The sequence below is a fragment of the Sphingobacterium deserti genome (assembly GCF_000757725.1).
Classification (GTDB): domain Bacteria; phylum Bacteroidota; class Bacteroidia; order Sphingobacteriales; family Sphingobacteriaceae; genus Sphingobacterium; species Sphingobacterium deserti.
On record NZ_JJMU01000009.1, the window covers coordinates 1 to 54,388 of the forward strand.

General features: G+C 43.2%; 47 protein-coding genes. 14 read left to right on the plus strand and 33 right to left on the minus strand.

The window, feature by feature from the left end; translation table 11 throughout:
- Nucleotides 1–111 precede the first annotated feature (111 nt).
- The 9 genes from DI53_RS02720 to DI53_RS02760 all read right to left on the minus strand — a co-directional run bounded on the left by DI53_RS02720 (nt 112) and on the right by DI53_RS02760 (nt 8,988).
- Nucleotides 112–828 (minus strand): 16S rRNA (uracil(1498)-N(3))-methyltransferase, encoded by a 717-nt coding sequence (locus DI53_RS02720; RefSeq protein WP_037495113.1) that lies wholly within the window; start codon nt 826–828, stop codon nt 112–114.
- Nucleotides 829–831: 3 nt separating this feature from the next.
- Nucleotides 832–2,148: a hemolysin family protein gene (locus DI53_RS02725; protein WP_037495114.1), complete on the minus strand. Its 1,317-nt coding sequence runs from the start codon at nt 2,146–2,148 to the stop codon at nt 832–834.
- A gap of 8 nt (nt 2,149–2,156) precedes the next feature.
- The gene (locus DI53_RS02730) at nt 2,157–2,699 is read right to left on the minus strand and encodes an inorganic diphosphatase (RefSeq protein WP_037495115.1); all 543 of its coding nucleotides are present in this window, start codon (nt 2,697–2,699) and stop codon (nt 2,157–2,159) included.
- Entirely contained in the window at nt 2,699–3,349 is a 651-nt protein-coding gene (locus DI53_RS02735) for a DedA family protein (protein WP_037495116.1), read from the minus strand. Before DI53_RS02735 ends, DI53_RS02730 begins: the two co-directional genes overlap by 1 nt.
- Nucleotides 3,350–3,401: 52 nt before the next feature.
- The gene (locus DI53_RS02740; RefSeq protein ID WP_037495119.1) at nt 3,402–3,821 is read right to left on the minus strand and encodes an HIT family protein; all 420 of its coding nucleotides are present in this window, start codon (nt 3,819–3,821) and stop codon (nt 3,402–3,404) included.
- A 277-nt stretch (nt 3,822–4,098) separates the two neighbouring features.
- Complete coding sequence (gene greA, locus DI53_RS02745; RefSeq protein ID WP_037495122.1) at nt 4,099–4,572, minus strand: transcription elongation factor GreA; 474 nt, start codon at nt 4,570–4,572, stop codon at nt 4,099–4,101.
- Between the two features lie 138 nt (nt 4,573–4,710).
- Nucleotides 4,711–5,409: a response regulator transcription factor gene (locus DI53_RS02750; RefSeq protein ID WP_037495125.1), complete on the minus strand. Its 699-nt coding sequence runs from the start codon at nt 5,407–5,409 to the stop codon at nt 4,711–4,713.
- A gap of 9 nt (nt 5,410–5,418) precedes the next feature.
- Entirely contained in the window at nt 5,419–7,092 is a 1,674-nt protein-coding gene (locus DI53_RS02755; protein ID WP_037495128.1) for a sensor histidine kinase, read from the minus strand.
- A gap of 6 nt (nt 7,093–7,098) precedes the next feature.
- On the minus strand, nt 7,099–8,988 hold the full coding sequence (locus tag DI53_RS02760; protein ID WP_037495130.1) for a S9 family peptidase: 1,890 nt from the start codon (nt 8,986–8,988) through the stop codon (nt 7,099–7,101).
- Between the two features lie 105 nt (nt 8,989–9,093).
- Between DI53_RS02760 and DI53_RS02765 the strand changes: the two genes are divergently transcribed.
- Nucleotides 9,094–9,384, plus strand: a complete 291-nt coding sequence (locus tag DI53_RS02765) for a DUF4286 family protein (protein WP_037495132.1) — start codon at nt 9,094–9,096, stop codon at nt 9,382–9,384.
- 81 nt (nt 9,385–9,465) lie between these two features.
- On the opposite strand, the gene DI53_RS02770 is transcribed toward DI53_RS02765, so the two are convergent.
- From DI53_RS02770 to DI53_RS02795, 6 genes are read right to left on the minus strand one after another with little or no spacing between them, the layout of a single operon-like run.
- Nucleotides 9,466–9,858, minus strand: coding sequence for a DUF983 domain-containing protein (locus DI53_RS02770; protein WP_037495134.1), 393 nt, complete (start codon nt 9,856–9,858; stop codon nt 9,466–9,468).
- 11 nt (nt 9,859–9,869) lie between these two features.
- On the minus strand, nt 9,870–10,136 hold the full coding sequence (locus DI53_RS02775; RefSeq protein ID WP_037495136.1) for a hypothetical protein: 267 nt from the start codon (nt 10,134–10,136) through the stop codon (nt 9,870–9,872).
- A gap of 53 nt (nt 10,137–10,189) precedes the next feature.
- A complete protein-coding gene (locus DI53_RS02780) occupies nt 10,190–10,879 on the minus strand; it encodes an RluA family pseudouridine synthase (protein ID WP_037495138.1) in 690 nt (229 codons plus the stop codon).
- A gap of 40 nt (nt 10,880–10,919) precedes the next feature.
- The gene (locus DI53_RS02785; RefSeq protein ID WP_037495140.1) at nt 10,920–11,915 is read right to left on the minus strand and encodes an MlaD family protein; all 996 of its coding nucleotides are present in this window, start codon (nt 11,913–11,915) and stop codon (nt 10,920–10,922) included.
- A 6-nt stretch (nt 11,916–11,921) separates the two neighbouring features.
- Nucleotides 11,922–12,695 carry an ABC transporter ATP-binding protein gene (locus DI53_RS02790; protein ID WP_037495142.1) on the minus strand — a complete coding sequence of 258 codons (774 nt, stop codon included), beginning with the start codon at nt 12,693–12,695 and terminating at the stop codon, nt 11,922–11,924.
- 8 nt (nt 12,696–12,703) lie between these two features.
- The gene (locus tag DI53_RS02795) at nt 12,704–13,462 is read right to left on the minus strand and encodes an MlaE family ABC transporter permease (protein ID WP_037495144.1); all 759 of its coding nucleotides are present in this window, start codon (nt 13,460–13,462) and stop codon (nt 12,704–12,706) included.
- A gap of 219 nt (nt 13,463–13,681) precedes the next feature.
- Between DI53_RS02795 and DI53_RS02800 the strand changes: the two genes are divergently transcribed.
- From DI53_RS02800 to DI53_RS02810, 3 genes are all read left to right on the plus strand, one after another.
- Complete coding sequence (locus DI53_RS02800; protein ID WP_052071989.1) at nt 13,682–15,040, plus strand: DUF6600 domain-containing protein; 1,359 nt, start codon at nt 13,682–13,684, stop codon at nt 15,038–15,040.
- A gap of 211 nt (nt 15,041–15,251) precedes the next feature.
- Nucleotides 15,252–16,424, plus strand: coding sequence for a nicotinate phosphoribosyltransferase (pncB, locus tag DI53_RS02805; protein ID WP_037495146.1), 1,173 nt, complete (start codon nt 15,252–15,254; stop codon nt 16,422–16,424).
- On the plus strand, nt 16,424–17,137 hold the full coding sequence (locus DI53_RS02810; RefSeq protein ID WP_037495148.1) for a class I SAM-dependent methyltransferase: 714 nt from the start codon (nt 16,424–16,426) through the stop codon (nt 17,135–17,137). Before pncB ends, DI53_RS02810 begins: the two co-directional genes overlap by 1 nt.
- 170 nt (nt 17,138–17,307) lie before the next feature.
- Here DI53_RS02810 and serS read toward each other — a convergent pair whose 3' ends face one another.
- A complete protein-coding gene (gene serS, locus DI53_RS02815; RefSeq protein WP_037495150.1) occupies nt 17,308–18,579 on the minus strand; it encodes a serine--tRNA ligase in 1,272 nt (423 codons plus the stop codon).
- A gap of 732 nt (nt 18,580–19,311) precedes the next feature.
- Here serS and rsmI point away from each other — a divergent pair.
- From rsmI to DI53_RS02835, 4 genes are all read left to right on the plus strand, one after another.
- Nucleotides 19,312–19,980 carry a 16S rRNA (cytidine(1402)-2'-O)-methyltransferase gene (gene rsmI / locus DI53_RS02820; RefSeq protein WP_052071991.1) on the plus strand — a complete coding sequence of 223 codons (669 nt, stop codon included), beginning with the start codon at nt 19,312–19,314 and terminating at the stop codon, nt 19,978–19,980.
- A 50-nt stretch (nt 19,981–20,030) separates the two neighbouring features.
- Nucleotides 20,031–20,759, plus strand: coding sequence for a PH domain-containing protein (locus DI53_RS02825; protein WP_037495154.1), 729 nt, complete (start codon nt 20,031–20,033; stop codon nt 20,757–20,759).
- A 3-nt stretch (nt 20,760–20,762) separates the two neighbouring features.
- Nucleotides 20,763–22,379, plus strand: a complete 1,617-nt coding sequence (gene lnt, locus DI53_RS02830) for an apolipoprotein N-acyltransferase (protein WP_037495156.1) — start codon at nt 20,763–20,765, stop codon at nt 22,377–22,379.
- A 111-nt stretch (nt 22,380–22,490) separates the two neighbouring features.
- A complete protein-coding gene (locus DI53_RS02835) occupies nt 22,491–23,627 on the plus strand; it encodes a cysteine desulfurase family protein (RefSeq protein ID WP_037495158.1) in 1,137 nt (378 codons plus the stop codon).
- Between the two features lie 315 nt (nt 23,628–23,942).
- Here DI53_RS02835 and DI53_RS02840 read toward each other — a convergent pair whose 3' ends face one another.
- Both DI53_RS02840 and DI53_RS02845 read right to left on the minus strand, forming a co-directional pair.
- A complete protein-coding gene (locus tag DI53_RS02840; RefSeq protein WP_037495159.1) occupies nt 23,943–24,359 on the minus strand; it encodes a copper resistance protein NlpE in 417 nt (138 codons plus the stop codon).
- Between the two features lie 72 nt (nt 24,360–24,431).
- Entirely contained in the window at nt 24,432–24,770 is a 339-nt protein-coding gene (locus tag DI53_RS02845; protein WP_037495190.1) for a tetratricopeptide repeat protein, read from the minus strand.
- Nucleotides 24,771–25,185: 415 nt separating this feature from the next.
- Here DI53_RS02845 and DI53_RS02850 point away from each other — a divergent pair, with 415 nt between their 5' ends.
- The 5 genes from DI53_RS02850 (at nt 25,186) to DI53_RS02870 (ending at nt 30,397) form a co-directional block, all read left to right on the plus strand.
- On the plus strand, nt 25,186–25,923 hold the full coding sequence (locus tag DI53_RS02850) for an electron transfer flavoprotein subunit beta/FixA family protein (protein ID WP_037495161.1): 738 nt from the start codon (nt 25,186–25,188) through the stop codon (nt 25,921–25,923).
- A gap of 25 nt (nt 25,924–25,948) precedes the next feature.
- Nucleotides 25,949–26,923: an electron transfer flavoprotein subunit alpha/FixB family protein gene (locus DI53_RS02855; RefSeq protein WP_037495163.1), complete on the plus strand. Its 975-nt coding sequence runs from the start codon at nt 25,949–25,951 to the stop codon at nt 26,921–26,923.
- 108 nt (nt 26,924–27,031) lie between these two features.
- Complete coding sequence (locus DI53_RS02860) at nt 27,032–27,658, plus strand: bifunctional nuclease family protein (protein WP_037495164.1); 627 nt, start codon at nt 27,032–27,034, stop codon at nt 27,656–27,658.
- Nucleotides 27,659–27,675: 17 nt separating this feature from the next.
- Nucleotides 27,676–29,037 (plus strand): nucleoside permease, encoded by a 1,362-nt coding sequence (locus DI53_RS02865; protein ID WP_037495166.1) that lies wholly within the window; start codon nt 27,676–27,678, stop codon nt 29,035–29,037.
- 58 nt (nt 29,038–29,095) lie between these two features.
- The gene (locus tag DI53_RS02870; protein ID WP_037495168.1) at nt 29,096–30,397 is read left to right on the plus strand and encodes a mechanosensitive ion channel family protein; all 1,302 of its coding nucleotides are present in this window, start codon (nt 29,096–29,098) and stop codon (nt 30,395–30,397) included.
- A gap of 191 nt (nt 30,398–30,588) precedes the next feature.
- On the opposite strand, the gene DI53_RS02875 is transcribed toward DI53_RS02870, so the two are convergent.
- The 3 genes from DI53_RS02875 to DI53_RS02885 form a co-directional block, all read right to left on the minus strand.
- Nucleotides 30,589–32,151: a calcineurin-like phosphoesterase C-terminal domain-containing protein gene (locus tag DI53_RS02875; protein ID WP_037495170.1), complete on the minus strand. Its 1,563-nt coding sequence runs from the start codon at nt 32,149–32,151 to the stop codon at nt 30,589–30,591.
- A gap of 521 nt (nt 32,152–32,672) precedes the next feature.
- A complete protein-coding gene (locus DI53_RS02880) occupies nt 32,673–33,173 on the minus strand; it encodes a hypothetical protein (protein WP_241462359.1) in 501 nt (166 codons plus the stop codon).
- 92 nt (nt 33,174–33,265) lie between these two features.
- Entirely contained in the window at nt 33,266–33,874 is a 609-nt protein-coding gene (locus DI53_RS02885; protein WP_037495171.1) for a C40 family peptidase, read from the minus strand.
- Nucleotides 33,875–33,947: 73 nt separating this feature from the next.
- On the opposite strand from DI53_RS02885, the gene DI53_RS02890 reads away from it, so the two are divergent.
- Nucleotides 33,948–34,841 carry an EamA family transporter gene (locus DI53_RS02890; RefSeq protein ID WP_037495173.1) on the plus strand — a complete coding sequence of 298 codons (894 nt, stop codon included), beginning with the start codon at nt 33,948–33,950 and terminating at the stop codon, nt 34,839–34,841.
- Between the two features lie 68 nt (nt 34,842–34,909).
- Here DI53_RS02890 and DI53_RS02895 read toward each other — a convergent pair whose 3' ends face one another.
- The 12 genes from DI53_RS02895 to DI53_RS02950 all read right to left on the minus strand — a co-directional run.
- Nucleotides 34,910–36,655, minus strand: a complete 1,746-nt coding sequence (locus tag DI53_RS02895; RefSeq protein WP_037495175.1) for an alkaline phosphatase family protein — start codon at nt 36,653–36,655, stop codon at nt 34,910–34,912.
- Between the two features lie 102 nt (nt 36,656–36,757).
- Nucleotides 36,758–38,725, minus strand: coding sequence for a M60 family metallopeptidase (locus DI53_RS02900; RefSeq protein WP_052071996.1), 1,968 nt, complete (start codon nt 38,723–38,725; stop codon nt 36,758–36,760).
- Nucleotides 38,726–38,740: 15 nt separating this feature from the next.
- The gene (locus tag DI53_RS02905; protein ID WP_052071997.1) at nt 38,741–40,510 is read right to left on the minus strand and encodes a LamG-like jellyroll fold domain-containing protein; all 1,770 of its coding nucleotides are present in this window, start codon (nt 40,508–40,510) and stop codon (nt 38,741–38,743) included.
- 12 nt (nt 40,511–40,522) lie between these two features.
- Nucleotides 40,523–42,136: a DUF5008 domain-containing protein gene (locus tag DI53_RS02910; RefSeq protein WP_037495177.1), complete on the minus strand. Its 1,614-nt coding sequence runs from the start codon at nt 42,134–42,136 to the stop codon at nt 40,523–40,525.
- 2 nt (nt 42,137–42,138) lie between these two features.
- Nucleotides 42,139–42,876, minus strand: a complete 738-nt coding sequence (locus DI53_RS02915; RefSeq protein ID WP_037495179.1) for a fasciclin domain-containing protein — start codon at nt 42,874–42,876, stop codon at nt 42,139–42,141.
- Between the two features lie 12 nt (nt 42,877–42,888).
- Nucleotides 42,889–44,490: a RagB/SusD family nutrient uptake outer membrane protein gene (locus tag DI53_RS02920; RefSeq protein WP_037495181.1), complete on the minus strand. Its 1,602-nt coding sequence runs from the start codon at nt 44,488–44,490 to the stop codon at nt 42,889–42,891.
- A 17-nt stretch (nt 44,491–44,507) separates the two neighbouring features.
- Complete coding sequence (locus DI53_RS02925; RefSeq protein WP_052071998.1) at nt 44,508–47,669, minus strand: SusC/RagA family TonB-linked outer membrane protein; 3,162 nt, start codon at nt 47,667–47,669, stop codon at nt 44,508–44,510.
- Nucleotides 47,670–47,682: 13 nt separating this feature from the next.
- On the minus strand, nt 47,683–48,660 hold the full coding sequence (locus DI53_RS02930) for a DUF5007 domain-containing protein (RefSeq protein WP_241462360.1): 978 nt from the start codon (nt 48,658–48,660) through the stop codon (nt 47,683–47,685).
- 4 nt (nt 48,661–48,664) lie between these two features.
- Nucleotides 48,665–49,333, minus strand: coding sequence for a hypothetical protein (locus DI53_RS02935; RefSeq protein ID WP_037495183.1), 669 nt, complete (start codon nt 49,331–49,333; stop codon nt 48,665–48,667).
- 11 nt (nt 49,334–49,344) lie between these two features.
- The gene (locus DI53_RS02940; RefSeq protein ID WP_037495185.1) at nt 49,345–50,892 is read right to left on the minus strand and encodes a RagB/SusD family nutrient uptake outer membrane protein; all 1,548 of its coding nucleotides are present in this window, start codon (nt 50,890–50,892) and stop codon (nt 49,345–49,347) included.
- 11 nt (nt 50,893–50,903) lie between these two features.
- Complete coding sequence (locus DI53_RS02945; RefSeq protein WP_052071999.1) at nt 50,904–53,945, minus strand: SusC/RagA family TonB-linked outer membrane protein; 3,042 nt, start codon at nt 53,943–53,945, stop codon at nt 50,904–50,906.
- A gap of 201 nt (nt 53,946–54,146) precedes the next feature.
- On the minus strand, nt 54,147–54,388 hold a 242-nt coding region (locus tag DI53_RS02950; RefSeq protein WP_037495186.1), incomplete at its 5' end, for a M60 family metallopeptidase.

Here is a 54,388-nt window from a genome sequence, read left to right on the forward strand (position 1 = left end):
TTAATAATGGTAAGAAGCAGTAAAATATAGAATACCTAAACTTCTCGCAATACACAATACGCACTACGCAATTCTATATACTAAGTACTACAATCTACATACTCACGAGCACTACCTATTTAACAATGCTATTTCCAAACTGCTGGCTAGTGCAGCGGTTTCGGTGCGTAATCGGCTTGTACCAAGTGATACAGGGTGAAAGCCTAACGCCAACGCTTGTGCAATTTCTTTTTCAGAAAAATCCCCCTCCGGCCCTATCAGGATAAGGTAATTACCGGCTGGCTGACAAACATCTGCCAAATATTGTTTTTCGCTGTCAGCACAATGCGCTATGCAGCAAACCGCCTGTGTATCGTCAGGTTGCGCTTTGAGAAACTGGCTTAATGATATCGCAGGGTTTATGGTTGGGACATAAGCCTTTAACGATTGCTTCATCGCTGAGACAACAACTTTATGTAATCGATCTACCTTAACTTCCTTTCGCTCGGAATGTTCTGTGATAATCGGCGTGATCTCGTGCACACCAATTTCTGTTGCCTTCTCCAAAAACCACTCAATCCGATCTATATTTTTGGTGGGAGCTACAGCGATATGCAGGTGATAATGTAGCTTTCCATATTCTTGCTCTACCTGGTTTATCAACAAGGTGGTACGTTTTGGATGAGGATCCAAAATTTCAGCCGTGTACCAACCACCGCGGCCATCTACAAGATATACTGTGTCTCCCGCGACCAGGCGAAGGACACGCACCGCATGCTTACTCTCTTCTTCACTTAGTACAAAGTTTTCGTGTTGTGGCTCGAGTGTTGGTGTGTAGAATAGGTGCATGAATTAATCCTCGTCAATATCGTCGTTTGGCGTTTCGATAAGGTCTAACTTCACGAACTCAATATTCTGCTGTGTCTTTTTGATAATCGTAATAGCATAGCCCTCCACTTCTCGAACCTCACCTACATCCGGTATTTTCTCGAAAAAGTGACTTACCAAACCAGCTATGGTATCGTAGTCGGAGCTTTCCGGTAATTCCAAAGGCAGGTATCCATTGGCATCATGCACATTAGCCCCCGCATCAACCATATACTCCGTTTCCGAAATACGCTCTACAAGCGGCGTTTCCTCATCGTACTCATCCTGGATCTCACCCACGAGCTCTTCTACAATATCCTCCAAGGTAACCATACCCGCCGTTCCGCCAAATTCATCCAGTACAATAGCGATCTGAATACGCTTCAGCTGAAACTCGGTCATCAAATCATTGATCTTCTTTGTCTCCGGAATAAAGTAAGGTTTGCGCATGATATTTTTCAGGACAACTTGCTTACCTTTCACAATGATGGGAAGAATGTCTTTCGTATGCACTATACCAACAATTTGATCGATGTTATCATCGTAAATAGGGATTCGGGAATACCCTTCTTCGGTAACTGTGTTGATAAATTCATCCGCAGTGTCCAGCATATCTACGGCCACGATCTTGGTACGTGGAACCATAATATTTTTCACGATGCGTTCGTTAAAGTCAAACACATTCTTTATAAGTTCGTGTTCCGCATTGTTTAAAGCACCGCTTTCTTTTCCTTTTTCCAATAGGTACTGTAGTTCTTCCGAAGAATGGCTGGCTTCATGTCCTTTTACATCGACACCAATGAGTCGAAGCAGGAAGTTTGCAAAACCGTTTAACAGCCATATGATGGGGCGGAAAATATAATAGAAAAACTGCAACGGTGCTGCAATGCGCATCGTCGTTGCTACTGGACGCTGTATAGCGATAGACTTCGGTGCTAACTCTCCAAATACTATATGTAAAAAGGTGATGATACTAAAAGCAAATACATGTCCTAGATTCTTTGCTATTGGTCCAGAAAGCTCAATATTGAAAAGCCCAAATATCTTGTGGACAATTTCCGTCATAACGGCTTCCCCTACCCAGCCAAGGGCAAGTGAAGCCAATGTAATACCAAGCTGCGTAGCCGCAAGATAGCCATCGAGATGTTCTGTTATATTTTTAGCGATCTTGGCCACTTTGCTTCCTGATTTAGCTTGCAGCTCAATTTGTGAAGCACGCACTTTAACAATTGCGAACTCAGCAGCTACAAAAAAACCATTGGCTAAAACCAAAAATATTGTCCAAAAAATGTCGATGGCCATGTTAGGGTTTATTTATTTCCGAATTCCTTGTTATACAATTCGATACTCTCTAAAAGAATCTCTTGCGCGCGGGCTCTGCCGTGTAGGCCTTCCACCTGTACAGATTTCTTTTCTAGAGCCTTGTAGCTTTCAAAAAATTGAACGATTTCCTTCATCACATGTGGCGCAAGCTGTTCGATGTCCGTGATGTAGTTGTATATCGGATCGTTTTTAGCCACCGCTATGATTTTGTCATCCTGCTCTCCACCATCAACCATGTTCATCACACCAATAACTTTGGCTTCTACCAAAGTCATAGGCAAAATATCAACAGAGCAAATAACCAAAATATCTAGAGGGTCTTTATCATCACAATAAGTTTGTGGAATAAAGCCGTAGTTTGCCGGATAAACAACCGAAGAACTCAATACACGATCTAACAAAAGTAGTCCCGTATCCTTGTCTAATTCGTATTTTCCTTTGGAACCATTGGTGATTTCAATAATCGCATTGACGGAATTTGGCAAGTCGCTACCAGGAGCTATCTGATGCCAAGGATGTGTTTTACTCATTAATTATTATTACTGTTTGTTTGTTTGCTTTTTAACCATCTTTTCAGCAGTGCAATCGCTATAGGTAAGAAAGCGATCACAATAAGTGCAACTATGATGTACTCCACATAATTTATTATAGCGGGGAATTTTACACCCAGAAAATACCCCGTCAACGTGAGCAGGCTGGCCCATAAAAAGGCACCTAACACATTATAGATGACGAATTTTCTGAAGTTTAGTTTTACTACGCCTGCAAATATCGGTGCAAATGTACGAATAATAGGCACAAAGCGACCGATTACTAAGGCCGTTCCACCATATTTTTGGTAGAATTCCTCGGCCATAATGACGTATTTACGTTTGAAAAGAAAGGAATCTTTACGTTTGAAGAGTACCGGCCCCGTTCGATAACCAAACCAATAGCCAGCAAAGTTACCCAAGACGCCCGCGCCGAGGATACCCAAATACATGGTCGTGATGTCTACATCAATCTTCCCCAAAGCACAAAACAGTCCTGCTAAAAACAACAGGTAGTCGCCTGGCAAAAAGAAACCAAAGAAAAGCCCTGTCTCAGCGAAAACAATTAATACAACAATATAAAACCCACCATGGCTCAACAGGTATTCTGGATCCATCAACTGCTGAAACGACAGCCACAAGTCTTGCATATTATCTATTTATGGGACAACCGAGAGATTGCCCTTGAAATCCTTTTTATTATTATGAATTAGCTGAATGCGTTACTTCTGAAATTGCTTCGCGAATAGATTCCGCAATCGTTGTTAACTCGTCGTCCGTTAGTTCCAGCTTTGGACGTCCGAAATTCATATCATCCACATTGTTTAACGGAATCAAGTGAATATGCGTGTGCGCCACTTCGAGGCCTACGACAGCAATGCCCACTTTGCGGCATGGAAAGACTTTTTTTATTCCCTGCCCAACAATTTTTGCGAACACCCACATACCCATATATTCATCGTCATGGATATCAAAAATATAATCAGTTTCTTTTTTTGGGATTACTAATACATGGCCATGCGCTAATGGACGAACGTCCAAAAAAGCCAAATAATCGTTACTTTCCGCTACTTTATACGCTGGCGCCTCACCCGACACTATCTTTGAAAAAATCGTTGACATATTTACTCTTCATTAAGAATTACCAACAAACTTAGATAAATTTGCTATTAATTGCAATTATAATCGCGTTGAATATTTACCTGACCCTGCCGTTTAATCGCCCCTCTATTCCCAATCACTTCCTTTATATAATTCATTAGCTGCGCGATTTTGAGACCAGCAAAACCGGGCGTTATCTATGGGATAAAAAAACGGCTGCATCATATGCAGCCGCCTTTCTTATTTTGTATCTAGCTCTATGCGGTTATGGCAAAACCGCACATAACCGTTTAAAAGACTATCGTGATATCTCTAATATTTCAAATTCCAATACGCCGGCAGGAGCTTCAATTTGCGCTACCTCGCCTACAGACTTCCCTAGGAGTCCCTGCGCTATTGGTGACTTAACTGATATTTTGCCCGACTTAAGGTCCGCTTCGGTTTCCGAAACAAGTTGGTAAGTCATCACCGCGTTATTCTTCTTGTTCTTAATTTTAACATAAGACAGTGCTAATACCTTCGACGTATCAAGTACAGATTCATCGATTAGCCGTGCCGTAGCCAATACCTCTTCCAATTTGGCAATCTTGGTTTCGTGTAGCCCCTGCGCTTCCTTCGCTGCATCATATTCGGCGTTTTCTGATAAATCACCTTTATCACGTGCCTCGGCTATTGCTTTAGCAATATTAGCTCTGCCTTCCGTTTTTAGTTGCTGTAGTTCTTGTTTCAGCTTGTCTAAACCTTCCTGGGTGTAATAAGTTACTTCTGCCATATTTTTTACCTTATTTATTTAACAAAAATCAAAAAAAAGACAAGACCATACCATCCATTTTCAGGACAACATGGTCTTGTACTTGTACCTCGATTGCTAAGATAGCAAGCAAGATTCATAAAACCAAATTTCTTTTTTTTATTCCTGCTCTTCGCTATCGACAAATTTGTAACCCAAACCACGGACAGTTTGCAGATAATGTGGTTTATCCGGGTTGGTCTCAATTTTTTTGCGAAGGCGGACGACATGCATATCCAGCGTACGCGTATTCACATTGGAACTATAGCCCCACACCACCTCCATCAACTGCTCACGCGTGATTTCTTTTCCCACGTTTTGCAGAAAATAAAGTAAAATTCTATTTTCCAAGATGGTCAGCTCTATCTTACGTCCATCGCGAACCAGCGAATGAATGTTAGGATGATGCTCTGTATTGCCGAAACTGTACACATCATTATTCTTAGGCAAGAAAAAGCGTACCTTATTCTCAATCATCGCTACGAGCACATCCATATTGAAGGGCTTTGTAATGTAATCCGTAACGCCATAGCTGTAGGCATCGATCTTATCGACATCCTGCGATTTCGCCGTCATCATAATGATAATGTTTTCAAAACCAGCCTTCCTTACAGATTCACAAACGTCTATCCCCTCTTTTCCGGGAAGCATCCAATCTAACAATACAACGGCCGGCATCTGCTGTATAATCAGCTCTTCCGCCTCATTGCCGTTGCTCGTCTGGACAACTTTGTATCCTTCAGCTTGCAAACGATGGGCAACCAAAAAACGAAGATTCTCATCGTCCTCTACTACCGCTATGGTGATATCTTTACTCATAATGTTTCCTTAATTCTTTTTTGGACCTAGGGGCAGAACGAGTGTAAATGTGGTTCCTTGGTTAAGCACACTATCTACCTTAATTTCGCCGCCCATAAAATCTACTATTTCCTTACAGAATGCTAAACCCAATCCGATACTTCCTTGTTGATTGAATTGGTTCTTTACTCGGTAAAATTTCTTAAAAATACTGTTAAATTCCTTTTTACTAATCCCTATACCCTGATCTTTAAACCTTATAACAAAATTCTTTTTATTTTGTTGTACGTCGATATTTAAAAACTTCCGTTGCCGTTCCGAGTACTTATAAGCATTGTCGATTAAGTTCTGAAAAACGCTCAGTAACAACGTTGTATCAACGACCATGTTATTTTGGACATCGATCTGATAGGAAAAGTTTAAATCAGGATATTTCAATTTTACGGCATCAAAAATCGGTGCGCAAAATTCTTCAACGTTCACTTCTTCCTTGTTTGGTTTGATAGACTTATTTTCTATCTGTGCAAAGGACAGCAACTTATTCATCAAACTATTCAACTTATCCGCCTCTTGATCAAGTATCTTCCCATACATACGCTGTTCTTCAGTGGATAGTTTTTCCGAACTTTGAATATTATTTCCCGCGATCTTAATTACACTCACCGGCGTCTTAAATTCATGGGTCAGGTTATTGATAAAATCATATTGCAACTGGAATAGCTTGCTGTTGATCGTAATATTACGGTATATCAAATAGGCGATAAAAATCAGAATGAAATAGATCACTGAAATTCCGAAACTAACGGGCAAGAAGCGACGATTTATTTCCTTATTTAGGAAGCTTTCCGAGCTTGTGTATTGCAGTTTGTAGTCTGACAGGGCACCCGGCAGAGAGAGCTCTGTCTGAAAATAAAAACGTTGGTCGGTAACATTGCCTGAGACGATCGGCAAAATTTCGATCTTCTCATAAAGATTAGGCGCCACGTTTTTGATCTGTATCTTGCTGGGATTGATAAGGAACAAAAACATATCCTGATCATACCAAACGACAGGGTTATCCTGCGATGACATGAGCCTTTTGTACGCGAGCAGATCCGCAATTCTGGGGATGTTCATATAAGACACTTTCCCAGCGCTAAGCGTATAAAACACCTTATAGATTTCGCTATCTGACATCCGGGTCGAATCAGTAACACGATCCAGAAACCCGACAAACTTAAGCACCATGCTATTAAAGTCATCCGTATAAGCGCGTGTTTCCGTGCTTTCTTTACGCGTAGCCACCAAGCGGTTCTGTTCGTCCAGCTGAAAAGAAATAACGCTCTTTGGATACACCAGCAGATGGTTGTACTTGATACCTGCCTCAATAGAGTCGGAATTGGTAACTGTTATATCGTAGAACAATACACTTTCGACAAAGGCGTTTTTACGAATCACATCATTCACATAAGAGGCGGCTTTGACCGAATCCAAATAACCTTGATAGTACGATATTTCGGGGATCTTATCATTAAAAAACTCTTGGAAAGGCTTCACAGACTGATCAAACACCTCTACCTTACGGTTGTTGAATTCCGTTTCTATAAAATTTGCGATCATGGATCGTGCGGCAAGCATTGCTACCACGAAAAGAATGGTCACTAACACCACGAAAGCGATAAGTAACCCAAAGTTCTTGCGATATTTTAGCTGGTTGTATGCCATGGACTCCTATAAGTACTTACTTAAGAACGCCTCTACTTCCTGATAGTAATTAATAATGTTTTCCTCACTCCGAAATCGCCTACCTTCCTCTTCTTTATAGATGTATTTGACAGGAACGTTGTTATTCTTTAGCTTTTGAACAAACTGGTTGGCATCGGTGAGCGAGCTAAATCGGTCACTTCCGCCCTGAGCAAACATCACTGGTATTTTTACCCGATCTGCATGAAATACCGGTGAAATTGCTTTAAACATTTCGTATTCTTTACTAGGGTTTCCAATGATGTTATAAACCAAGCGTAGATATTGCTGCTGGTGAGGAGGGATCTCCCGAATATAGGTAAACAAATTTGTGTAGCCGGACATCGAGATGGCACAACGGTAAAACGATGAATTATAGGTTGCAGCATGTAAAGCGGAATATCCGCCAAAACCTGTCCCCATAATAGCCACACGTCGTTTATCCACAATTCCTTGGTGGATAAGCGTTGTCACGCCGTCAATAATATCGCTTTGAATTTTTCCTCCCCATTCTTTGAATCCCGCCGTCCAGAACTGTTTGCCATACCCTACGGAGCCCCGATAGTTCAATTGAAATACTAAATAGCCCCGGTTAGCCAAAAATTGGACTTCCGCATCGAAATCAACACTCTCCCTTCGGTTTGGCCCATCATGAACAAGAACGACAACGGGTAAATCCTTCCGTGCCTGAGTACGTGGGTAGGTTAAATAGCCGTTTATAGTTAACCCATCTCTACTCTGATAGCGAATGGGTTGTTTGGGAGAGAGCTCCGCCTTTGCCAATTTGGGATTCAGTTCCGCTAGCAGCTGCGTTTTTTTGCTTTGCACGTCATAGTAATATATTCCGCCAGCGTGTACATCGGTAGAGATTTTGACAATCCAGTGGTTTAGGCTACTATCCGTATCGAGTATATCAATAGATCGATTTTCAAATTGCGCAGCGAGGGATTCGAAATGACGCTGGAACGATTTATTGAAAAAGAGCTTCTCGGATTTTTCCGCAGTATACTGGGTAAATATCATTTCCTGCAGATTGTCTGAATACCCTTGCGATTCAAGATCTACTTCTGCATTACCATATAGCAAGCGTTCCTCCTCGCCACTTTCGACATTGTATTCTACTAAAGAAAGCTTATCCCGTCCGTCGTTGGATAGTGCATAAATTATATTTTTCTTATTTTTCACAAAGCCCAACGGCTGTATAAGCGTTTGGTAATCCGTTGTGGATACGGGTTTGAAGGCCAACTCTTCCCGCTGCCGATACAGTATACTCTCTTGTACACTATCACTAGTTACGGCCAAACGAACTTTCCCGTCAGGAGACGGAAACCAGTTCAGTATGTTACCCGGGTTACGCGTAACAAGCTGCGGGGCTCGCCCATCAAGAAAAACTTTATATAAATCAAAGGCGGTAGAGTCTCGGTCATTGAGCGATGCAAGCAAGTAAGATCCGTAAAGCTTCTGCGGCTGCAGCCATCGTAGTTTCGCTTTCTTTACGGGTATCAACGGAAGACTCTGTTCACTATTTACGGAGATCCCGAAAATGCGTAGGCTATCTGATGGTGAGTGGCTGTTAGAATATACGATATTGGAGTCTGATGCCCAGAAAAAGTACTGCACATTCATATCCGACTGATAGGTCAATTGTTTTGATTTTGTTTTGTCATCCAAATCCAGCACAAAAATATTACGGCAATGGTCGTCAATCCCCAAGTAAGCAATACGCTTGCCATCGGGGGAAATACGAAAATTAATCTTTTCCGGCTTTACAAAAAAATCTTCTACGGGTATAAGTTGATCGGTACTTTGCTTATCCCTGCAAGCGATAAAAAATGCCAGCAAACCAACAGCAAAACCCCAAAGCAAAAATCTATACATGTTTTATCCTATTCCGTTTCAAATATTGGGATTTTTTTATGAAAACACGCACGTGCAACCTTATTTTTACAGACGATATATCCGTAAATTTTGATAATTTTACGCATGATTTTATACAATATCTCCATCATTATCGAGGATAGTAGTCACGATGACTTGTTTCTGTGGATGAAGAGCCACCTCAAGACACTTTCTATTGAAACGAGTTTATTAAAAATGTTGGACTCCCCACATGAAGGCACAACTTATTGCATACAAATTCGCGCAAGCGACCATAGCACGCTCGAAGAGTATCAAGCAGCTATCCTCCCTGCCCTTAGTGAATACATCGCAAGTACGCACCACGAAAAAGCGTTTTTGTTTGACAGCAAAATGGAATACCTCTCGCTCGACTGACATCCCATGGACTTGGACCTATACATCCAAAACCTTGTGCAAAGCAGGAACTTGGTTATAAACCATTGAACCTAAGCACTTTTACTTCTCAAGATTTCTTTCGTACTGTGGATTATAGCTTACTTTGGGAGATAGGTAATGGAGCAACACCAATCGAGAAAAGCGCAAATTAAAAGGTGCAAATAGGAAAATCGCCGAAAAGAGCACGATAATGTATAGCCAAGGAGACTCGCTTTTCGTAAGGAAAGCCGTCGCCAAGCCAAGACTCACTACTTCTGCTACAGAAAACGCATAGCTTACGTACATTGCTGCGTAAAAATATCCGGGCTCGATTTCGAATTTGAGACCGCAATGGGGGCAGCGTTCATGCATCGTTTGTTTTTTAAACCCATAAATTGGGCCTTCAAACATCTTCCCCACCCTACAGCGCGGACATTTGGATTGCAATAGTGCAGAAAACTTCGATGTAGACATCAACTTGCTACTTATCTTTCAAAAGGAGAAACTTGCTTAGGCTGATTCTTACGATATTTTTTATACCATAAAATACCCACGCCTACTGCAATAAGATATGGAATAGCTAATAAAAACAAGATTCCGTCATTAAGACCCTTACCTTGCGTATTGCCATTTGTGGTGCTATTCTCCGCATTTAATGTACACATCGCGCACTGTGCGGAAAGCTCTGTGCTAAAGAAAACGCCTACCAGAAAGATAGTGAGTATAACCAACGCTACGTGTTTCGACTTCATGCTACAAAAGTACCTATTTTTATATAAATAGTTTATATCTCGTATGAAAAGCTTTATAGCAAAACATTGAACTTCTCCCAAAATCCGTCCACAGGCAGCTCGGCAGTTATTTTCATATTTTCCTCTTTTATTGGGTGTATAAAGCTTAAAGCCCGTGAATGCAGACAAATCGAACGCCGCAGACTTCCCCGGGGATAGCCGTATTTATTGTCGCCCACGATAGGACAACCCATGTAGGCTAACTGGCAACGGATTTGGTGCGTACGCCCAGTTAGCGGCGTAACCTGAAGCAGGTAATACCCTTCAAATTCCCCTAGGATTTCGTAATCCAGCTCAGCAAAACTTCCACCTTTCACTTCACGATCGTACGCTTTTGTCACCATCTTCTTACGATCCCTAAGCAACCAGTTTTTTAGCGTGTCAGCTTTTCTAGGCGGCTTATTACGTACCAATGCAAGGTATGTTTTAGAAACCTTCCGATCATGAAAGAGCCTATTCATACGGTCTAAGCCCTTACTCGTTTTGGCAAAAAGAATCATCCCGCTTACAGGACGATCCAAACGGTGAATGACGCCAAGAAAAGCGCCATTCGGTTTATCATATTTCGCGGCCAAATAATCTTTGACCATTTCTTCCATAGACTTATCACCCGTGGTGTCTACCTGCACAATATCGCCTGCGCGCTTATTAATTGCTATATAATGGTTGTCCTCGTAAATGACATCCCTATCCGTTATACTCATCAGCTCGTTTAAAAAAGAACGACAATAGCTTCCCTCTCGACTATCTATCTAAGGAGTCTTGTGTCATCTTTGCTTTTTCCTTATCCTGCTTCCTAAAGTAGCCCCTAAAAAGGAAGTTACTTTGAAGCGCCTTCATGTTGTCATCCAGCTTTTCCGTACTCAAGTTCAAGTTTCGCAAAATCTGCTTTATTTCCGCAGCCGCTTCCGGATCGTTTGTCAATACGCCAATTGCATTATCTTTGTCATTCAGACGAGCCGAGGTAGTATTCAAATTCTCCATCAATGCTGATGCGGTTTGCGTAACCCCTTGTAGCTGGGCAGCAGATTCTCGCAGACTAGAAAACACCGCAGTATCCGTCGTTAGATCATGAATAAGCCCTTGATTGCTATTCAACTTATTCATTAATACGGCCAAATTTGCAGAAGCTTTGTTAGCATCACTCATCACTTTATTTAAAGAGCCCACGGAGCTTTTCAAAGACATGGCAATAGTTGAATCTGTCAGCAATGCGCCCACTGTCCCTTTACCTTCCACCATTTGTTTAGACAAGACTGCGAAATTTTTGGTAATCTCGACGAGATTTTCATTGTTGGTTTGTAGCGTAGCAAACATTGCCTCGGTATCTGTGCCACTGACAGATTTTACCACATCGCCGTCTTTAATCGCAGCCGCTTGGTCTGATCCACCAATTAGGCTTACTATCGCATTACCAATGAGACCGTCAGATCCAAGCTTTGCAACGACGTCCTCGCGAATAAATTCGCTAGACTTCTGCTCGATATGCATCACGACTTTTACATCATCAATACTTTGAAACTTGATATCTTTGACAATCCCTACCTTCACACCAGAAAACCAGACGTTATTGCCCACCTTTAAACCTTTCACGTCATGAAAATAGGTGGTAACAACTAGGTTCTTGCTAAATTTGTTTTGTTGTGTGCCCAGCACCAGAACACCAGCCACTAAAATGACCAATCCGATCAAAACAAATAATCCAACCGTAAGCGTACGCTTTCTTTCGTTTGTACTCATATACTTTTAAACAATAAAATTATAATCATAAAATGGCTTGACACGTTCATCATCCGTATCAAAAATTTCTTTGAATGTACCCTGCCGCTCGAACTTACCGTCAAGTAACATGACCATCCTGTCACCCACCATCTTCGCACATGCCAAATCATGTGTAATGATGATAGAAGACGTATTGAAGCGCTCCTGAACTTCGTTAATGAGGGAGTTGATATCCAAACAGGTTATTGGGTCTAGGCCGGCTGTAGGTTCGTCATATAGCATAATATCTGGACGCAAAATCAAGGTTCTTGCTATACCAATACGTTTCCGCTGTCCGCCAGATAATTCGGATGGCATTTGATTGATGGTTTGTGATAAGCCCACACCATCCAGCACCTCTTCTACTTCTTTATTAATTTCCGCACGAGAGAGGTTGCGCTTATTACGCACAAGTGGAAACTCCAAATTTTCCCGCACCGTCATACTATCATACAATGCGCTGTTTTGAAACGAAAATCCTATACGTTGCCTTAGCTCACGCAATTCGCGGTCATCAAGCTGGTTTACAGTCTCCCCTAGCACACGCACATTTCCTTTATCCGGCGTTAATAAGCCTGAAATAAGCTTTATAAGAACCGATTTACCTGTTCCTGACCTGCCCAGCACCACGAGATTCTCCCCTTTAAATAGCTTCACATCCACATCCCGGAGCACGTGCAAACTTCCGAAGGATTTACTCACATTATCTACATGGATCACCACTTCGTTACGGTCGATATTGACGTTGTTCTTCTCCATTCTCTCCTTTAATTTAGCAAGGCTAATAACTGAACAATAAGTAATTCTTCCACAAAAACTAAAAACATGGATGATACAACGGCACTATTCGCTGCTTTCCCGACACCTTCCGTTCCCTTTGTAGAATAATATCCTACGTAAGAGCTCGCAAAACCGATCGTAAAACCAAATACCACTGCACGAATGACCATGGCAAAAATATCTTTTGCGGCAATGGATTCAAACACCTGCGTAAAAAACGCCAACATACTTAAATCATCCTTTCCTATGATACTTAAATACCCTCCAAAAAGGCCGATACCAGCTACGTAAAAACACAGGATAGGAATCATAAAAGTCGTTGCGACAATACGCGTGGATACTAAAAATTTAGTGGGGTTTGTTCCAGAAACCTCCATGGCATCAATTTGCTCCGTCACATTCATAGAGCTCAATTCGGCGCCGATTTGAGACCCTACCTTTCCAGATGCTATCAGCGCCGTCACTAGCGGAGCTAAAGCACGAACAATAGCAATGGAAATTAAGGCCGGCAACCATGACGTCGCACCAAATTCTTCCAACGATGGACGCGACTGCTTCGTAAACACGAAACCCACAATAAAGCCTGTCAAACTGATCAATGGGAACGACTTCCACCCAATTTCGTAACACTGGCGGATAATCTCTTTAAACTCGTAAGGTGGTGATACCGCTTCTCGCAGAAAACTCATCATAAAACGATGTATTCGTGCGAATTCGATAAGTAGTTTTTCTATTTTACTTCCCATTTAAGTATGAAGTTAACACTGCTTCCGCAAATAATAGCTTTTCAAAAATACCCGACAAATGTACAAACTTTTGTTTTTTCATCGACATAGTGTTTTCTAATTATTACATAACCAAAATTATTCGTATTTGTTTACAGTTTATTTCAAACATTAAACCTTCGCTTCATTATTATAGTCATAATAGTAAATTGTGTGGTTTCACTATTAAAAGATAAGACTATGAGACATTTCAAATCCCGCAGCCTATATATCGCCATCGTGACGATTTTGGTAAGCATGTTTTCATTAAGCAGGGCATCAGCGCAGCCTTACGGCGAAGTATCTTTTGATGTCTTCTATGATGAATTATCTCCTTATGGACAATGGGATAGAGATGCGCGTTATGGTGACATCTGGTTTCCGGATGTCGATAGGAACTTCCGTCCATACGGCACCAACGGTTATTGGACGATGACTGAATATGGTAACACCTGGGTATCCAATTACGATTGGGGCTGGGCGCCTTTCCACTATGGCCGCTGGGTACATACCAATTACAACGGCTGGGGTTGGATTCCTGATTATGAATGGGGGCCAGCTTGGGTAGATTGGAGAAGCGGCGGTGGTTATTATGGCTGGGCACCGATGGCTCCTCGTGGCATATCTGTCGGCGTGTCATTGCCTTTAAATCTCTGGGTCTTTTTGCCTGTGAGACGGATCTATGACCCTTATATTTCTCGTCACTGGAGTTACGGCCAACGTAACGTTTATAACCGCACAACGATCATAAACAATACGTATGTTGTGAACAACAACCATTACTATGGCGGTCCGGGTCGTCGCGACATCGAGCGCAATATTGGTCGCCGTGTCACTGTACGGGATATCCGCGTGAGTGACCGTCCGGGACGCTCACGTGTTGACAGCAGATCCGTATCACTTTACCGCCCTGACCGCAACACGGTACGTTCATCTTCGACAGCCAACACACGTGGCAGTAGCCGAAGTACCGTGAACAGCAGCAGAACCGATCGTGCTACCGGAAATAGCCGCGCGGTTGCAACAAACGGCAGCAGGGCAACTACAGAGAGCCGCTCATCCCGCGGTACCTCTTCGTCTCGTAGCACGCAGACTGGAACACGCGGCAGCCTGGGCAACACCCGCTCCACTAGCGGCAGCGTGACGCAAAACGAAACCCGTACTTCTCGCGGTACGGCTCGCTCAACGGCTGAAAGCAGGGGCACACGCGTGGAAAACCGGACTTCTTCTGGTACCTCACGCGGGCAACGCAGCAGTGCAACCACGGGACAACAAATGGAAAGTAGAAGTAGCAGGTCTACGCAAGGACGTAGTAGAGGAACAGCGGTGGAACGCCCGCAGAACAGACAACAAGCGACTCCACAAAGCAACCAAAACCGTTCGCGGGCTACGCAGGAGCGAAGCCGTCCGGTACAACAGGCAAGCCAACGGAGTAGCAATACAGGTTCGCAGGTAAGTCGCGCAAGCAGCAGCAGCAGAGGCGGGCAAAGCAGCAACACAGGCCGTAGCAGATCGTCTAGTACAAATACAGAGCGGGGATCTAGTCGCGCCACGCGCTAAGCCTAAAGAATATCTATTTTAATTGAAGCAGTGAAGGCGGTGATTGAAAAATCCCGCCTTTACATTTTTTTAAAGCTGCCCAGATAGAATTACACTAGCGATAGGCGGAAGCGTTTCATAAGAATTAAGAACACAGCATCTCAATGTACACTAACCGTCCATATGCCAATTTTTTGTTAACTTCACCCGTTTTATACGAGCACATTTTTGCATGGCAACATTCTCCTCTATCTTAGATAATGACTTTTATAAGTTCACGATGCAATTTGCCGTGAGCAAATTGTTCCCGAAAGCGAGGGCTAAGTACCAGTTTATCAACCGCGGAAAGCACCGCTTCCCGCCCGGATTTGACAAACGGCTGCGCGAAGCAATCCATGGAATGGCCTCGCTAAAGCTGACTAAGGCTGAAAAACATTTTCTGCATGATAAATGCCCTTACATAGACCCTACTTACCTCGATTTTCTTCAGGGTTATCGGTACGATCCAGATGAGGTTAAAATTGAACAAGATGGCGAAGATCTAGCGGTAAGTATAGAAGGATACTGGTACCGGACGATTTTATGGGAAGTACCTATCATGTCGCTCATTTGTGAGCTTTACTATGAGGCCGACGCTATGCAGCGCGTGGATGATGATGCAGTGTGTAAAATCGTTGCAGATAAAATGCAGAAATATGATCAGTTACATATTACGTTAGCTGATTTCGGAACACGCCGCCGGCACTCCTACGCGGTGCACGACCTTGTGATTCGTACCTTGAAAAATCACCCCTCGAAAACGTTTATAGGCACTTCGAATGTGCATCTGGCGATGAAATACGAAACCACACCCATAGGCACGCACGCTCACGAGTGGTTTATGTTTCATGCCGCAAAATACGGCTACAAAATGGCCAATTTGCTTGGCCTAGAGCATTGGGCAGACGTCTATCGGGGAGATCTAGGAATAGCGCTATCCGACACCTACACCACAAAGGTATTCTTCTCTCATTTTGATAAAAAATTGACCAAACTGTTTGATGGTGTCCGCCATGACAGTGGGGATCCGATTACGTTTGCGCAAATGACGATAGACCACTATACCCAAAAGGGTATCAATCCGCAGTCAAAAACAATTATATTCTCCGATGGTCTGGATTATGAAAAAGTAAAAAACATTGCTGCATTCTGCCACAATAAAATCGGCTATTCATTTGGCATCGGTACGGACTTCACAAACGATGTCGGCCTTCCACGGATGAATATTGTTATTAAAATGGTAGAAGCTAAACCGGACGAAGGCGAATGGACAGAAGTAATTAAATTATCGGATGAACCCAACAAACATACGGGCGCGGAAAAAGAAATAGCCATCGCCAAAGAAATTTTAAAAATACAGGATTAATGGAACGGGACGTTTACGGGGAGGCATTGTACGACTTCTATCAGTTGCAAACATTGCAGGAACCACTGCTCTTACACAGCAGTTATGGTGATATCGAGGAGATGCCGGTCGAGGTATTTTTCAGAGAGCAGGATGATTTTCCAGAATTAGAACACATCGCTTTAGCACTTTGCGATGGCCATGTGCTAGACGTAGGGGCCGGTGTCGGTAGTCACGCGTTGTTCTTACAGGAAAAGGGGGTTAAAGTGGACGCGATTGAATGCTCGGCAACAGCTGCGCAAATTATGAGGGAACGTGGGGTGCAACAAATTATTACGGGTGATTTCTTCGAACTACAGGGTAAGCATTATGACACGTTGCTTTTTTTGATGAATGGTATAGGTTTAGCGGGAACGGTCGAGGGATTTCGCAATCTCTTGCGCCATGCCAAGACTCTCCTCAGTGATAAAGGGCAGCTTTTATTTGACTCTTCTGATATCGCTTACCTTTATGAAGAATACAAAATTCAAAAACCAGCATATTACTTAGGCGAAATCGAATTTCAATATGCATACAAGGGTACATTCGGGAAACCTTTTCGCTGGCTTTATATCGATCAACAGGAATTGATCAGGATTGCCCGCGAGGAAAACTGGGTGGTACAAATACTTTACGAAGATGATAATGACCAGTATCTTGCGCGCATGGAACCAAGGAAAACAGCGGCAATCTAATTTAATAGATTATTAGATTAGATTGCCGCGTCGTCGTACCTCGTTGTTGACATGGCAGCCACAGTTACTATCTCACTACGCACTACGCAAATTTCGATACTCAAGTTTATCAAGTCGTCGAAACACTCTTCCCAATGACCGCCTAAAGTGTCGTTGCGTTTTTTTATTATTTAATCGATCCACTCGAAGCCAGTATAAGGCACCAATACAGATGGAATTCGAATACCCTTTTCTGTTTGGTTGTTCTCTAAAATAGATGCGACGATACGGGGTAATGCCAAAGCGGACCCGTTTAACGTGTGGGCCAATTGCATTTTACCTTCGGTATTTTTAAAGCGTACCTTTAGGCGGTTAGACTGGTATGTTTCGAAATTAGAAACAGAAGAAACTTCCAGCCATCTTTGCTGCGCAGCGCTAAACACTTCCATATCGTAAGTCAATGCAGAGGTGAAGCTCATATCGCCTCCGCATAAACGAAGCACGCGGTAGGGCAACTCCAATTTTTGCAACAACTGCTGTATATACAAGCTCATCTCTTCAATCACAGCATAGGAATGCTCCGGGTGAACGATCTGCACAGTTTCCACTTTATCAAATTGATGCAGTCTATTTAAACCGCGAACATGTGCACCATAAGAACCTGCCTCCCTACGAAAACAAGGCGTGTAAGCTGAATGCTTGATGGGAAAATCATCTTCTTTAACAATCACATCCCGGTACAAGTTCGTTACCGGAACTTCCGCTGTCGGGATAAGGTAGAAGTCATCTCCCGTAACGTGGTACATCTGCCCTTCTTTGTCAGGCAATTGCCCTGTAGCGAAGGCCGAAGCCTCGTTGACGAAAATAGGAACCTGCACTTCGTTATAGCCAGCTTCTGCCGCCTGATCCAGAAAAAAGTTTATAAGCGCACGTTGCAGACGCGCCCCCTTTCCTTTGTATACAGGAAATCCGGCGCCTGTAACCTTCACGCCCAGCTCAAGATCAACGATATCGTATTTCGTAAGCAGTTCCCAGTGTGGCATGGCCTGCGTATGCAAGCTCGGAATTTCGCCATGTTGCAGCACGACCTCGTTGTCATCTGCAGAATGACCCACAGGCACAGATGCATGAGGTAAATTAGGCAACTGCACCAATTTCTCATGAAGTTCCTGCTCTACCTCAGCAAGCTGATCAGTCAATTGTTTAACGCGTTCTTTATATCCGGAGGATTGTGATTTTACAGCTTCAGCTTCTTCTTTCTTACCTTGGCGCATGAAGTCGCCGATCTGCTTTGCAGCAGCATTAGCCTCTGCAGCAATGGCGTCTGACTCGTTCTGAATTTTACGACGCGATTCGTCCAATTGAATTAAAGCATCAACCAAATCAACCTCTTTAAAATTCTTAACAGCCAACCGTTCGATTACTGCATCTCTGTTTTCACGGATATAATTTATCTGTAACATAAAAATAAATAAAATAACAATCTACTTGCACAAAGATAAGAAGTGGAACGGAAATCAGCCATTTTCATGAACATTCCAAAGAAATAGTTTAAATATTACCATTTTAATACATAAACCTTTTTTATTTTACTATATTTACATATATTTGACCTTATACCAAGCGAATTAACAATTATTTGATGTGGTGATAATTTGCAGTTCATACCGGTATAGTATTTTTGGAGTGTAATTTAAAATATACAGCTATGTTAAAAGATTTAGAATTTTTCGAACAAGAGATCTACGCAGATCTGCTGGAATTTGCCTATGATGGCGATGATCACACCAGCCTAGAAGATTAGTTGTTGGGGGAAAGTTTATAACGGTTAGCGTCCAAAAACACCCCTTGGATCTTAGACGTTAATAAACCAAGCACCCAACAACTAAAACCTTCCCACTTCTCCCAAAAGCAATCCAAGTTCCCCCAATCTTACTTTTCTTCATAAAATCTTCATGAGCTACTTAACGGCTATTGTTCCTTTATTCGCAGCGTCGGAGGCTCCAAGCTGAGCAATAGCATGTGATGCTCCCGCGGATAGTCTACCCATCTCACAAGATCCTTTTATCAGCCTTTAAGAACGGTGAATAGCATAAAATCCCTTGTATAATAAGCTTACGTAAGGGGGTAAATGCGCGCAAAATCTTCGCTTATTCAGCATTGCTCTTTACTCATTTAATTTCCTAACTTTGGCTATGCTTTATTTAGTACCCACGCCCATTGGCAACTTGGAAGATATGACCTTTAGAGCCATTCGCATCTTAAAGGAGGCAGATATTATCCTTGCGGAAGATACGCGCACCAGTGGTCCGCTGTTAAAACATTTCGGCATCGAGAAAAAGGTATTTGCTCATCACCAACACAATGAACATAAAGCGCTGTCCGAGATTATCAAATTTTTGAAAGAGGGACAAACGATAGCCCTAATTTCTGATGCCGGCACGCCAGCAATTTCCGACCCGGGTTTTTTGTTGGTTCGGGAAGCTATCAAAGAAGGTCTTGACGTGCAATGCCTACCGGGTGCAACAGCATTTGTCCCCGCACTGGTTAATTCAGGTTTACCGAATGATCGATTTTGCTTTGAGGGCTTTCTACCTGTTAAGAAGGGTCGTCAAACACGGATGAAGCAACTTTTGGAGGAAAAGCGTACCATGATCTTTTACGAATCTCCGCATCGGGTACTAAAAACTATTGATGAATTCATTCAATATTTTGGAGAAGAGCGCGAAGCATCTATCTCAAGAGAGCTGAGCAAACTTTATGAGGAGACCGTGCGCGGAACATTAGCAACATTAAAATTACATTTTGAGAACCATCCGATAAAAGGAGAGTTTGTATTTTGTATAGCGGGATCTCCGGACTAAAGATCGGCTATGTAGACTTGACAAATATTTTAAATTGATTTAACAACAAGATGGCTATAGAAAAATTTTTACAAGATGGACAAGACCCCAAGGTGGTTGAAAAGATCCATGATAAAATAATAGATATGTTAACTGCAGGTGAATATATCCAATATATTTCTGTACAGAAAAAGCCCGCGGTGACGCTTTTGCCGGATAGTATCACCGTCAGTAACAAACGTATCTTTTTATGTGAATTTACGAAGCTTGGACTAGCCACCAATTTTGAGATTTTCTCGTGGAACGACATCAAGGATATAGCGTTTAAAGAAGAAATATTCGGCGCAAAGGTTACCGTTATTCCGCCAGCGGGCGAAAATCTAACGATAGACTACATTCCAAAAGTGCAGGCTCGGAAACTTTATCAATTGATCAAGGAGGCTTTGGAAAATAGAAATGTAACAGTAACGTCTAAGCCCGCAGAACCGGCTACACCAACGCCCCTTAAAAGCGATCGGCTGGATGATGTTGATAAAGCGTTGACCAAGGAGTCGCCGGCTTTACCCACAGAAGCGCCGCCCACAGCAGCGATCGTCCTTCCAGACGCGGCACCAGGCAGTGAAACACCTTCGCCTTTAGCGGCAAATAATGCAACACCTGAACTTGATGAAAGAAGTGTGCCATCCAACGATGACGAACTGACGTTAAAACTAAAAAAATTGAAAACGCTATACGACAGGCAACTTATTACGCAGGCCGAATACGAAAACAAAAAATCAGAACTCTTATCACAATTGTAAGAAGTGAAGAATAATTATTTATTAGCGCTGCTAAGCGCCTTTTTATTGTGGTTGGCGTGGCCGCCTATACCGTATAGTAGCCCGATTTTGCTCTTTGCATTTGTACCACTTTTATTTGCCGTTGAGCGGGTGATCCGGAGCGACGAAAAGCGAAAAGGACAGCAGATCTTCCGACTTGCTTTCCTTACGGGTTTCCTATGGAACACTGCTTCTATCTATTGGGTATATAATGCCATGAGCGCATACTTACCAGGGTATGTTGCCATCTTAATAGCACTGATTCCCTTTGGACTAGCGCCACTTCTAATGGCTTTGGCTTTCCGCTTGTATTATCAGCTCCGCAGAAAAACAGGCATAGGTTACAGTTTTGTCGGTCTGGTTTCGTTTTGGTTGGCCTATGAATTTTTGCACCAATGGTGGGATCTTGCATTTCCTTGGATGACGCTGGGTAATGCATTTGCTAACTTCCACCAACTGATTCAGTGGTATACTGTCACAGGCGTATTTGGCGGTTCTATTTGGATTTGGATAGCCAACATTTTGTGCTTTTTACTCCTGTGGCAGAAACGAGAGAAGGTAGAAGCAATAAACAACAAAAAACTATATGTAGCTTTAGCGATTACGCTTATTCTTCCTTCCGGCATATCCCTTGTTCAGTATAACAGCTATACCGAACATATAAACCCTTCAGAGGTAGTTGTGGTGCAGCCGAATGTGGATCCTTATGGCAAGTTCAATTTTGTCTCGCCAGAGGAACAGCTTACAAACCTTATGGCGCTGTCCAATAGCGTAGGGAAACCAAATACAGAATTTTTTATCTGGCCAGAAACCGCCATTTCGGCGAGGGGCGGTATCGATGAGGAAGAATTCAGATCATACCCGGCATATGATCGTATTCAATCGTTCCTTAATACATACAAAAATGGAAATGTGCTATCTGGCATTGAAAGTTACCAAATCTATAATTACCAAAAAACCATGACCGCTCGTGATTATGGGGATAACAGGTTTTTGGCCCCTTTTAATGCTGCTGTGCTGATCGACGAATCGAGCAAGCTACAATTTTACCATAAATCAAAGCTTGTCCCCGGCGTGGAGCAGCTCCCTTTTGGCCAGGTTCTCGCCTTTATGAAACCTCTTTTCGCACATTTTGGAGGCTCGACAGGCGGTTACGGAAGCCAACAGGAGCCTTCAGTTGTATATTCGCAGAGCGGTATTGGCGCCGCTCCGGTTATTTGCTACGAGTCCATTTGGGGAAATTATGTGGCCGAATACATTAAGCAAGGTGCGCAATTTATCGCTATCGTTACTAACGACGGGTGGTGGGGAGACACATCTGGAAAAGATCAGCATCTTGCGTATGCTAAATTACGGGCTATTGAGAATAGGCGGTGGGTAGCGCGTTCGGCCAATACAGGGATTTCCGGATTTATCAATCAGCGTGGCGATATCGTACAACATACCACATGGTGGGAGCCTGCAGCACTAACGCAGGAAATTAATCTGAACGAAGAGTTGACATTTTATACGCGAAATGGTGACATCATCTTATACCTCGTCCTCGCAGGAGGTCTGTTTTCCATCTATAATCTTATTCGCCGAAAAGTGCCGCGTGCCTAGCGTGATGTATTAGGTTGTCGCGACAATCTTAATACATCTATACGGCAGGGTATTTACATAGCAATTAACTACATTGTTTCTATTTACAGTTCCTTTACCTATTTTTGCAACATGCAAGTATATTTTGATAATGCCGCCACAACACCGCTAGCACCTGAAGTTATACAGGTTATGACGGAAACAATGCAGGAGAATTTCGGTAATCCATCTTCCATTCATGCGCATGGGCGTCAGGTAAAAACTATTGTTGAGAAAGCTAGAAAAACGGTTGCAGGACTATTAAAAGCGTCGCCTTCGGAAATATTTTTCACCTCTGGGGGTACCGAAGCGGATAATATGGCTATCGTGCGCTCCATTATCGATTTAGGCATCACACATGCGATAACATCGCCTTTGGAACACCATGCGGTACTGCATACGTTGGAAGAGCAGGAAAAGCGTGGCCTCATTCATCTAGATCTTATCCGGTTGGATGAGGCGGGAAATGTAGATCTTGTTCACCTTCGCGAACTACTTGCAGCTAATCCGCGAACGTTTGTATCGCTGATGCACGCCAACAACGAAATCGGTAATCTTACAGATATAAAGGCGGTAGCTGAAATCTGTAAAGAATTTAATGCGGTGTTCCATTCGGATACGGTGCAGACCATGGGGCATTATATTCACGATCTTGCTGATCTACAAATTGATTTCATCACGGGCGCTGCACATAAATTTCACGGCCCTAAAGGCGTAGGCTTTCTCTATGTCAATGGAAGAAATAAAATCCAGCCTTTGATTTATGGCGGCGCGCAGGAACGGAACATGCGCGGGGGTACGGAAAATGTATATGGCATCGTGGGTCTTGCGAAGGCGCTTGAGTTGTGCTATCAAGAAATGGAGCAGCACCAAGCGCACATCCAGGGGTTGAAGGACTATATGCTTGCAGAACTTCGCCAAGCCATACCTGATGTTACCGTTAATGGGAACGATCAAGCGGCGAAATCATTGTATACCGTTTTGAACGTCTCTTTGCCTTGTACAGATATTGCAGACATGCTCCTTTTTAGCTTAGATATAGCTGGTGTATCTGCTTCCGGTGGTAGTGCATGCAGTTCAGGTTCTGAGATAGGTAGTCACGTATTGCGTGCGTTAGCATGCGATTCAACCCGCCCTTCCGTTCGGTTTTCTTTCAGCAAATACAATACAAAGGATGAAGTGGATTTTGTGGTGAAGACGTTAAAGGGTCTTTGTGAAAACCACAAGTAAGCAACTTTTGTCATTCGCGTATGAACCGCCACTGTCGGAAACTGGATCTATGTTATTACTATAATAGCTGACTTCAGCAGGGTGATACATTTACCATTCTTGAAAAATAACCGTAACTTCCTGTTTGTTGGAATGGGTGTCTGTGCGGAGACTGCCGCCAACTGCAAATAAAGTTGTCGAACGTAATAAGATCAGACTGCGAAAGGTCTTATGCGGTTTAGCATAGGTGTCGGCGTAGAAGCCATGCATTTGGTAAGCAGATGTATTCTCTCGATAACTGTTTCAGAAGTATGATGTTATTGGATTAAAAAACTTCTACCGTTCTAAAGAATGAAGCACATATCGCTCGGCCAGATCGCCAGTAATCTCTTTACCAGATAGATCTAATTGCCTAAGCTGATTGAGTTCTACTTTGTATTTGTAATCCAGCCCTTCCAGGTTTAGTTCACCATTGTCTAGCTCCCATTTACCAGATTTGGAGAATGCCTCCATCCCTTTCCCTACATAAACATATTCAAGGGTATAGCCCTTGTCGTTAGCTAAGGTCAAAACGGTAGCGATAGCATCACAATCTGTACACGGTAAGTCGCCGCTATAGGATCCTACTACCCTACTTTCTGTAATTTTGCCAAATTTGCTGTTGTCGACACTTGCGTTCGTCCGAGTGTTTATGCAACCAACGATTGCAGAAAACGCAAGTAAAAGTCCACTTAAATATACAACAAAACGCATCACATAAGATTTTGTGTATCAACTACAAAAAAGATACCACAAAACGTTAACTATGCAATTTAAATGCTTTTATTAATCATCCCAGTCATCATCTTCTATGCCCATAGCCAAATTGTATGCCGCTAGTAACTCGCCATAAGCGTGCCTATTGCGCATACGCTGGGCGACTTCCATCCCTTGTTTATACATGGCTAATGACTCTTCCCGCTTGCCAATTTCTTCTAAGTATTTTGCGAAGTGATAGTACGTGCCAACGTAATCTGTATGCAGGCTAACCAATTCTTCGAAACCAGCTAGGGTAAGCTCTGTATTTCCTGCTTTTTTATATTCTAGTGTTAGGGCATATTTAAGAAAAGGATCCTGCGGAGACTCTTGCAAAAATTGCTTCAACTCTTCAATTCGGTTGCTCATATAAAAATTGTCGTAAACTAAATGTACCTTCAAAAGTACAAAATCTAGGTGGTCTGAAGACTGCATTCAGATAAATAGGCTATTTTTAAATTACTATGCTAGCATAGAAAATGACATTGTATTGACGCTGACATCAAAAGCGCGAATCCCTTTTAAAATTTAAAATTTTTTAAAATTATCAATACAATAATTAACACTATATCAACCATAATCACAAATGATTATAAATACCATAAAATTTCAAGGTTTAGCAACTATTTAAGGTGCACTGAAAATGTTTGATTTTATATTCGAAATTCGATAAGTTTGTGAAAAGCCGATTATAAAAACATATTCAATTTAGGTTGTATATACTCAATATGGCGGCTGTAAGAGTGAGATTTGTAATTAAATATAAACTGCTAAATATAAACTGATGAAGATACTCGTATGTTTAAGTAATGTTCCGGACACTACATCAAAAATTACATTTACGGATAATAATACGCGCTTTAATAATGCTGGCGTTCAGTATATTATTAATCCGTATGATGAGATAGCTTTAGCAAAGGCCGTCGAACTTGCCGAAGGCGGCAAAGGTACTGTCACGGTGATACATGTGGGCGAAGCGGATGCAGAGCCAACAATTCGAAAGGCGTTGGCAGTAGGTGCAGATGATGCCGTTCGCGTTAATGCATTCCCGCGTGATGCCTGGTTTGTTGCCAATCAGATTGCAGCATTCGCGAAAGCGCAGCAATTTGATTTGATATTAACTGGCCGAGAATCGATAGACTATAACGGGGTTCAAGTACAGGGCTTTTTAGGTGAACTGCTCGCTATTCCTTCTGTATCTATCGCAAAAAGTTTGCAGATCAATGGCGAAGAGATCACGGTAGAACGTGAGATCGAAGGCGGGAAAGAAGTCTTAGCCGTGAGCTTGCCGGTCGTGATAGGAACGGCAGAAGGTGTAGCTGAACCAAAAATCCCGAACATGCGTGGCATCATGACGGCACGAACCAAACCCTTACAGGTTATTGATGCTGTTGAGGTACCTGTATTGTCGAAAATCGTTCAATACGAAACGCCCCCGGCGCGTGGCGCTGTCAAACTAATCAGCAAAGAAGATATCGCGCAACTGGTGAATTTACTTCACACAGAAGCGAAAGTCATTTAATTCCTTCATTTTAAGAGAAATATTTATGTCAGTATTAGTATATATAGAACATGTGGATGGGGCTTTCAAAAAATCAGCTTTGGAGGCGGTGTCTTATGCGAAAGAAGTTGGAACCTTGATTAACCAGCCTGTATATGCACTTAGCATTGGTGAGGTGGCAGAAAGTGAGTTGGAAAATATCGGGACGTATGGGGCGGATAAGTTGATAACGGTCAATAATGCGGAGCTAAAACAATTCCTGAACCAAGCTTACGCCTCGGTTATTGCAGAGGTTGCGACTAGCGTTGGCGCTGATACCGTCGTGCTTTCCAACTCATTCAGTGGCAAAGGTATCGCACCGCGCATCGCTGCGAAACTAAATGCTGCCTTGGGCGATGGCGCGATCTCCTTGCCCCAGATGTCCGGCGACAGCTGGACGATCCAAAAGACGGCATTTTCTAACAAGGCCATAGCCACGGAGCAGCTTGACGGCCAAAAGCGCGTCATCGCTTTAACACCGAATAGCATGGAAGCGAAAGAGCATCCAACATCGATGACGATAGAATCTTATCAGCCTAACTTATCCCCTGGCGATCTTTCTACAGTAATCAAAGATATTGTGCGTGCAACCAACAAAGTATCATTGCCTGAGGCTGAAATTGTTGTGTCCGCGGGTCGCGGTATGAAAGGTCCTGAAAATTGGGCTATGGTGGAAGAATTGGCAAACGTACTGGGTGCCGCAACTGCATGTTCGAAGCCCGTTTCTGATGCAGGCTGGCGTCCACATGCAGAGCACGTGGGACAGACAGGATTGGCGGTCACGCCAAAACTATATATTGCTATTGGGATATCCGGTGCGATCCAACATCTTGCAGGCGTAAGTGCCTCTAAAACTATTGTGGTGATCAATAAAGATCCGGAGGCACCATTCTTTAAAGTTGCCGATTATGGTATCGTAGGTGATGCTTTTGAGGTTCTACCGCAGCTAATTGAGGCCTTTAAAACATATAAAAACAACTAAACAACACTATTTATACAAAGTAAATGGCTAGTCGTCAATAAATTGCGTCTAGCCATTTTTATTTTGTCCTGAATATTTACATCTTTGTAGGACGGTAAGGCATCAAGAATGAAGAAAATCAAATTAGATATAGTTGGGTTATCATATAGTCAAACACAGTCCGGAGCTTACGCGCTTGTATTAGGAGAGATAGGGGGCAACCGGCGACTTCCGATCATCATTGGCGGATTTGAGGCTCAAGCCATTGCTGTAGAAATCGAAAAAATGCAACCTTCCCGTCCCCTCACTCATGATCTCTTCAAAACATTTGCGGACAATTTTCATATCAAGGTGCAAGAGGTACTCATTTACAACCTTATTGACGGTATCTTTTTCGCTAAATTAATTTGTTCGAATGGGGACAAGACCATTGAACTAGACTCCCGAACATCCGATGCAGTGGCGCTTGCAGTTCGTTTTGGATCACCGATCTATACCTATGACTTCATTATGGATGCTGCAGGCATCATCATCGAAAGCAATGACTTCGCTTTTTTAGAAAACATGGAAAACCTCCCGCAGAAGGAGAACACCTTACACAAGGAGCCTGAACCGGAAAGAAAACAACAAATTAAATCTCCCTATGCTAATCTCAATGACGAACAATTAGAAGCGACGTTGAATAAAGCGATCGAAGCGGAGCAATACGAGACCGCCGCGAAAATTCGTGACGAAATCGAACGAAGAAAATCATAATTCCCTAATAACATACTATGTCAATTAAATTACGATTAACCGTAATGAGCTTCTTCCAGTTTTTTGTTTGGGGAGCTTGGTTAATTACGATAGCGAACTATTGGTTTGGCACCAAAGACTGGGACGGAAAACAGTTTGGTGCCGTCTTTGCGACCATGGGTATTGCTTCTCTTTTTATGCCTACGCTGATGGGTATTATCGCTGATAGATGGGTCAATGCAGAAAAACTGTACTGTTTAATGCATCTGCTCTATGGTGCGACATTATTTTATCTACCAGAGGTTACCGACCCACAGACGTTTTTTTATGTGATGTTACTGGCCATGTGCTTTTACATGCCTACGTTAGCACTGTCCAATTCCATTTCCTACACGGCGCTAACCAACGGGCAATACGATCTGGTAAAAGCCTTCCCTCCTATTCGCGTATGGGGTACAATAGGCTTTATTGCAGCGATGTGGTTGGTGAACCTGAGCGGGAACAAAGCGACCGGTTATCAGTTTTATATCGCTGGTGCAGCATCTTTTGGGTTAAGTCTTTTCGCCTTAAGCTTGCCGAAGTGCCCACCACGCAACGTGAATAGAGAAAACCAGTCATGGATGCAAATGCTAGGACTAGATGCCTTTAAGCTCTTCAGCAACTACAAGATGGCGCTTTTTTTCCTATTCTCTATGTTTTTAGGAGGTGCCTTACAGTTGACCAATGCGTATGGAGATGTCTTTTTAGATGAATTTAAGTTTTATCCAAAATATATAGACTCTATCGTTATTCAGCGTTCGACCATTATTATGTCGATCTCGCAGATCTCAGAAACCTTGTTTATTTTGGCGATACCATTCTTTTTAAAACGGTTTGGTATCAAAAAGGTCATGCTGCTTTCTATGTTTGCGTGGGTTTTGCGATTCGGTTTATTCGCATACGGCGATCCTACCACTGGCTTATGGATGATTATTGTATCCTGTATTGTTTACGGTATGGCGTTCGACTTCTTCAATATCTCCGGCTCACTATTTGTCGAAACATCGACAAATTCGCAGATCCGTAGCTCGGCACAAGGGCTTTTTATGATGATGACTAACGGTTTTGGAGCGGTGCTGGGAAGTTTGCTATCCGGCTGGGTTATTGATGAATATTTCACGCTTGCCTTTGCTGATATATCCAGCCTTGCAAGCTATCTACAAACGAACGTTGCCAATCATTCATTGCTGCGTTTCTTAGATGAACGTGGTGTCTCTATCGTTCAGGATGGCGCTTTTAGTAAGGCGGTCTTACTGAAAGACTGGCACCATATCTGGTTAGCATTCGCAGGATACACGTTGATAATTGCTATTCTTTTTGCACTGTTTTTTAAACATAAGCATGAACGTGTAAATGACTAAATGATGAGAGAGACGGCCACAACCGTCTCTTTCGTTTTTTGTATATTTGCCCGTTAATATGGAAAAAACAAACATTATTAACATCCCCACACTACAAAAAAGTTTTATTTATGACTGGACCTTGGATCGTGTCGAAACAGCAGGTCTTCCACAGCAGCTAGCACATTTAGTAAGTACTACGCTGTTATTATTAGCCGCTCTCCTTATACTTCTTATAGCGGACTACATCACCAGAAAAATCGTTAAAACCCTTTTTGTTCGTCTGATCACCAAAACGAGCACGACATGGGATGACAAATTATTGGAGAATAATGTGCTGGACCACCTCAGTCATCTTATACCAGTAATATTAGCCCAACAGCTACTTCCCTCTATATTCATCGGCTTCCCGAATTTCACAGAGGTCATGATGAAGTTCCTGGCAGTCATTATCATTATATTGGTTGTTAAGCTTATCAGTAGCTTACTGAAAACACTGCGGGACATATTCCAAAATTCCAAAGCTTTTGCTGATAAACCCATCGATAGCTACTTACAGGTTGTCCAGATTTTCATGTTATTTGTTGCTGGAACAGTTGCTTTTTCCGTAATCACCGGGAGCTCCCCTTGGTCTTTTTTAGTTTCTCTAGGCGCAGCTTCCGCCATTCTTATGCTGGTGTTTAAAGATACCATACTGGGATTCGTAGCAAGCATACAGGTATCTGCAAATGATTCTGTGCGTGTGGGAGACTGGGTGGAAATGCCGAAGTATGGCGCCGATGGCGACGTTATCCAGATTAATTTAAACAATGTAAAGGTGCAGAACTTCGACAAGACGATCGTGTCGATACCTACGCATACGCTGCTGACGGATTCTTTCAAAAACTACAGAGGTATGCGGCAGTTTGGTGGCCGCCGGATCAAACGAGCGATACCTATCAAAATATCATCTATCCGGTATCTAAGCGAGGAGGAGATTGCCGACCTCAGCCGTATCCAAATCCTTGCACCCTATATAGCGCAGCGACAAAAGGAGATTACAGCCTATAATGAACAAGCAAATGCGGACGCCAGCATGCCTGTTAACGGGCGACGGATGACCAACATCGGTTTGTTTAGAACATACATCACGAACTACATTCAAAACAACCCAAACATACATCAAGACAGAATGCTGATGGTGCGACAGTTGGCACCCACTGAGCATGGTCTGCCGCTTGAACTTTACATGTTTGCCGCAAGTACCGATTGGGTGTTTTACGAAAATACGATGGCCAACATATTTGATCACCTATTTGCGGCCATCAAGTATTTCGATCTGGAAGTTTTTGAATTGCCTGCTTCGGACGATTTGAGAGGGGTGTTTCAGCAACAGTTATAAAATGAAAAAGGTCGCCGATTGGCAACCTTTTCTCTATTTGTATGAAAACAAATTTTGCTTCAGCATATTTCGCAACAGGCCTCACATTAACCATAACACTATGAACAAAATTACTCTACTCCAAAGGTGAGCATTTCATATTAATTCAATATTAGCGTGCTATTAAATAAGTGGTATGCTGCTCAAATTTATTATTCGACAACTTCTATGTCCTTCTTAGCCGTATGTACTCGCCCAAACATATCCTTCGCTTCAACGGTTATGCTATGTTTGCCAATAGCCAGCTTTGGAAGCTTAATTTTCCAAAGATGCGTCGACGGCACGGCATCGGAAGGGCGTCTTCCGTCGATTAATTTATCGGCGCCATCGAATGTAAGTACGGCCTGTGTGTAACTTGGATCTTGGTCAGCAGCTTGCTCCATCTTTTTCCAGTTCCCGTTGTCAACACGGTAACGAACGACATTGTCTTTTGACCCAATAAAGAAGTTTGCATACAAGGGATAGCGACGCACATATTTTGCTGACACCACAGCAGGCCCGTAAAGATTGATTGCATAACTATCATCTTCACCCACCACCTTGTAATCGAACGAATAACGGTCATTATCGATATGCAATATCGCATAGCCTTTCGGCGTCCCGTCCCGCATAGTAGACACTGGAATGCCTTGTGCATTTAGCTGCCCTGAATACCAATCGCCGGAGGTGGTACCCACATTGTATTCATGGTGCGGCTGTTTCCCTTTCCAACCGTGCGAAGCGTTGTAATGGTTTTGTTGCTGAAAATGGGTATGCGCTGAAAGCGATAAGGTATTCGGGTAATCCTTAAGCAAATCAAACAAGCGTTGGCGATCTTCATTTCTGAACCAAGCTTCATTATCTGGATTTAATGGAATATGGAAGGCTAGCACGACCAACTTTTCTTTCGGAACAAAACGAAGGTTGTTTTCCACGAAATCCAATTGTTCTTCTCTAAATCCACCTTGATAACCTTCTCCTGTAGTAGGATGCGGATAAAGCACGTCATCTAATACAATGAAATGCGCATTGCCAACATTGAAAGCGTAATTTGCTGGGCCAAATAGGCGCTCAAAAGATTCGTCAGAAAGTGAATCGCTTTTTACATCGAAGTTAAGATCGTGATTACCAATAACGTTGTACCAGGGAAGTCCCATCTGGCTGATGGTTTGTTTATAGCCCGGGTGTAAGCTTAAGTCATTACCTACCAAATCGCCAAGGCTAATGCCAAAAGCAGGTCCTTTTCTGGTCTTCGCTTCATCGACTACAGCACGCTTGAAGTAATCCATTTCAGCTTCGTTATAGACTTGTGGATCTCCAAACACAAAGGCAGAAAATTTTACTGGCTCTTCAACAGGTTGCAAACCGAAATCAATCGATTTAGGTAGCTTTCCCGTCGCAGCCACGCCAGCGAACTTCAACGATGGGGAACCTTTCGGCTTGTGGATATGGTAAAATTTCGGATGATTTTCCTGATCTAATGGAAGTTTATAACCTGATGGTTTAACGACAAAAATAATATTATCATCCTGAACCGGCAGTTGATAATTCCCTTTGGCGTCGGTTTGCACCACGTCAACGCCATTGCTTACGCTTACACCGGCAAGGCCTAACTCTTTCTTATCGCGCATGCCATTCGCATTTGCATCAATGTAAACCACACCGCGCGCCAGCTCTTGAGCAAGGGCCGTTCCGGACAGGGCACATGCAACAAGTGCCCAAATGATATTTTTCATAGAGATTTTCGTTTTGTCTATCGGCAAACTTAGGTTTATCAAATAAAGAAATTGTAAAGCGGAGATTAACTTGTTGTTACGTAATAGCAGATTTACAATTGCCGCGTGCCGCTGCAAAGTGTCCCTTTTATAAAGTTTTGTTATATACGAATTGTCCCACCCTCATCCCGTCCGCCGCATGCCGCGGCAGGGCATTACTTTTGTAGGGCAAAAGTAACAAAACCCCGTCGCTTGAAACCTTTGCAGGGATGGTCTGTGCTAGAGCAAATTTTTACATATTGCAAAGCTTTCGATGCGACATCTCGTTTAATAAAGGGAAGTGCGGCTAAAAGTAAAAAATAAAAATTTAAAAGTGAAAAGTAATCGTATTGGATCCGGCACCATTTCTAAGTACTAATGTCTAGATACTAAGTACTAATGTCTATATACTAAGTACTGATGTCTATATACTAGACACTAGTATTAAAATCGATATACTAAAATCTCACTACGCAATACTGACTCCTACGCACTACCGACTTCTATCTCGCATTGGCTATATTAATCATTTCTAGCACTTTTTCGATGGTCGTTTTGGTGGCGTCCTTCATTTTTTGGTTTCCTGCGTAATCGGCATCCAACACCACTTTCTTACTTTTTTCTTTGTACTTATATTCAAGTTCATAACGGGGAACGTCATGCCCTTCGATGGAATCTTTACGGGGCGTGGTCATGTCATTATCTACATTCCAAAAACCCATTTCCATGGCTTTGCGATGTAGGAAAAGCAAATCGTCATCAGTTAGTTTAAGCTTTTGCTTCACGACTTGATTGCTTCTATTCACGTATTGATAATCTTGGGTAGCTGAATTGTAAGTGTTTAGCATGGAATCTCGTGTTCCGTAGGCTATGGTGATATACTCAAAATCGGAAAAGCGATAGGGTGCGTTTTTCAACATATTGGAATAATAGAATACACAATAGATAAAAAATGACCCAATGATACACAGTCCCAAAAAAATAGCCTTCGTTCTTTTACTCATGACACTAATAGAATATGTCGCAAAAATAAACAATAAGGCCGAACTTGGAACGGTAGCAGGGACAGAATCAGATAAGTTATGTAATTTGAATGTTAGATTTTAGGCGTACCTGCGCGCACAAAATATTTGTAGTACCAGCTATCCTTTATGTCTGATATGATGACGCCTTTACGTGTGGAAACATGCACAAACTTGTTATTATGCAAATACACACCGACATGGTCTATGTTCTTGCCACCGAAAGAGAAAAAGATAAGATCGCCTTCTTTCAACTTGTTTTCATATTTGCGCTTTACATTGTCGCCCATATCCCGAGATGTGCGCGGCAAGTTCTTTCTGTATACCGCGTTATAGAGCATGCCCACAAAGCCGGAACAGTCTACTCCTGACTTTTGGGTGCCGCCAAAACGATGCGGGGTGCCCATCCAGTTGTCAATAAAAGTATAGAGTGATTTGTTATCCAGTTCACGCACCGATACGCCCAATAGATCGGCATAATTTTCCATTTTTGATCCAGATAGCGGCTTACCGCGGGCATCACTTGCATCGGTAGGTATGCCTCCTTTGGCACCCACATTCCCAGATGTTAGCACACGTCCACTACCGGCAGATTTCTTTCTGGCCCCACAAGATGTAAGCAAAAGCAACATAAAAATCAGCGGGTAAAGAACAATGTGAAAGCGCTGTATAGATTTAACCATATAGCAAATGTAATGAATGGGAAAATGCGAGACAAGGATCAACTTTGTTTTTTGTAACTTGCGCCAAAATAAAATGGATAGAATAAAAGGGATAGTCGCGGTTTTAATTGGTGCGGTAAGTTTTGGGATACTCTCCACCTTTGTCAAAAAAGCTTACGAGAAAGGGTTTACCCTTGGCGAGGTGACGGGTGTGCAGGCTTTATTTGGCATGTTGCTGCTATGGCTTACGCTGTTCGTGTTGTATGTTGGCTACCGCAAATATTTTCAGCAATACGCTGCTAAAAGCAATCGCTGGATCATGCTTATCAGTGGTGTTTCAACCGGTGCCGTCAGTGTGCTTTATTACAAATGCGTGCAACTGGTTCCAGCGTCTCTCGCCATCGTTTTGCTGATGCAATATATCTGGATTGGGCAGTTAATCGCATTTATTGTATTCAAGGAGCGGCCGAAACGAAGAGATATAATTGGCATTCTTGTTATCTTGCTGGCCACTTTACTAGCGACGGGCTTGTTTGAACAGGATTTTCATGCCGTAGATCTGACGGGGATCGTTTACGGGATGCTGGCAGCGAGCGCCTATGCGGTTTTTATTATTGTTAACGGCCGCGTCGGCAATGATTATCCGCCGTTACAAAAAAGTGCCTATATGGTTTCCGGCGCCTGCCTATTTATCTTTCTACTTTTGCAACCCATTACGCTGTTTAATACGGATACATTAGTTCAAATAGGTCCTTATGGACTGTTGCTTTCTGTTTTCGGAACTGTACTTCCGCCGGTTATGTTTGCCTATGGCATGCCCAAAATAGGGATTTCTCTGGGCAGCATTTTGAGTTCAGTGGAGTTACCGGTCGCTATCTGTATGTCTTATTTCGTGTTGCACGAACAGGTTTCTTTCTTACAAGCAATCGGTGTAATCGCTATTTTAGGGGTAGTGGTGTTTTTGAATCTGCCGCGGAAAACAACATAGGATTGCCGTCGCAAGAAACGCTTGCTTTCTTGCGACGGAGAGAAAAGATTGATCGGTAAATTAGCCCCCTACTCCTCCCCAACAAATTCCCGTTCATATGCATTTAGAAACACCGTACCTTCGAGACCCCAAGAATCAAAGGGCTCCATATTTAGCCAGTAGTATATCTGCGGTAAGATATCTACTTGGTTTATTATCCGCTGTGGGTTTTCCGAGTCTGCAACAGGTGGCAGGTTACAAAAGTTCCTTTCTCCGATCGTCCAGATGGCCGGTCTTTCAAAAACAAAATCTGCATCGCCTATCACATCTTCCAGCAGCCCTCCTGCTCCCTCTTTGATGGGCCAGTAGGCAATTAAATCCTTATAATAGTTATCCTCCTCGGTCAGGCCGGCTTGACAATAGGTGCTCGTAATATACTCATCTGGCAAAGCGGCATTATAAATGCGGATATCGGATACATCAAACGTGGCCGTTGTGCTTATCCAGCCAGCCATTCCACCGAGAATAAGTGGTTCATTATTTTCTAAATTTCGCCCCGTGATTTCAAAAATCTCATGTTTGTCTCCATCTGTGAATCCTTGGACATAGCGTTTACCATTTTCCTCGTAGATTTTCATGGTTAATGTGGTCCACTGGTCTGTGTTAATTCCTCGATTACTTGAGGTGTTAATACTAGCGCCACTCTCGTCGCCGATAAATGGGCTCCAAGTCGGTTTCTCTTTTGGGTCATAAAACATAAAGAGCCATCCGGGTTCGGCATTGACATAATTAGAGCTTTTCTTTTTACCAAAAAAAGTCGGCCACCTATCTCCTCTATTTTTTAGCTTCATCTTTAGTTGCACCGTATACCCACCTGCTGTTCCAAAATTAAATGCTGTTGCTTTATCAGCAGGAACCGCTGCACGCACCGGTGCACTCCAAGGCCCGGTTAACGAAACGAACTGGCCTAAATCCGGAGCTCTTAGCCTCAAGGGTTCAAAACGTTCATTATAGAAAATTACGGGTACCTTCCGTTCCTCAAAGGACGCTCCCCCATACGAATTATCCGTTCCGCCATGATTTGATGTTATAATAATCAGCCAATTTTCTCTCGCATAGTTTTGCCGTGCTTCAACAGCGTCTACAATTTCACCAATGTATGTATCTACTTGGTCCAGTGCCGCTTTGTAGGCCGCGTTCTCCAACGAAAATCCACCAGCAATGCCAGCGGCATTTACACTACGAAAATTTATTGTGGAAAATGTTAACCGGTCGCCGCTGTTTTTTATGCTATCTACAGCAGTCAATTTTACCTCTTCATCTGATTGAACCAGTACTCGCTGATCAGAAAGAGGAAATAGATTGTCGTACAACAAATCCCAGGAGGTTACTGATAAGCTTTGGTATAATCGTCCGGTTTCCAGCAGCCGCTGATAGACGGGTATAAAGCCGCCGTCTCCGCCCCCTTCATGGTTTGGGTTATCCGGATCGGTAACATCTGCATCAAAATCATTCCCGTTCACTCCATGCCTGCCGCTGCCTAAGCCGCTCAACATCGTTGTCCAGGTTGAAGCGTCTCCTGTATTAGCATCTGCAATTCCATCTAATGTGTATTTCGAATGCTCTAAAAGCGTGCTCAATTGTGTAGGCATGTAATCCTGCAGCTCGATCCCAGATAAGCCGTCAATAGATATCAACAGAACTTTCCTTGCCTTTTCTGTATTAGGTCCTGGGTCTTCTTCAAATACCAGGGGCGGGTCGAAGTAGCTTTTACAAGATCCAAATAAGACAGACCCTACAACAACTGCGGTAAAAAATAATTTAAACTTTTCCATTTCGACAAAATTTGCTTATAAATAAGCTATCAAACGTGTTCGAGACGAGATGCTACCGGCAGACGATAACGGTTTTATTTCGAAAAACGTCTTTAGCTATACTTACGGTTTTATTATATCAATTTCTGCCAGGTTCGTGTATCCACGGCCGGCTTTTCCATTTAATAGCAACACCCGAAGATATCTGCTGTTCACGTTACTAGGCAACCTAAATTCCGCCGAAGCTCCATTTCCTGAAACCATTTCGAACACGCCTGAAACATCTGTAAACGTTTCTCCATCTATACTGGTTTGTATCTTAAAATCTTTAGGTGCATCTGCTGCCGTATTGTGCCTGTTGTACAACTTGACAGCAGCAATATCTATAGACTGCGGAAATTCCAAAGTAAAATGATGTGGCCAAGGCGGGATGGTCCCTCGCCATGGGGTATGCCAATAGGTACTAGGATTGTTATCAATCAATGCACCAGGTCCACCTCCATCTCCGGCGTCGTTCGAGCTAGCTGTTACCTTCCAAAGCATCTTGTTATAAGGCGATGTATCAAAATCTTCATCGCCTCCGGTTCTTGTTAGGGGATCAAACTTCCACACATTTTTATTCAATAAAGGCAGTCTTAATGTTTCTGAGACCTGTCGTTTGGAAATGGTGCTGGGAAATACCCCCCAACCGATGGTGAGATAGGGTTCCATATCTATCCCCGTGAATTCAGAGAGAGACTCATAAAAAAAGTCTATCTTTGACTGATCATTTGCTGACGTAAAGCGCGCCTCTCTAGCTTTCTTATAGATATAGGTCATAAATTCATAACCGTATCTTTCAAAAATTTGCGCATACATCATTAAACGAATATTATGTCTCTCGCTTGCATACGGATTGTTCTGAATATCCATTCCCGCCCAATTGATCTTATCGGCTCCAACTTCACGGCTCTTAACAGCAGCAATGTAGGGGACAGCACTAGACCATACTTCTGCAATTTTATAGCTCTGTCGGCCATTCAGCATAGATACTTTTAGGCTAAACAAATTACAAGTCACTTCTCCATTTCCATCGAAGCTCCATGTTGACCCCATCTGCATGTTATGGCCTATTTCATGATAAGCTCCCCAGTTGCCAAATTTTATCTCCTCTAGTTCAGTTTGAGCGGTGAAAGAACTCTCGCCGTTATTGGATCGTATCGGGTAACCGGAAACCATGCCCACACCTGGCGCAAACAATACGTCGTGTACAATACGCCATTTATTGAAAGGGGCGCGATGGCGGATATCGGGATTGCCTTCCGCCATACCTGTCCAGTCCCAATAGCCACGCCTTATCATATCATCCCAAGTTTCCATCAAGACAGTGGGGTCTTCAATAGGAAATTTGGACAATCTTTTGGTTTCCAGCGCTAATACTACTCGTCGGCCTTCCAACTCAAACCAGGGCACGGAGGTTTTTTGAACCATTTCTTGCCATTCTGCATTTGTTGTTTCGCCAAGCTTGAAACTTGCGGCTTTGGCCACGCCAGAGAATGTAATATCTACTGTCCGGCCTAGTGGGCGGCTAGGTAAAATGTAGACCAGCCCGCCGTACAAATTCCGCATGTAATTTCTGCCTGGAAACAGCGTTTGGCGTTCTGTGATGTTTAAGTCCCGTTGGGGGAAATCAATTCCTTGAGCGCTATTGTAAACGTGGGCTCCAATTTGCGCTGTCAATCCGTAGACTCCGGCAGGCACGTCCATAACAATTAATTCGCCGGCAGGAGCATAGACGCCTGTACTCTGCCAGTTACCGGGTGCTACGCTAATGCGTAGATCCATAGAGCGAATATCTTCATAATTTAAGTCGATCGTTACCACAAAATTTTCTAAACGTGGTTCGTCAGCATTCATCAGCCCGGGAAACATTCGTGCCTGATTATACCTCGAGTAATCTATTTTAAACCTGTTGGTATCGACGTTGACAGTTACAGTATCTTCATATTCACCGGAATTAAATCCATTCTCGAAATTGAAGCCATATTCTTTTGCGCAGGAACTTACCAGAAAGAGATACACCCCGCATATTATACATGCTAAAAACCTCATTTTTTATTCCTTTCCTTATTGATTACTTACAAAATTTGGATTCCAGATTTGGCCGTCCAAGTTAAACTGCTCGATACCTTTAAAATTCATCCAGCTATAGATCATTCTTGGCACATCCACGGTGCGCAGTACAAAATGTTCAGGATTATCTGGCAAAGTGGGGCACAAGGTGGCGGCCCTTTCCGAAAAGTCATTCCAAGCATAATTTCCCTCTAATACAAAATGCCGATTGTTGGCGGTCCTGTCGCGCAATTCAGTTCCATTATCGTCTCCAGGCCAATAACCGATCAGGTTATCGTAATAAGGATCTGAACCGGGCGTTGCCATCGTGCTGCAGTATGCTTGCTTGACATGATCCACAGTTTGTGCAACATTGTAAATCCGGATGTCCGCAATGCTGTGGCTTTGGGAGGGCAAGGCCTGGGCATAGCCTGGGGCGTATCCAAGTTGTAGGGGATCGTTTGATACGCCTTGTGCTCCTGTAATTTCACTGGTTTTATACTCAACGCCGTCTCGGAATATCGTAGCATATTGCTTCCCGCCTTGTATATACACTCGTACAATAAACGAATACCAAGTTTCTAATTCTACATCAGCGATAGCTTCAGCATCGCCGACACCGGCAACTTTAAAGCGTACAAGGCCACGTGACGGTTTACCGTCTATCGTGCCCTCGTTTGGATCTGGCACAAGCATAAAAGCCCATCCCTCTTGGCTTCCTGCTGTATTTGACCGCTTACTAAAAATAGTTTGATCAGCATTTCCATAGCTATGAACCTTTACTTTCATCTGAATAGTATATTCTTTGTTTTTCTCAATATTATAAATGGAAGCATTTTCTGCAGCAATCGTTGCCTTACCTTGGTTGCCTGTATAACGAACCGCTGAGCTCATCCAAGCCGGATCATTGGTCTGTAGTCTTTCAACTAACCGAAAAACAAATTGCGGATTATGAATAACGACAAAGTTGTTGCGTTCTGTCTCGGCGAATATGGAACCATCATCTAATTCTGGCCGCAATGTATAACGCCCCCCAGTGGAGGAAGCAACGACGATCAACCAGCGCTCGCTAATATAATTTTCTCGGGCCCGTATAGTACTAACCAGCTCGTTAAGCTGGCCGTCAAAACGGTTAAGTGCCTGAAGATATGCTTCTGAAGTGTAGCCTTGCGACAAGCCTATGTCATCCACCTCTTTATATGTAGCTACAACCACCGCTACGTCGTCCCTCGCCAATTCATCAACGGCGTTCGCTGTCACTTGTTGGTCATCGGTCAGGACTTGGTACTGATCTAAATCTGTTTCGCTTACTAAAGGAGCCAATGTCCTATTTGCTGTGATAAAAGCCGTACGAGCATTGGACTGCTGCTTTACGCGACTAAATAAAGTTGGGAAGTTTTCTAAATTCACCGGATCACCTTGGCTGACCACCTGATGTTTAGGATATTCCACTCCTGTAAGTAAGTCGGCATAGGCTGTTAATTCATCCTTATTTGCAGTGCTCACACTATTCCAGGATGTTACGCTACGTAAATACAAATCGCCCAATGTCGGCATCATTCCATAGTCCGTAGCTTGCCCAGCCACAATTGTTCCTACCCCGCCTTCCAGTACTACATAAGCCACTTTATATTGCGTTTCCTGCACCCCCGGATCCTGATATTCTTGATCGAAGGATAATCTGTTGGGAAACTCTTCATTGCAGGATAGGAAGGCAAAGACGCCCAAACTCGCTTTCCAGAAAGCCGTCCGCCATCTCTTCGGTTTGCTCGTTATTGTGTTCATAGTTGTATTTATTTAATCTTGTATAGTTAGTCGGACAATATTTCCTATGTCGCTTTTCCCATTAAACCGAGCGATAAAGCCTACCAACGTAATGGTTTTTTGGCCTAAACTATTTATTCCTTCCAAAGCGTCGTTTACTACCCCATCAAGCTTTCCGGTGTTATTATATTCTTGCGCTAGTGTCCCATCGGGATTAAGGATACACAATCCCTCCCGGGTTACATTCGCATATTTCGTAAAGCTGCCTGTGACTAAAATTAAACCATTCGATAGTTGGCGAACAAAGTTTGGCAGTCCACCTGAGAAGCCGAGGCTTCTGAATGTAGGGTCAATGGTTCCATTTTCATTGATCATAACAACCCCATTTGCCGTAGCACCGTTATATGTTGTAAACAGGCCTGTTAATAAATATTTGTCACTCGCGAGGGCAGGGATAACGGTATAGATCATGTCATTAGCTCCTGCGCCGGATTGGAAAGTGGGATCGACCGAACCATCGAAATTTAATCTTACAATATTGCCACTTATACTAGCTCCATTATAGCGATTATAACGCCCTACGACAACTAGCTTTCCATCAGCTTGCATGTATCCGTCATTGATCAAGCCTTCAAATCCCTCGTTGGCTCGGACAGGTACAACAGATTTATTTAGATTAAAGGTAGAATCCAAACGTCCGTCTACATGCATCCGCACGACCGAACCTACGGTAAAAAAATCCGTCAGCACGTTATCATAGGTAGAACGTTGGTAGAAATTGTCACTGTATGCACCGAAGCCTCCAAGCGCTGTCACGGTATTACGATAGACGAACGACCTCGTGATAGGCGAGCTTGTTCCACCGTTAAAAGTTGGTGTAACTAAGAAACTTTTTTCTGGATCGTCGGTGAGGTTTAATACTTCTACGGTTTCCGTTATTAACGCGCCCGATGGCGCTATGCGTGTGATATTTTGCACGAGATCCACCGAGTCATAATTTGTGATCGTTCCAGAGATAAGCAAATTTCCGTCGGATAGCTCATGGATATCATTTACAGAACCGTTTATAACCCCTTCACCAAAAGCCATTCCTGCTACAAATTCTCCGTTTGCTGTAATGCGGGCAAGACCATTTATAGTTGTTGAAGCTGCCGAACCATTGTAATCGGTAAACCTACCGCCTAGATATATGCTACCATTGTTTAATCGTTCTATGCTAAAAATAAATCCATTCGTGCCAGTTCCTGCGTTAAATGTCGGATCCAGAGCTACCTTGCCTAGAACTTGGCAAATAGGTCCGGGGTGAATCTGTCCGTTAACAACAATAGATGTACCTCCAGTGCTTACGTTTTCTGGCAATATAGCTGTCACAGTCGAGTCTGTTATTCGGCTAATTTGCGCTTCCATACCGTTGATCAAAAATTGCACATTCTCGCTATAATTTTCGACGCCATAGACTTTAAATGTCATCGCCGTACCTGCTCTGCCTTGACTTGGCGAAGGCAATTCGTCCGCAAAGCGAATAAGCGAACCCTCTTTGCCACCAGCATAGGGATCTGAACCATACAAGCCCGTATCATCGCAAGATGTTATGGAGATGGTAATGAGCAAGATAAATCCCATAAAGATCAAATGTTTCACTTTCATACTTAATCCTCCGTTATATAGTCTATCCCTAACTCACGCACTCGTGATATGAAACGCTCGGGCTGAAATGCGAAATAATGCCGTATGTAATTGATGACATGTACACGTCCATTGGTTGGTTTGATATTGGACGAAGCAATCATGGTATTGAGCCAACCTGTCCTTGGCTGCGCAAAATCAGGTATGTATGAAATCATCATTTGCCGGGGTCCCATATACTTTATAACAGAGCCTTCATTTACCAAATCATGATACATTACGCCGACATTAATTGGCGCTTCTATATTTAGCGTTTGATACAGTTGTCCGGGAAAAGCATACAGCGCCAATGTATCTACCTGAGGGATATCTATCAGACCATAATCTCCCCGAATCATATACTGCTCCAGGAAATAACGCCACACCTCCGGTTTTACTTCTTGAAATGAAGTAATAGTGTCCTGGCCTAAGAAATAAAGCTGTCTGTTAAGCTCTTTTATTGTTTTATTAATACTAGGGTCGGGCGGTGCGAAAAAGGTAATATCCTCATTTTGCAAAACCTCTTCCATCCCGGCGTGGCGTATCACCTGCACCAGCGTATCAAAAGGATCTATCGGCAGCTTTGCTTTTGAATCCAAATATTCCATCATATTTCCATTAAAAAACTCACTGTGGGTTCCTGAATCTTGGAAATAATCATCTCGAGCGCACGCCCCGGCTAAGATAACCGGCACGAACAAAAACAGTAATATCTTCTTCATATTCTTAATATTTTAGCGCCAATATTCGTTTAATCGCATAAAAGGATTGTTGCTTAAAGCCTTTGGATGTATAGGCCAAGTCCAAGCTTCCTGTAAAAAAACACTGTAAGGCATAGTGTGCCAGCAATACTCTGAATCCAGCAATCTCTTGGTTCGCACCAGGTCATAATAATAATGGCCTTCGCCCATAAGTTCTTTACAGCGCTCCCAAAAAATGGCATCGGCTAGATTATTGTCGTAATTGTTACTTGCAGGATATAGGCCTGCATTGGCTCGGGATCGCACCATGTTCAGTAGCGAAGTGGCTTTATCATCTTGCCCTAAGGCGGCTAGTGCTTCTGCCTGCAACAAAATAGACTCCGCCAAACGAAAAACAATTTGGTAATAGCCCACCGATTGTTCCGTATTTTCTTCGCCGAAAGCAAAATTGAAAAACTTAAAACACAGGAATGAGCCTTCTCCTTCGTACATTTCAGGGCGGCTCCGAAACCATGCTTCTATTCTGCCATCGGGTTCACTTTCTGGATAAATTTTACGCATGTAATCCGGTTCGAAGGCAGCTTCGCTATTGAAACGATCCTGATTTAATGCAAAGTAGGGGGCGTGCAGTACATGACCAACAAAATGTCGCCTATAACGTTCTATACGTTCTGTTCCGGATGGGGAATTAGGATCTTGGTAATTGGGATTCGTCGGGATTTCAAACAGACCTTCTCTAGAGCGGCCGTTAAAAATCTCTGCTGACCTTGTTATTGGCAAAAGCTCATAGGCACCTTCCTGTTGTACACCCGTCAAAATCAATTCATCACCTAAGCTGTCTACAGTCTGGTAATAGGAAACCGCATTTCCCTCTTCAAATCCGGCGCACCACATATTGAGGTGCATCATCAAGGCAAGTACTCCGCCACGATTGGCTCGTACACCTCTGTTCGTAGGGTCCTCATAGGTCCATGGTAAATCATCTTTTATCGCTTTTAGTTCCGCGATGCATCGCTTTGCTACTTCAATATGGTTTGTCCGCGGTAAAGGGTCTTGGTTATAGGCATTTGTATAATAGGGCACATCACCGAAATGGCGCAGCAATAAATAATAGGTAACACAGCGCATGAATACGGCCTCGGCCTGGTAGCGGCGAACAATATTCTCAGATATTGAAGGGTCACTTATCGCTATTTCCGGCACTTTCTCATACAGGATATTTGCTGATTGGATGACCCGATAGGCGGGTGTCCAGTCATCCATTTTGTTCCAGGCTGCTTCCGGCGCCCAAAAGGAATTTGCTCCGTCCGCCCCATCTGAAGTGAGTGCCTGCACGTTTATTAGCGTCCTGATCTGTCCTTCGGCAATCATAGGAATGTCCATTCTGTTTGGAAAACTTTGTGTTTTTACAACCGGTGAATTCCTGAAATCGCCTACTAGCATTGTTGGTCGTTCTATACCTATGCCTATGCGAAATTGTCGATAAATTTCCAACATAAAAGTTTCCGCGTCATTGATATCTTGCCAGAAATTATTACCCGATAGGCTATCTTTTGGTTCTACGTTCAGAAAGTTCTGACATCCGGTAGAAAACAGCAGCAACACTGCTATGATTTGAATTTTTATGTTCTTCATCTTCTGCAATTGTTTTGTTAGAATTGGACGCTCACTCCGCAGGTATAGCTGCGCGCTGTTGGGTAGCCGTCTGTGCGGTCGTACCCTGTTGATGTTACCAACTCGGGGTTTGGCCCAGAATAGCGCGAGAATGTTGCAACATTATTTGCGGTAAGATATACACGCATAGATGTGATGCCATATCGCTGCGTTTTCTCGCGTGGGAAATTGTAGCCCACTGTTATATAATTAATTTTAAGATAGGATCCATCTTCCATAAATAACGTCTGATTCGCTCGATAAGGCCTAATGGCCCCGAACCTTTGATAATCAAATGGGTTCGGAAAATCTGCGACATCGCCATTTTGGCCCCAAAAGAGATACTGATCGAGCGGAAGTAATGCGGCATTTTTTCGTCCAGCATCTTCGCCGAAAAGTGGACTACTGTATGAACTCATCTGATTGGCCAACGCTGCATTGATGATATCGCGACGGTAGGTGTAGGATAGCTGCGTATTTAGTGTAAACCCTTTGTAGCGTAAGCTTGTACTGAAGCCGCCAATCAGCTTCGGTTGGGAATTTCCTACCACAACGGCATCCCTATCATCTATAATATAGTCCCCGTTTACGTCAGTCCAAAATGGATCACCCGCTTTGAAATAATAGGTCTGACCATCACTTACTAGCTTAAGCGCTTCTCCATTCGCAGGGTTGATCGGAACATCGGCATCCGTCGCAAATGTCCCACGATAATTAAAAAGTACGTGTGACATACTGTTGCGCCCCAAACGATATAGTGTATGGAACCCATATTGTGGATCTCGGAGTAAAAATTCCCGATTATTATCCGGAAGCATCGTAAGCACATCTTCATTCCATGCGCCGTTCAAGGAGATGTCCCAATAAAGTTCACTATCCTGTCCTAAAGGTCGAACCATAAGATTGAATTCATAGCCGTAATTCACCATACTTACCTCATTGGTATTAAGTTTACTGAACCCGTTGTGGTCTGCCAAAGGCTTCTCCCAAAGCATATTATCAACCTGTCTATAATACAACTCTTGCGTAGTGGTGACGCGGTTGCCAAAAAGTCCAAATTCCATTGCACCACTCAATTGCGTAGTTGTAGACGGTATTAAGCGCGTGTTAGGCATCCTTTCCCAGTCGAAACCGATCGTTTGGTTGTTATTGAAGTATCCGGCATAGGTGTATCGTCCGTTTGCATCGAAAATTGTTCCTGTAGGCACTATGGTTTTGCCCCAAGATCCCCGTAAAGAAAGAAAATCTAACCAGTCAAACCTTTCTGTGAGCCAAGGTTCCTTATCCAGGTTCCAGCGTAGTGCCAGTGAGGGATTACGGCGCCAAGGAATATCAGAACCCACTACAGATGACCGATCCCAGCGGTAGGTGGCGTCAAAGATATAGCGACTGGAAAATAAGTTTATACTTGCTGTTCCCGCGAAACCTGCTTCTCGGAGCTCTGCCATATTATTGAGTATCCCCCCGAGAGCACTGCCTGCATTAAAACCGAATGGCCCTTCCAGCTGATCATTTGGGTATCCGAACTTTTGTTGCGCCTTCGCCTGAAAATCTGTTGACTTTAATTCACTAAAGACATAGGTACTGAATAAATGCGTGCCGAACTCTTTAAGATAGTTGAGTCGGGTTAGATTGTACAGGACATTCCGTTGGCTATCGTAATTATAGCTTACGGGGTTGTTGTTATTTGCGATACCAGGGGTAAAGTTATCCGTACGAGTGGAGATATAATTAAAGGAGAATTGATTACTGGCCCGCAATCCCTTTAACACTTCAAAATCCATATCTAAAGTTGTTCTTAGATCATTCGTTCGGTTATCGTTTCGTCCGGCTAAGCTGGAAATGATATCCGGGCTGACGAATGACGCACTGGGTGAGGGCAATAAGGAGGAGGCGGACGACGCTGAAGCTACGCCGCCTTGAGTGACGGAGTTTCCGCTTCCAGTTTTTTGAGACCCAAAGTTTCCAGACATTGTTGACATCACGCGAAAACGTTGCGTAGGCCGATATTCAGCATTCATATTTAGCGTATATCTGCTAAACCCTGTATTTTGTATAATCCCTCGCTCATTATAATATGCGCCATTAATTTTATAATTGTACGTCACATCGCCACCTGAAGCGTTGATGTTGTGGGTTTGATTATATCTAGGTTGATAAAATACATCTTGCCAATTGGTAGCATTGTTGTAATATGGATTTAAACTATCAGATAAGATTGGGTTATTATAGACAAGATCCCTGGCTCCCCAAACATCACCATTATTGTACGTCATAATCTGGTTTATCCGAGCATAGCGTTCATCCATCCCACCAATTGTAGCACGCAACCGCGGCGGCACACTGAGAAACTGATTGGTAGTATATTGAATAATGGGAACTTTGGACTGTCCTCTTTTCGTCGTGATGATAATGACCCCGTAAGCTCCTCGGGAACCATACAAAGCCGTCGCTGCCGCATCTTTTAATATATCAACATTCTCGATATCTTCCGGAGGGATCATCGATATGGGACTAATACCAACACCACCAGTATTGAAACCATAAGCAAAATCGGTGTTATCATCGACCTGTATACCATCTACAATGTAGAGTGGCGAGGTCGGTGTCAAGAAACCATCCATACCAGCCCCAGATTGCGAAATATTCGACAACCCCCGAATCATGACCGATGTTCTGGCACCTGGTTGCCCTGTATTCAGCTGCACATTCATCCCTGCGACCTTGCCTTGCAACATCTGCATGACATTGGAAACAGGATTGTCTTGAAGTTGACTTCCATCGATACGCACCGAAGATCCGGTCATCGTTTCTTGCTTCCGTGCCATGTAGCCCTGTACGACTACCTCTTCTATTGCATTCTGCTTTTTCGACAAATACACGTTAAAAATCAATACCTTCTTACCAGCTAGATTTTCCGTGACAGGGTTGTAACCGATGCTGTTAAATAGCAGCTGATCATCGGCAGAGACAGAGACTTTAAAGTAACCTCGCTTGTCCGTCGCCCCCACCCCCCGCTTGAGCTTGGTGGATTGTATAGAGACATTTGCGATCCCAGTTCGGTTCTCCGCATCTTGCACGAACCCAGAGACCTCAACTTGTTGGCCATAAGCAACCAAAGTGATAATTGCGGTAAGCATAGTTACTATATATTTTTTCATTGGATACGCTCAATTAATCGTTGGAAAATAATGGTGCTTCTTTATTGAAGTAAATAATTACTTCCCAGTCGCCTTGTTGATGGATCTTAAATGGGAACTCTACAAAATGTTCAGATCTAAAACCCCCTAAACCAATCCGTTCAAAAGCAAACTGAACAAACGCAAAGCCGCTTTGATTCGTGTATTTAGTGGTGACCGTACTGCTTAATGGTATGGGGTATTCCACATCATAAGTAACGACCGAGGAATCACTAGCAAAACGCTTATTAAATCCATGCAGCAATTCGTCCCATTTTGTATTGCCAAAGTGGTTTAATGATATTGGGTTTAAATCAGGATCGAACATTTTAAAGGACAACGTATTGCCCTCACCGACGCGATTAAACCAAACGTCGATGTTTTCATCAAAAAGTATCGTGCGTGTTGAATCGCCCAATATAAAAGAGTTGGATACCCCCGTTTCGTACGGCTGTTCTAGCTGTGGAACTAATCGCAAATCCCGGAAATAACGCCGCCCCCCCGTACTGCTCACCTCTACATCAAAGTAGTAGCCGGAATCAGGGAACACTTTTAATATGCTGGAATTCGCTGTCCCCCACATGGTGAACATGCCCGAGTGCTCGCCTATCTCCCACAGTGGCCGCATGGAAGTATCCCTTTTCGCTCGAATCTCTTCAGTGGAGTTTTCCTCACCCGTATACCGGCCCGTCCAAATGGATACAGGAAAAAGCTTTAATAACTCCGGCGCGGGCCTCCCATCAAATGCACGCACACTGGAAATACGGAAAGTCAAGGGCAAGGAAGAGTTTCCATTATTAAAGTTCTCGGCAAATACGGATGTTCTTCCCAAAACAGGATCGTAAGCTACGCGTGTAAAATTCATATCTAAACTGAATGCATTTAAATCCTGCGGAAAATTATTTTTACATCCATATGCCATTAGTAATACTGTTATGGCAGAGATCAACCTCAGATATTTGTTTTTCATCATATCTCTATTTATTCATTCTCGTTAAAAATTCACCAAAACCAAACTCATGGTTATTTGCCAAAATATGTAGTACCGAGTTTGAAGTTCTGATATTGACCCCTTGCGTGCTGGTGCGAATCCATTGATTGACGAAGTTTGATTCCTTGGTGTAGCTGTAGTAGACGATGGGCAGGCCTCCCCCAATAAAACCAGACGATTGCTGTTTAATTTGCTGCGCGTGCATGTTGCCGGTGTTTATTTCTGGGTATTTAACGGTTTCTACATATAAACCATCTATAAAAAGCATTTCTTCGGTCGTAATCAGTCCTCCCACGAGATATTTGCTCATTAAACTATCTAACTCGACGCTATCTACTGTTTGCAAACTCAAGGTTTCTTTTTGCTGACTGCTTCTAAGAAGATTTAAATTTGTTATGGCGAGCCGAAACGATTCATTTGTTAGCGAGAATACTGTAACATCCCCAGTTTCAATAATTTGTTTATATTCTGGCAAACGATCTAAGACAACGAGTAATGAATCGTAGAGGCCTGGTTTGGAAGCATAGTAAGCGATCGCGTCTCCATCGAAGACACTCTCTGTATTCTCGTAATTGTAGTAGCCGTCGTATTGCTTGCAAGAGATGCCTAGGATAAGCAACGACCCGAAGAAGATTCTGATTAGTAGATTTCCCATGTGTTTATGTATTAATTCCAATAGGGATTTTGTTTTAAATTTGGGTTAGCAGCCAATACTTCCGCTGCAACTGGCCAAAAAATTCCTTTCTCTGTTATCAGCGTATTGAATGCCGCATCGTCTCCTTTGATTTTATGATACCGTACTTGATCAAACCAACGATGCCCCTCCCCCATCAGCTCACGCTGGCGCTCTAAGAAAATTTCATCCAACAAGTCCGGCGATGGAGCAATTTCGGGAAGTCCTCTGTTCTTACGTAGCTGCCCAAGAATACCTCGCGCCAGCTCCTGCTCACCCAAAACGGCTAATGCTTCCGCACGCAATAATGCAATATCTTCTAAACGGGAAAACACGATTGCCGAACTGAACATTGGGAATGATCCGTCCGTAGATCCCCCGCGGATGACCTTAATCTTGCTGAAAATCGGACGTTCGCTTTGGAAATCCGTGAAATAACTTGTTACTGGAATTCCCACCGAATTGAAAGTAAACCTTAAGTCTCCTGTTTCCCGAAAGATGGAAACTATTCTATCGCGCGGTATATATATTTCAGGAATAGGTCTCGGAACCAAGGGCTCTGCAAGAGCCAACTGTTCAATATGCCCATCAAAAGATCCTTCTAACGCTGACCACTTAAACGGGAATGCGACAAGTTGAGAGTTTGTTGAGGTAAAGAAGAAACCCTCTGCGGAAGTCAGATTGCCTATCGGCACATACCCTGCCACAGATTTAGCAGCATTTGCCAACACATATTCGGAGTAAACGGAAGATTCCAAATATTTGCCGCTCCAGGCCATAAGATGTGCCAATATTGCATTGACGGATATGCGGTTAAACAATACACCGTCCCAATTCTCGAACGTAGAACCATGATAGAACTCTATAGGATAAATCTCGTCTGTAAGTGATCCATAACGAAATGGCAATACGTTTAGGGCCGCTCTCAACTCTTGCTCTGCATAAGCCAAAACAGCATTTTCCGGAGATTGCGATACTTTAGGAAAAGTCCCTTCATAAGCTTTATCCCATATAGGCACATCTCCCCATATCCGAGCCATCAAAAAATAGCAAAAGCCCTTGAGTGCTCTTGCTTGCGCCACATCAATACGCTGGTTAAGCGCTGTATACTGTTGATCAACCGCAACAATTTTTCCGGAATTCTCGATAAAAAGATTCGCAGCATTAATTACAGCAAAGAATTTGCGCCAATTGCTTAGGTTTTCTATGAGGGGATAGGAAGCCGTTAAATTGCCGGAAACCGCTTCTTGAAGATCTCGCCGACTAGAAGCCAGAAAATCACCTTGGCGCACATCGCCGTAAATCCACTGCGCGTTGTCTTGTGCCAATGCGGATCGAAGCAATCCATAAATGCCCATCAAAGAGGCACGAGCATCATTAATATTTTGCCACTTGTTTTCCTCGTTCACAATATGTTGTGAATCAACATCCAAAAGTTTATCACAGGATGCTAATGTAAAGATTAAGGCTAAAATTAACCCTCGGCCAACTGTTAGTCGAAAACCTTTCTTAGTTTCCGTTTGTTTGTATGTATCTTTCATCCTCCAAAAGATTAAAAATCCAGTTTAACACCCATTGTAAATGTTCTTGGGAAGCGTATTCCCAAACCATTGTCATATCCATAGAAATTCACAAGCTCCGGATCTCTGCCTGAATACTTCGAAAAAGTGAGCAGATTGTTACCCGTGATGTAGGCGTAGAACCGAGAAAAAGTTTGTTTACTTCCGTTTATTACATCAGTCAAATCATACCCGAGGGAGAGGCTTCGAAGTTTTATAAATGACCCATCTTCCAGAAACAGATTCTGTTCAGCTTGGTAAGGCGCAACAGCCGACCATGGATTGTACAGCGGATAGGCTTGATCATCGAAGTTCTTTTCCCAATAGGTGATGTCACGAACAGCATCCATGTCACGAGCTTCATCAGTATTGACAAAATCAAAGAATTTTGCTGCTCCCGCATTGATAATTTGACGACCGAGGTGAAAGTAAAGCTGAAAGCTGAGATCTGTACGACCGTAGGTAAACTGATTGTAAAACCCGCCCATGTATTTAGGCATAATATTTCCCATCAAACGCCGATCCTGATCATCGATGTTGTAATCACCGTTTACATCCTCCCATATTGGATCTCCGCTTCGAAAATTTGTTCCGCCATTGTAGGTTAACGGTCTGCCATCCTGCGGATGTTTAGGCACATCCGCGTCTTGCAAGAAAATGCCTTCATTATTTAACAACCAAAAACGATCAATGCGCTCACCAACAATAAGCTTTCTTTCGCCCAAGATTATTTCCTGCAGATCACCAGGCAAAGCGGTCAGCTTGTTATTATTGTAAGCGATATTGAAAGATGCTATCCAACCAAACTTTTTTGATTCGTCTTGCGGGAGATTTACGCCAACCGTCAAATCAACACCGGAATTTCGGACGCTCATGCCATTGAGAACCTCATAGCGATAGCCCGACTCAGCAACCGTGGGCACCGTGGTCGCGATATCCTGCGTATGCCGATTGTAATATTCTGCCGCAATTGTAAACTTACCGAGGAAGCCTGCTTCCAAGCCAACATTCGCCAGATCATTATATGACCAAGGAAGATCGTATCCTACCCAGCCAGTATCATATGGGCGATTTATCGTACCCACACCGTTGTATGAAAACATCGACCTATTGCCATCCCAGCCCAATCCTGACGTGTAGTATGGTCCGGCAGCTTCTCTATCAGAAAAAGGGATTATAGCCATGCGTCCATAAGAGGCGGTCAGTTTCAGTTGCTGGAGGAAGTCGGCCTCAAAATGATAGTTGAAATCATATTCTCCATTGAAATTAAAGGAATTGAACCATCTACTGTTGGGCTGAACGGCGGACGAGCCATCACGGCGTAAAAGAGCAGCAAGCTTGTACTGATTTGTCTTTCCATAAGTTAGCCGTCCGTAAAATGACATCAATCGCTGATAGGTGCGATCTGCATAATAATATGGAATAAACCCTACTGAGCGCAGGTAATTTTCATCATTGGAATTACCATTTACGACATTGACCCTGATAAAATCGTTTGGCCCCCTGTACCCCACTCCATAGTTATATTTTTGTGCATCTGTCTGGTAGTTCATCCCTGCCTCAAGGAGGAGATTGGTATTGTCTGAAAGACGATGGTCATACGTCAAGATATTATCAAAGGCCATCCGTTCGTTGTAACCGAAGTAGTTTGACACATAGTTATTGCCATCCATCAAGGTCGATGGCCAGAAAACATCGCGTTTGTTTTCATTGTAATCAATAGAAAAGCGTGGTGAAAAATTAAGGTTCTTTAATAGTGCAAAATTTACCATGACCCGTCCAACCATACTGTTGTTCACATTGTCATCTATTACTTTATCATATTCGTTTAAAAATAATCCATACATATCTTTATTTGGAGCCAATGGCGTAGACATATCAGGAAAAAATCGAGTTTCCGCGAAGCGTTCGGATAACGATCGGTTCCTATCGCGATTCAGCCGGGACATTTGAAGCATACTGGAGATAGTGAGCCATTTGACAGGCAACATATTGACATAGAAGGCCGTTTGGTAGCGTCCGAACTTTGTGTCATCCGCTCCGCTCGCGTTGGTGGTATGCCCAGCAAATACACGAAAATTTGAGCGTGCACCACCGCCAGAAAGGCTAGCATTTGCTGAGACAAGTGGTGTTACCTCGTAATATTCGTCTGTCCAATTTGATGGACCGTAAAAACTAGTGTTAGAGGAGTCGCTCAGATATGCGGGGAAAGCATCCTGTTGCTCAGGGCTACTATACCTATTATAAAAAACCTGTCTAAAGTTCTTCTCGTATTCGGCATTAATTGTGGTCAGCGTCGGGGTTCCAGTAAACCCGGTATACGCATTTACAGTAAGGCGCCGATTCCCTGGCCTTGCGTTTTTTGTTGTAATATATATGGCTCCATTCGCTGCCCTAGGCCCGTAGATACCTGCAGTGCTGTAATCCTTCATCACCTTGATGGACTCAATGTTATCCATATCGACGATGGTCTGCAAACTCGTCGCTGCGCCGATAGGTTGCAATGCATAATCCTGTATGTCGTATACAAGAGTCGGATCTTCTATGAGCGGTACACCATCCAGGATAATCAAAGGCTTGTTTTTAGCTATATCATAAGGCGTGAAAACCGGATGGCTAAGTCCCCTAATAATGACAGCCTGCTGTACCGTGCCCGGCTCTCCAGATGTTTCCTGCCCATACAGGCCAGCAACAGCTCCCTTTAAGTATTGTGGCAATGCTATAAAAGGAAACCTAGAAATCGCCCCAATGTATACACTGTCCTTCCCCATGTGGGGCTTAGTAGGATCGACGTTGTAGTGAACGATCACGTCGCTTTGATCGATGCTGTCTTTTCCTACCGTATCCGACGGTGCTGACAGGACAGTCGGCTTGCTTGGACTACCTTTTCCTATCGTATCTTTTTGGAAGAATGAGGTCGACTGTACATCGCCAAACATCATCTTTATCTTTCCGTCGGCGTGTGCCTCAGCCCATGTTCCGAGACTAAATATGCATATGACAAGCATGACCGCGTAATGATAAAAATATTTCATAACCTGATTGAGTTAGCTTTATTAAATTAGCGCCGGTTTAACGTTTTGCCCCCGGCAATATGGTTAGCTTATGCGCAAAGAAGAACATAAGAATTGTAAACAATCAATTGCTACATGCTATTTGCAAGGGCCATAACAGCTGGCCCTTGCAAATATAGCGGGACTAAACACCGCAAAATTCCGGCAATTTACCGAGAACCATCAATCCCGAAGTGTGGTTATATCTATTGCGGGCGCGGGCAGATTTTTATTAGCAATAGCGGTATACGTTTCCGCAGATGCTCGAAGCCCCCATTTTCTGAAAAACTCCGTTAAATTTTCGCCCGACACATCACAAGCGCTAGTCATAAAATAAGCCATCTTTTGATCGTCATTCGATAACGTAGGTTTTTCTATACGGCATTTTTTATGCAATTCTTGGTAAAAGCTGTCTCCATAGGCTA

Coding starts and splice junctions, on each gene's coding strand:
- DI53_RS02780 (WP_037495138.1), bottom strand. CDS start 10,879: ATGAGTATAACGGATAGGGATGTCATTTACGAGGACAACCATTATATA.
- DI53_RS02800 (WP_052071989.1), top strand. CDS start 13,682: ATGAGACATTTCAAATCCCGCAGCCTATATATCGCCATCGTGACGATT.
- DI53_RS02885 (WP_037495171.1), bottom strand. CDS start 33,874: ATGGTTAAATCTATACAGCGCTTTCACATTGTTCTTTACCCGCTGATT.
- DI53_RS02785 (WP_037495140.1), bottom strand. CDS start 11,915: ATGAGTACAAACGAAAGAAAGCGTACGCTTACGGTTGGATTATTTGTT.
- DI53_RS02835 (WP_037495158.1), top strand. CDS start 22,491: ATGCAAGTATATTTTGATAATGCCGCCACAACACCGCTAGCACCTGAA.
- DI53_RS02850 (WP_037495161.1), top strand. CDS start 25,186: ATGAAGATACTCGTATGTTTAAGTAATGTTCCGGACACTACATCAAAA.
- DI53_RS02910 (WP_037495177.1), bottom strand. CDS start 42,136: ATGAAAGTGAAACATTTGATCTTTATGGGATTTATCTTGCTCATTACC.
- DI53_RS02890 (WP_037495173.1), top strand. CDS start 33,948: ATGGATAGAATAAAAGGGATAGTCGCGGTTTTAATTGGTGCGGTAAGT.
- DI53_RS02895 (WP_037495175.1), bottom strand. CDS start 36,655: ATGGAAAAGTTTAAATTATTTTTTACCGCAGTTGTTGTAGGGTCTGTC.
- DI53_RS02875 (WP_037495170.1), bottom strand. CDS start 32,151: ATGAAAAATATCATTTGGGCACTTGTTGCATGTGCCCTGTCCGGAACG.
- DI53_RS02825 (WP_037495154.1), top strand. CDS start 20,031: ATGGCTATAGAAAAATTTTTACAAGATGGACAAGACCCCAAGGTGGTT.
- DI53_RS02940 (WP_037495185.1), bottom strand. CDS start 50,892: ATGAAAGATACATACAAACAAACGGAAACTAAGAAAGGTTTTCGACTA.
- DI53_RS02935 (WP_037495183.1), bottom strand. CDS start 49,333: ATGGGAAATCTACTAATCAGAATCTTCTTCGGGTCGTTGCTTATCCTA.
- DI53_RS02795 (WP_037495144.1), bottom strand. CDS start 13,462: ATGGGAAGTAAAATAGAAAAACTACTTATCGAATTCGCACGAATACAT.
- DI53_RS02860 (WP_037495164.1), top strand. CDS start 27,032: ATGAAGAAAATCAAATTAGATATAGTTGGGTTATCATATAGTCAAACA.
- DI53_RS02920 (WP_037495181.1), bottom strand. CDS start 44,490: ATGAAGAACATAAAAATTCAAATCATAGCAGTGTTGCTGCTGTTTTCT.
- greA (WP_037495122.1), bottom strand. CDS start 4,572: ATGGCAGAAGTAACTTATTACACCCAGGAAGGTTTAGACAAGCTGAAA.
- DI53_RS02770 (WP_037495134.1), bottom strand. CDS start 9,858: ATGTCTACATCGAAGTTTTCTGCACTATTGCAATCCAAATGTCCGCGC.
- DI53_RS02810 (WP_037495148.1), top strand. CDS start 16,424: ATGGAACGGGACGTTTACGGGGAGGCATTGTACGACTTCTATCAGTTG.
- pncB (WP_037495146.1), top strand. CDS start 15,252: ATGGCAACATTCTCCTCTATCTTAGATAATGACTTTTATAAGTTCACG.
- DI53_RS02855 (WP_037495163.1), top strand. CDS start 25,949: ATGTCAGTATTAGTATATATAGAACATGTGGATGGGGCTTTCAAAAAA.
- DI53_RS02915 (WP_037495179.1), bottom strand. CDS start 42,876: ATGAAGAAGATATTACTGTTTTTGTTCGTGCCGGTTATCTTAGCCGGG.
- DI53_RS02865 (WP_037495166.1), top strand. CDS start 27,676: ATGTCAATTAAATTACGATTAACCGTAATGAGCTTCTTCCAGTTTTTT.
- DI53_RS02870 (WP_037495168.1), top strand. CDS start 29,096: ATGGAAAAAACAAACATTATTAACATCCCCACACTACAAAAAAGTTTT.
- DI53_RS02905 (WP_052071997.1), bottom strand. CDS start 40,510: ATGAACACAATAACGAGCAAACCGAAGAGATGGCGGACGGCTTTCTGG.
- DI53_RS02740 (WP_037495119.1), bottom strand. CDS start 3,821: ATGTCAACGATTTTTTCAAAGATAGTGTCGGGTGAGGCGCCAGCGTAT.
- DI53_RS02945 (WP_052071999.1), bottom strand. CDS start 53,945: ATGAAATATTTTTATCATTACGCGGTCATGCTTGTCATATGCATATTT.
- rsmI (WP_052071991.1), top strand. CDS start 19,312: ATGCTTTATTTAGTACCCACGCCCATTGGCAACTTGGAAGATATGACC.
- DI53_RS02760 (WP_037495130.1), bottom strand. CDS start 8,988: ATGTATAGATTTTTGCTTTGGGGTTTTGCTGTTGGTTTGCTGGCATTT.
- DI53_RS02880 (WP_241462359.1), bottom strand. CDS start 33,173: ATGAGTAAAAGAACGAAGGCTATTTTTTTGGGACTGTGTATCATTGGG.
- serS (WP_037495150.1), bottom strand. CDS start 18,579: ATGTTACAGATAAATTATATCCGTGAAAACAGAGATGCAGTAATCGAA.
- DI53_RS02840 (WP_037495159.1), bottom strand. CDS start 24,359: ATGCGTTTTGTTGTATATTTAAGTGGACTTTTACTTGCGTTTTCTGCA.
- DI53_RS02730 (WP_037495115.1), bottom strand. CDS start 2,699: ATGAGTAAAACACATCCTTGGCATCAGATAGCTCCTGGTAGCGACTTG.
- DI53_RS02925 (WP_052071998.1), bottom strand. CDS start 47,669: ATGAAAAAATATATAGTAACTATGCTTACCGCAATTATCACTTTGGTT.
- DI53_RS02750 (WP_037495125.1), bottom strand. CDS start 5,409: ATGAGTAAAGATATCACCATAGCGGTAGTAGAGGACGATGAGAATCTT.
- DI53_RS02725 (WP_037495114.1), bottom strand. CDS start 2,148: ATGGCCATCGACATTTTTTGGACAATATTTTTGGTTTTAGCCAATGGT.
- DI53_RS02930 (WP_241462360.1), bottom strand. CDS start 48,660: ATGATGAAAAACAAATATCTGAGGTTGATCTCTGCCATAACAGTATTA.
- DI53_RS02720 (WP_037495113.1), bottom strand. CDS start 828: ATGCACCTATTCTACACACCAACACTCGAGCCACAACACGAAAACTTT.
- DI53_RS02790 (WP_037495142.1), bottom strand. CDS start 12,695: ATGGAGAAGAACAACGTCAATATCGACCGTAACGAAGTGGTGATCCAT.
- DI53_RS02775 (WP_037495136.1), bottom strand. CDS start 10,136: ATGAAGTCGAAACACGTAGCGTTGGTTATACTCACTATCTTTCTGGTA.
- DI53_RS02755 (WP_037495128.1), bottom strand. CDS start 7,092: ATGGCATACAACCAGCTAAAATATCGCAAGAACTTTGGGTTACTTATC.
- DI53_RS02845 (WP_037495190.1), bottom strand. CDS start 24,770: ATGAGCAACCGAATTGAAGAGTTGAAGCAATTTTTGCAAGAGTCTCCG.
- DI53_RS02900 (WP_052071996.1), bottom strand. CDS start 38,725: ATGAGGTTTTTAGCATGTATAATATGCGGGGTGTATCTCTTTCTGGTA.
- DI53_RS02765 (WP_037495132.1), top strand. CDS start 9,094: ATGATTTTATACAATATCTCCATCATTATCGAGGATAGTAGTCACGAT.
- DI53_RS02735 (WP_037495116.1), bottom strand. CDS start 3,349: ATGCAAGACTTGTGGCTGTCGTTTCAGCAGTTGATGGATCCAGAATAC.